The sequence below is a fragment of the Hominiventricola aquisgranensis genome (genome assembly GCF_040096225.1).
GTDB classification, from domain to species: Bacteria; Bacillota; Clostridia; order Lachnospirales; family Lachnospiraceae; genus Hominiventricola; species Hominiventricola aquisgranensis.
Map to the genome: position 1 here is coordinate 115,343 of NZ_JBBMFC010000002.1, position 57,671 is coordinate 173,013.

59 protein-coding genes and 1 riboswitch (2 of these 60 running past the window's edge) are annotated in these 57,671 nt (G+C 45.0%); of the genes, 47 read left to right on the top strand and 12 right to left on the bottom strand.

Annotated elements, in window-relative coordinates:
- The 5 genes from WMO62_RS01570 to WMO62_RS01590 form a co-directional block, all read left to right on the top strand.
- Positions 1-158: the 3' end of an AlkZ-related protein gene (locus WMO62_RS01570; RefSeq protein WP_349143583.1), read on the top strand. The gene continues 574 nt to the left of window position 1, outside the view; the window shows 158 of its 732 coding nt (coding positions 575-732); its start codon lies beyond the left edge, outside the window; the stop codon is at positions 156-158.
- 31 nt (positions 159-189) lie between these two features.
- Positions 190-939, top strand: coding sequence for a hypothetical protein (locus tag WMO62_RS01575; protein ID WP_349143584.1), 750 nt, complete (start codon positions 190-192; stop codon positions 937-939).
- A gap of 61 nt (positions 940-1,000) precedes the next feature.
- Positions 1,001-1,309: a hypothetical protein gene (locus tag WMO62_RS01580; protein WP_349143585.1), complete on the top strand. Its 309-nt coding sequence runs from the start codon at positions 1,001-1,003 to the stop codon at positions 1,307-1,309.
- Entirely contained in the window at positions 1,302-1,757 is a 456-nt protein-coding gene (locus tag WMO62_RS01585; RefSeq protein ID WP_349143586.1) for a hypothetical protein, read from the top strand. The genes WMO62_RS01580 and WMO62_RS01585 overlap by 8 nt, the downstream gene beginning before the upstream one ends.
- 169 nt (positions 1,758-1,926) lie before the next feature.
- A complete protein-coding gene (locus tag WMO62_RS01590) occupies positions 1,927-2,508 on the top strand; it encodes an HD domain-containing protein (protein ID WP_349143587.1) in 582 nt (193 codons plus the stop codon).
- Between the two features lie 93 nt (positions 2,509-2,601).
- Here WMO62_RS01590 and WMO62_RS01595 read toward each other — a convergent pair whose 3' ends face one another.
- Genes WMO62_RS01595 through WMO62_RS01605 form a run of 3 tightly spaced genes read right to left on the bottom strand, consistent with a single transcriptional unit; the run spans position 2,602 to position 4,977 of the window.
- Positions 2,602-3,960 carry an MATE family efflux transporter gene (locus tag WMO62_RS01595; protein ID WP_349143588.1) on the bottom strand — a complete coding sequence of 453 codons (1,359 nt, stop codon included), beginning with the start codon at positions 3,958-3,960 and terminating at the stop codon, positions 2,602-2,604.
- On the bottom strand, positions 3,957-4,262 hold the full coding sequence (locus WMO62_RS01600) for an AzlD domain-containing protein (protein WP_349143589.1): 306 nt from the start codon (positions 4,260-4,262) through the stop codon (positions 3,957-3,959). The genes WMO62_RS01595 and WMO62_RS01600 overlap by 4 nt, the downstream gene beginning before the upstream one ends.
- Positions 4,252-4,977 carry an AzlC family ABC transporter permease gene (locus WMO62_RS01605; RefSeq protein ID WP_117497981.1) on the bottom strand — a complete coding sequence of 242 codons (726 nt, stop codon included), beginning with the start codon at positions 4,975-4,977 and terminating at the stop codon, positions 4,252-4,254. Before WMO62_RS01605 ends, WMO62_RS01600 begins: the two co-directional genes overlap by 11 nt.
- Before the next feature lie 114 nt (positions 4,978-5,091).
- On the opposite strand from WMO62_RS01605, the gene WMO62_RS01610 reads away from it, so the two are divergent.
- Positions 5,092-5,976, top strand: a complete 885-nt coding sequence (locus WMO62_RS01610; RefSeq protein WP_118596253.1) for a LysR family transcriptional regulator — start codon at positions 5,092-5,094, stop codon at positions 5,974-5,976.
- Here the strand turns inward: WMO62_RS01610 and WMO62_RS01615 are convergent.
- Positions 5,973-6,596 (bottom strand): DUF3786 domain-containing protein, encoded by a 624-nt coding sequence (locus tag WMO62_RS01615; RefSeq protein WP_349143590.1) that lies wholly within the window; start codon positions 6,594-6,596, stop codon positions 5,973-5,975. The two genes, WMO62_RS01610 and WMO62_RS01615, sit on opposite strands and share 4 nt — an antisense overlap.
- Before the next feature lie 16 nt (positions 6,597-6,612).
- The gene (locus tag WMO62_RS01620) at positions 6,613-7,536 is read right to left on the bottom strand and encodes a radical SAM protein (protein ID WP_349143591.1); all 924 of its coding nucleotides are present in this window, start codon (positions 7,534-7,536) and stop codon (positions 6,613-6,615) included.
- A gap of 351 nt (positions 7,537-7,887) precedes the next feature.
- Here WMO62_RS01620 and WMO62_RS01625 point away from each other — a divergent pair, with 351 nt between their 5' ends.
- The 25 genes from WMO62_RS01625 to WMO62_RS01745 all read left to right on the top strand — a co-directional run bounded on the left by WMO62_RS01625 (position 7,888) and on the right by WMO62_RS01745 (position 35,686).
- Positions 7,888-8,778, top strand: coding sequence for an Rpn family recombination-promoting nuclease/putative transposase (locus WMO62_RS01625; RefSeq protein ID WP_118438635.1), 891 nt, complete (start codon positions 7,888-7,890; stop codon positions 8,776-8,778).
- Between the two features lie 116 nt (positions 8,779-8,894).
- On the top strand, positions 8,895-9,689 hold the full coding sequence (locus WMO62_RS01630) for a class I SAM-dependent methyltransferase (protein WP_118438636.1): 795 nt from the start codon (positions 8,895-8,897) through the stop codon (positions 9,687-9,689).
- On the top strand, positions 9,686-10,597 hold the full coding sequence (locus WMO62_RS01635; RefSeq protein WP_178756933.1) for a LysR family transcriptional regulator: 912 nt from the start codon (positions 9,686-9,688) through the stop codon (positions 10,595-10,597). The genes WMO62_RS01630 and WMO62_RS01635 overlap by 4 nt, the downstream gene beginning before the upstream one ends.
- Positions 10,598-10,699: 102 nt before the next feature.
- A riboswitch (cobalamin riboswitch) is annotated at positions 10,700-10,881 on the top strand.
- Between the two features lie 187 nt (positions 10,882-11,068).
- Positions 11,069-12,646, top strand: coding sequence for an ABC transporter substrate-binding protein (locus WMO62_RS01640; RefSeq protein WP_349143592.1), 1,578 nt, complete (start codon positions 11,069-11,071; stop codon positions 12,644-12,646).
- A gap of 110 nt (positions 12,647-12,756) precedes the next feature.
- Positions 12,757-13,695 carry a nickel ABC transporter permease gene (gene nikB / locus WMO62_RS01645; RefSeq protein WP_118438736.1) on the top strand — a complete coding sequence of 313 codons (939 nt, stop codon included), beginning with the start codon at positions 12,757-12,759 and terminating at the stop codon, positions 13,693-13,695.
- 4 nt (positions 13,696-13,699) lie between these two features.
- Positions 13,700-14,530 (top strand): nickel transporter permease, encoded by an 831-nt coding sequence (nikC, locus tag WMO62_RS01650; protein WP_117497994.1) that lies wholly within the window; start codon positions 13,700-13,702, stop codon positions 14,528-14,530.
- Positions 14,531-14,542: 12 nt separating this feature from the next.
- Positions 14,543-15,325, top strand: coding sequence for an ABC transporter ATP-binding protein (locus WMO62_RS01655; protein WP_118438637.1), 783 nt, complete (start codon positions 14,543-14,545; stop codon positions 15,323-15,325).
- On the top strand, positions 15,318-16,289 hold the full coding sequence (locus tag WMO62_RS01660) for an ABC transporter ATP-binding protein (protein WP_118438638.1): 972 nt from the start codon (positions 15,318-15,320) through the stop codon (positions 16,287-16,289). Before WMO62_RS01655 ends, WMO62_RS01660 begins: the two co-directional genes overlap by 8 nt.
- Positions 16,290-16,291: 2 nt before the next feature.
- A complete protein-coding gene (locus WMO62_RS01665; RefSeq protein WP_118438639.1) occupies positions 16,292-17,479 on the top strand; it encodes a sugar ABC transporter substrate-binding protein in 1,188 nt (395 codons plus the stop codon).
- Position 17,480: 1 nt separating this feature from the next.
- A complete protein-coding gene (locus tag WMO62_RS01670; RefSeq protein ID WP_118438640.1) occupies positions 17,481-18,821 on the top strand; it encodes an MATE family efflux transporter in 1,341 nt (446 codons plus the stop codon).
- 166 nt (positions 18,822-18,987) lie between these two features.
- Entirely contained in the window at positions 18,988-20,595 is a 1,608-nt protein-coding gene (locus WMO62_RS01675; protein ID WP_118596252.1) for an ABC transporter substrate-binding protein, read from the top strand.
- Between the two features lie 18 nt (positions 20,596-20,613).
- Positions 20,614-21,576 carry an ABC transporter permease gene (locus tag WMO62_RS01680; RefSeq protein ID WP_118438643.1) on the top strand — a complete coding sequence of 321 codons (963 nt, stop codon included), beginning with the start codon at positions 20,614-20,616 and terminating at the stop codon, positions 21,574-21,576.
- Positions 21,573-22,376 carry an ABC transporter permease gene (locus WMO62_RS01685; protein ID WP_118438644.1) on the top strand — a complete coding sequence of 268 codons (804 nt, stop codon included), beginning with the start codon at positions 21,573-21,575 and terminating at the stop codon, positions 22,374-22,376. The genes WMO62_RS01680 and WMO62_RS01685 overlap by 4 nt, the downstream gene beginning before the upstream one ends.
- 10 nt (positions 22,377-22,386) lie before the next feature.
- Positions 22,387-23,151, top strand: coding sequence for a class I SAM-dependent methyltransferase (locus WMO62_RS01690; protein WP_118596251.1), 765 nt, complete (start codon positions 22,387-22,389; stop codon positions 23,149-23,151).
- 4 nt (positions 23,152-23,155) lie between these two features.
- On the top strand, positions 23,156-23,899 hold the full coding sequence (locus tag WMO62_RS01695; RefSeq protein WP_118596250.1) for an ATP-binding cassette domain-containing protein: 744 nt from the start codon (positions 23,156-23,158) through the stop codon (positions 23,897-23,899).
- Positions 23,890-24,693 carry an ABC transporter ATP-binding protein gene (locus tag WMO62_RS01700; protein ID WP_118438645.1) on the top strand — a complete coding sequence of 268 codons (804 nt, stop codon included), beginning with the start codon at positions 23,890-23,892 and terminating at the stop codon, positions 24,691-24,693. The genes WMO62_RS01695 and WMO62_RS01700 overlap by 10 nt, the downstream gene beginning before the upstream one ends.
- Positions 24,694-25,052: 359 nt before the next feature.
- Positions 25,053-25,997, top strand: a complete 945-nt coding sequence (gene nikB, locus WMO62_RS01705) for a nickel ABC transporter permease (RefSeq protein ID WP_118438646.1) — start codon at positions 25,053-25,055, stop codon at positions 25,995-25,997.
- Entirely contained in the window at positions 25,994-26,857 is an 864-nt protein-coding gene (gene nikC / locus WMO62_RS01710; RefSeq protein WP_118596249.1) for a nickel transporter permease, read from the top strand. Before nikB (WMO62_RS01705) ends, nikC (WMO62_RS01710) begins: the two co-directional genes overlap by 4 nt.
- 27 nt (positions 26,858-26,884) lie before the next feature.
- Complete coding sequence (locus WMO62_RS01715; protein ID WP_118438648.1) at positions 26,885-28,483, top strand: ABC transporter substrate-binding protein; 1,599 nt, start codon at positions 26,885-26,887, stop codon at positions 28,481-28,483.
- Positions 28,484-28,556: 73 nt separating this feature from the next.
- Positions 28,557-29,348: an ABC transporter ATP-binding protein gene (locus tag WMO62_RS01720; RefSeq protein WP_118596248.1), complete on the top strand. Its 792-nt coding sequence runs from the start codon at positions 28,557-28,559 to the stop codon at positions 29,346-29,348.
- 1 nt (position 29,349) lies between these two features.
- Positions 29,350-30,108, top strand: coding sequence for an ABC transporter ATP-binding protein (locus WMO62_RS01725; protein WP_118596247.1), 759 nt, complete (start codon positions 29,350-29,352; stop codon positions 30,106-30,108).
- A gap of 94 nt (positions 30,109-30,202) precedes the next feature.
- The gene (locus tag WMO62_RS01730; RefSeq protein WP_118438650.1) at positions 30,203-30,487 is read left to right on the top strand and encodes an autorepressor SdpR family transcription factor; all 285 of its coding nucleotides are present in this window, start codon (positions 30,203-30,205) and stop codon (positions 30,485-30,487) included.
- Entirely contained in the window at positions 30,471-31,481 is a 1,011-nt protein-coding gene (locus WMO62_RS01735; RefSeq protein WP_118438651.1) for an SdpI family protein, read from the top strand. Before WMO62_RS01730 ends, WMO62_RS01735 begins: the two co-directional genes overlap by 17 nt.
- A gap of 151 nt (positions 31,482-31,632) precedes the next feature.
- On the top strand, positions 31,633-34,671 hold the full coding sequence (locus WMO62_RS01740) for an AAA domain-containing protein (protein WP_349143593.1): 3,039 nt from the start codon (positions 31,633-31,635) through the stop codon (positions 34,669-34,671).
- 25 nt (positions 34,672-34,696) lie between these two features.
- Positions 34,697-35,686, top strand: a complete 990-nt coding sequence (locus WMO62_RS01745; protein ID WP_117498047.1) for a RelA/SpoT-related domain-containing protein — start codon at positions 34,697-34,699, stop codon at positions 35,684-35,686.
- Here the strand turns inward: WMO62_RS01745 and WMO62_RS01750 are convergent.
- From WMO62_RS01750 to cobI, 4 genes are read right to left on the bottom strand one after another with little or no spacing between them, the layout of a single operon-like run.
- On the bottom strand, positions 35,683-36,258 hold the full coding sequence (locus tag WMO62_RS01750) for a hypothetical protein (protein ID WP_349143594.1): 576 nt from the start codon (positions 36,256-36,258) through the stop codon (positions 35,683-35,685). The genes WMO62_RS01745 and WMO62_RS01750 overlap by 4 nt on opposite strands.
- 14 nt (positions 36,259-36,272) lie before the next feature.
- Positions 36,273-37,010 carry an ABC transporter permease gene (locus WMO62_RS01755; protein WP_349143595.1) on the bottom strand — a complete coding sequence of 246 codons (738 nt, stop codon included), beginning with the start codon at positions 37,008-37,010 and terminating at the stop codon, positions 36,273-36,275.
- Positions 37,007-37,849 (bottom strand): ABC transporter ATP-binding protein, encoded by an 843-nt coding sequence (locus WMO62_RS01760; protein ID WP_349143596.1) that lies wholly within the window; start codon positions 37,847-37,849, stop codon positions 37,007-37,009. The genes WMO62_RS01755 and WMO62_RS01760 overlap by 4 nt, the downstream gene beginning before the upstream one ends.
- Complete coding sequence (cobI, locus tag WMO62_RS01765; RefSeq protein WP_117498053.1) at positions 37,842-38,534, bottom strand: precorrin-2 C(20)-methyltransferase; 693 nt, start codon at positions 38,532-38,534, stop codon at positions 37,842-37,844. The genes WMO62_RS01760 and cobI overlap by 8 nt, the downstream gene beginning before the upstream one ends.
- Positions 38,535-38,933: 399 nt before the next feature.
- Between cobI and WMO62_RS01770 the strand changes: the two genes are divergently transcribed.
- Positions 38,934-40,271: an MATE family efflux transporter gene (locus WMO62_RS01770; protein ID WP_349143597.1), complete on the top strand. Its 1,338-nt coding sequence runs from the start codon at positions 38,934-38,936 to the stop codon at positions 40,269-40,271.
- A 141-nt stretch (positions 40,272-40,412) separates the two neighbouring features.
- Positions 40,413-41,123 carry a class I SAM-dependent methyltransferase gene (locus WMO62_RS01775; protein WP_349143598.1) on the top strand — a complete coding sequence of 237 codons (711 nt, stop codon included), beginning with the start codon at positions 40,413-40,415 and terminating at the stop codon, positions 41,121-41,123.
- A 26-nt stretch (positions 41,124-41,149) separates the two neighbouring features.
- Here the strand turns inward: WMO62_RS01775 and WMO62_RS01780 are convergent, their stop codons facing one another.
- Complete coding sequence (locus tag WMO62_RS01780; protein WP_349143599.1) at positions 41,150-42,472, bottom strand: sodium-dependent transporter; 1,323 nt, start codon at positions 42,470-42,472, stop codon at positions 41,150-41,152.
- Between the two features lie 150 nt (positions 42,473-42,622).
- Here WMO62_RS01780 and WMO62_RS01785 point away from each other — a divergent pair, with 150 nt between their 5' ends.
- The gene (locus WMO62_RS01785) at positions 42,623-44,134 is read left to right on the top strand and encodes a 4Fe-4S dicluster domain-containing protein (RefSeq protein ID WP_349143600.1); all 1,512 of its coding nucleotides are present in this window, start codon (positions 42,623-42,625) and stop codon (positions 44,132-44,134) included.
- 132 nt (positions 44,135-44,266) lie between these two features.
- Here WMO62_RS01785 and WMO62_RS01790 read toward each other — a convergent pair whose 3' ends face one another.
- Both WMO62_RS01790 and WMO62_RS01795 read right to left on the bottom strand, forming a co-directional pair.
- Entirely contained in the window at positions 44,267-44,815 is a 549-nt protein-coding gene (locus WMO62_RS01790; RefSeq protein WP_349143601.1) for a biotin transporter BioY, read from the bottom strand.
- A gap of 67 nt (positions 44,816-44,882) precedes the next feature.
- The gene (locus WMO62_RS01795; RefSeq protein ID WP_349143602.1) at positions 44,883-45,257 is read right to left on the bottom strand and encodes a metal-dependent transcriptional regulator; all 375 of its coding nucleotides are present in this window, start codon (positions 45,255-45,257) and stop codon (positions 44,883-44,885) included.
- 122 nt (positions 45,258-45,379) lie between these two features.
- On the opposite strand from WMO62_RS01795, the gene WMO62_RS01800 reads away from it, so the two are divergent.
- From WMO62_RS01800 to hemC, 13 genes are all read left to right on the top strand, one after another.
- The gene (locus WMO62_RS01800; protein WP_349143603.1) at positions 45,380-46,723 is read left to right on the top strand and encodes a vWA domain-containing protein; all 1,344 of its coding nucleotides are present in this window, start codon (positions 45,380-45,382) and stop codon (positions 46,721-46,723) included.
- Positions 46,720-48,210 (top strand): ATP-binding protein, encoded by a 1,491-nt coding sequence (locus WMO62_RS01805; RefSeq protein WP_349143604.1) that lies wholly within the window; start codon positions 46,720-46,722, stop codon positions 48,208-48,210. Before WMO62_RS01800 ends, WMO62_RS01805 begins: the two co-directional genes overlap by 4 nt.
- Complete coding sequence (gene yfcE, locus WMO62_RS01810; protein ID WP_349143605.1) at positions 48,188-48,730, top strand: phosphodiesterase; 543 nt, start codon at positions 48,188-48,190, stop codon at positions 48,728-48,730. The genes WMO62_RS01805 and yfcE overlap by 23 nt, the downstream gene beginning before the upstream one ends.
- Before the next feature lie 89 nt (positions 48,731-48,819).
- Positions 48,820-49,689: an ABC transporter substrate-binding protein gene (locus WMO62_RS01815; RefSeq protein ID WP_349143606.1), complete on the top strand. Its 870-nt coding sequence runs from the start codon at positions 48,820-48,822 to the stop codon at positions 49,687-49,689.
- A 235-nt stretch (positions 49,690-49,924) separates the two neighbouring features.
- On the top strand, positions 49,925-50,647 hold the full coding sequence (locus WMO62_RS01820) for an amino acid ABC transporter permease (RefSeq protein ID WP_349143607.1): 723 nt from the start codon (positions 49,925-49,927) through the stop codon (positions 50,645-50,647).
- Positions 50,634-51,356 (top strand): amino acid ABC transporter ATP-binding protein, encoded by a 723-nt coding sequence (locus WMO62_RS01825; RefSeq protein WP_118596235.1) that lies wholly within the window; start codon positions 50,634-50,636, stop codon positions 51,354-51,356. The genes WMO62_RS01820 and WMO62_RS01825 overlap by 14 nt, the downstream gene beginning before the upstream one ends.
- Before the next feature lie 53 nt (positions 51,357-51,409).
- Positions 51,410-51,649 (top strand): preprotein translocase subunit SecG, encoded by a 240-nt coding sequence (secG, locus tag WMO62_RS01830; RefSeq protein WP_349143608.1) that lies wholly within the window; start codon positions 51,410-51,412, stop codon positions 51,647-51,649.
- Between the two features lie 117 nt (positions 51,650-51,766).
- Complete coding sequence (rnr, locus tag WMO62_RS01835; protein ID WP_349143609.1) at positions 51,767-53,920, top strand: ribonuclease R; 2,154 nt, start codon at positions 51,767-51,769, stop codon at positions 53,918-53,920.
- On the top strand, positions 53,907-54,374 hold the full coding sequence (smpB, locus tag WMO62_RS01840) for an SsrA-binding protein SmpB (protein WP_117495925.1): 468 nt from the start codon (positions 53,907-53,909) through the stop codon (positions 54,372-54,374). The genes rnr and smpB overlap by 14 nt, the downstream gene beginning before the upstream one ends.
- A 30-nt stretch (positions 54,375-54,404) precedes the next feature.
- Positions 54,405-55,160, top strand: coding sequence for a precorrin-4 C(11)-methyltransferase (gene cobM, locus WMO62_RS01845; RefSeq protein ID WP_117495926.1), 756 nt, complete (start codon positions 54,405-54,407; stop codon positions 55,158-55,160).
- A complete protein-coding gene (hemA, locus tag WMO62_RS01850; RefSeq protein ID WP_349143610.1) occupies positions 55,160-56,341 on the top strand; it encodes a glutamyl-tRNA reductase in 1,182 nt (393 codons plus the stop codon). The genes cobM and hemA overlap by 1 nt, the downstream gene beginning before the upstream one ends.
- Complete coding sequence (gene cobJ / locus WMO62_RS01855) at positions 56,341-57,072, top strand: precorrin-3B C(17)-methyltransferase (RefSeq protein ID WP_118438665.1); 732 nt, start codon at positions 56,341-56,343, stop codon at positions 57,070-57,072. Before hemA ends, cobJ begins: the two co-directional genes overlap by 1 nt.
- A 14-nt stretch (positions 57,073-57,086) precedes the next feature.
- Positions 57,087-57,671, top strand: the 5' end (the start) of a protein-coding gene (gene hemC, locus WMO62_RS01860; protein ID WP_349143611.1) for a hydroxymethylbilane synthase. 1,815 nt of this gene lie beyond the right edge of the window; 585 of the gene's 2,400 nt are visible here — the first part of the coding sequence; it begins with the start codon at positions 57,087-57,089; its stop codon lies beyond the right edge, outside the window.

Below are 57,671 nucleotides of genomic sequence, written 5' to 3' on the forward strand. Positions count from 1 at the left end.
TGGCAGTGTATTCATCCATTGAGCATATCTATGGATACGATTATGTGACTTCCTGCTACAAGGATAATCCACAGGATTCATGGAAACTTCTTGTAGACTATATGCATGAGATGTTTCCGAATGCAACGGATAAGCAGATAAGGAAAGTATTAAAATAAAACAGTGCATTTTTGAGGTGAATATACATAAATGAATGCTAAAAAATCCGCAGATTATTGCAGCCTGATAGAAAATGTAAAAAACAAATATCGAAAAAATCCTATATACACAAAGAACCTGACACTTGGCTGGTGCGATTTACGTCAGGGAGAAGATTTGTGTCAGGAAATTAACCTATGGACATATTGGCAAGGGAGAGATTACGCTAAGAAGACACCACATATTAAATATATGCTGATAGGTCAGGATTTCGGACCGCCTGAAAAGGAAGAGATAAAGGGTACGATTGCAAATGTCCGTAAGATGAATGATGGTATAGATGTGATGTTCCATGAAAATGTAGATTTGGAAGCAAGGGATTCACAGACGGATAAAAATATTGTCGGATACTTTGAACTGCTTGGTAAAAATGAAATTGACAAGAAAAAATATCCAGATTTGTTTTTCTGCAATTGTAATTTGGGCTATCGCAGAGAGAAGTATTCTGGAAATATGACCAGAAAGATATTGGCAAATGATGCAGCCGAAATAAAATCATTGATTGACATTATAGAGCCGGAAAACATAATCTGTCTGGGTCTTGATACATCCGTGGTTATAATACAAACTCTGATTGATAAAAAGTTTTCCTGTAATAGATTACCTGAACTTATAGGAACTGGAGAACCTTATATTTATGGAGAAACATATATATACCCTGTAGCACATCCGGGGTATTGGGGTACAAGGATAAGAGGGGAAGATAATGTTATTGCAGATTGGATGAGGATAAGAAGGTAAGGAGGAGTCACAATGCCATTTAAGATTGTTCGCAACGATATAACAAGCGTTCTATGAGGAAATGCTTCAAAGAGAGACAGAAGATAACTATCCACTTGAGGAAGACAAAAGATTAGCAGAGCCTTGTATGCTGTCAGCAGACATTTCTTTGGAAGACCAGCTTGCAAATATCGGAGTTTCATTTCATGACAAATTATTTGAGCTGATCGATGAAGCACATATTGATAATAAGGATGTGTGGAAACGGGCAATCGTCTATGTTGAGAAAAAGGAGTACTTTGCAAAAGAGGATGTTCCGCTGCCGATAGAAAAGACAAAACATATTATCCGTAAGTGTACAGAGGAAGAAGTTGATAGGATCAATGTATGAATATATAGAAGAACATTCTTATGATGAGATGGTTCGAAAATGTATTAATGAATATGGCAAGTATGGTCGGCACAGAGTATTGAAAGAGATTTGCCGAAAACTAGATGTAGATATGAGGACCGCCCGGAGCTTATATAAAAATTTTGGAATCACTTATGACGAATGGAAAAGAAAATCTGGCTATCAAGCTGATATAGCCGGAAAAGAGCAAAAGCTAATACAGAAACAGGCCCCTTTCCTTGATATGGATACAATCCGCTGTCCAAAATGCGGATCTGCTTCCATTTCTTACGTAGCAGAGCCTAAATTTCATTCTGGCAGAGCCGTTATAGGAGCACTTTTTGGCGGATTGGAAGGTTCTTTTCTCATGGGAGTAACAGGGAAGAACAAACAATATGCGGTTTGCATGAACTGTGGGAAGAAATGGAAGATCAGAAGAAAACGGTGAGGAGTGTCAATCAAGGATGAAAATATAAAGAATGGGAAGATAGCTTATGAATCAGATCAGCACAATCCGCGCAAGACCCGGAAGAGAAAGTTGACAAACCTTCTCAAAAGAGCTAAAATACAGAAAACCTATCGAGTAAGTAGACTAAGAGGAAGAAGGTACTTCAGACATGGAACAGATCACAAGAGAGCAGGCATATGATCTGCTGAAAGAATACAACAAAGATCCTTTCCATCTTCAGCATGCTTTGACTGTAGAAGCGGTGATGAAATGGTATGCAAAGGAGCTGGGATATGGAGAGAAAGCGCAATACTGGGGAATCGTTGGGTTGCTTCACGATATTGATTTTGAACAGTATCCGGATCAGCACTGCATCAAAGCACCGGAACTGCTGCGGGAAGGCGGCGTGAGCGAAGATATTATTCATGCGGTTGTCTCTCATGGATATGGTATTACTGTAGATGTGGCACCGGAACATGAGATGGAGAAGGTTTTGTTTGCGGCAGATGAACTGACGGGGTTGATCTGGGCAGTTGCATTGCTGCGTCCATCAAAAAGTACCAAAGATATGGAATTGAAATCTTTGAAAAAGAAATACAAGAGTAAAGGCTTTGCTGCAGGCTGTTCGAGAGATGTGATCGAGCGCGGAGCCTTGCAGCTTGGATGGGATCTGGATAAATTGTTGACCATGACGCTGGAAGCCATGAAAGCAACCGAAGATGAGATCAATCAGGAAGTAGAAGATATTTAATAAAGAAAACGGAGACTTAGCTGAGAAAAGGAACGATTATATAGCAGATGCTGACTGCTGAAGATCGTTCCTTTTTTGACTGAGAGATATCAATTATAAATGTTGGTTCTGACATTCCTTCAGGATCCGCGGAAATCGATGGAGGAACAGAATGCTTGTCATTGTAGCTGATATCACGTCTGCAATAGGTTCAGAGAAGAAGGCTGCGTCTGCGGTAAACAGGGCAGGCAGCAGCAGAAGTCCTGTGAAAAAGACGCATTTACGGAATGCTGAACAGAACAGTGACTGACCAACCTTTCCAAGCGCAGTGGTCTCATCTACCAGCGGATACTGGATTGCTAACGGAATGATCATGGCAGTGAACCGTTTGATATAAGTGACGGATCTTGCAAGGATCACGGAATCAGTGGTAAACAGCCGTACATAGAGAGGCGAAATAGTCTGTGTTACGATTGTCATAAAGATGCAAAAGATCACGCACAGTCCTGTGATACATTGAATTGCCTTTTTGATCCGGTCCGGGTCTCCTTTTCCGTAGTTAAAGCTTACTACGGGTTGACTGCCAAGAGTGATACCACCCATAGGCATGGTGATCAGCAGAAGATAGCTCTGTACGATCGTAGCACAGGTGACTAACGTATCACCTTCTCCTGGACCTCCGTATTTTTGAAGGACAGTATTAAGCACGATGAGAAGAATACTGTCGCTTGCCAGGATCAGAAAAGGAGAAAATCCAAAAGTCACGATCCGGCGTATCACGCTTGCTTGAAATCCGCCCCAGCCCAGACGAACAGGCATTTTATGGCTGCGAAGAGACAACAGCACAAATGCACAGGATGCCATCTGGGAGATGACCGTAGCAATGGCTGCACCGGCAACACCCATATGAAAAATAAAGATGAACACAGGATCAAGAATAATGTTGAGGACAGCACCAAGTACAACCGTTGCCATGCCAAGACCGGAGAATCCTTGTGCGATCAGAAAGCTGTTGAGCCCACCACTGATCAGTGCAAAAAATGTACCGGCAGTATAGATGGTTACATAGGTGTTAGCATAAGAAAAGGTGGCCTCACTGGCTCCAAACCACATGAGAAGCTGATCCTTGGTAAGCAGAAAAAGTCCTGTCAGAACTGCGGACAGGACAAGCAACATGAAAAATCCATTATTCAGGGTCTGCTTTGCACTTTTATGGTCACCGCTTCCCATCTGCATGGCCATGATAGGAGCACCACCCTGACCGACCATGGAACCAAATGAGGTAAGCAGGGTCACGATGGGAGCACAGACACCGACACCGGCAAGCGCAAGACTGCCAACACCGGTGCCGATATACATACGGTCCACAATGGAATATAATACATTTACAAGCTGGGCCAGCATGGTAGGAATTGCCAGCCGGATTACGAGACGGGAAATGCGATCCTGTCCCAGGTCATTGGTACGACTCATAAAAACCACTCCGCAATCAATACTACAACGCAGCAGATCACTGCTACTGGAAGAAGTCCGGCTCCGGCCCATGCAGCGATAATGCCGATGATCAGCGCCAATGCACCAGAAAGCGGTGATTCTGTGGCGTGCAGAATAGCCGGAAACGTCATCACTGCCAGTGTAACATACGGAACATAATAAAGAAATGATTTTAAAAATTCATTTTCAATCGGTTTCTTGATCAGTGTCAGAGGCAGAACACGGATCGCATAGGATACGCCCGCCATGACAAAAATATAGAGATAAATGTTATGCGTCATGTTCAATACCTCCTTCTTTATGAGGGAAAAGAGCGGCTGCTCCGGCAGAGAGCACAATGGTCAGGATAATGGTTCTGGTTCCTTCGGAAAGGGAAGAAATCACTGGCAGACAGGAAGCTAAGAAGCTTAATAAAAAGGCCAGTGTAATCAGAACTGCAACTACTTTGTCCTTCCTGGCAGGAGGAATGATGATTGCAAGGAACATTCCAAATAAGGATACACTTAGAGCACTGACGATTCGTGCAGGCAGCATATTTCCGGCAGTGACGCCAAGAGCGGTTCCGACTGCCCAGCCAGGGATGGCAACGGTCATGGCACCATAGGTATACCATGGATGAAGATATCCGGGCCTTGCGATGGCGATGCCAAAGAGCTCATCTGTAATGTCAAATCCCATGAGCAGACGATGTCCGAAGGAAAGTCCTGGTGTGAGACGCTGTCCCATGGCGCAGCTCATGAGCAGATAACGGGCATTGGTGATCAAGGTCACGATCGCCATTTCCACATAAGGAGAATTGGCGGCGATCACAGTGATACCTGCATATTCACCGGCCGATGCATTATTCAGCATACTCATTAAGAATCCCTGAAATGCATTCATGCCTGCATTTCTTGCGGCGATTCCCAGTGAAAATGCCACTGCCAGATACCCCAGTCCGATGGGGATGGCATCTTTCATACCTTTTCGAAAAACCTGTGCATTTGTTTCATTCATAATAGATCCCCTTGTAAACTGAAAATTTTCTGTACATGATTGTAGCAGTTTTCTTTACATAAGTAAAATGAATCATTATAATTAAAACATAAGAAAAACTGATGGAGAAAAAACATGTTATCAAGATACGGGATTTTTTGCGGAGTAATTGAACATAAAAGCTTTACAAGAACGGCTGAAAAGCTGGGATATTCCCAGAGTGCAGTTAGTCAGGCAGTCCGGGCACTGGAGCTGGAGACAGAGACGGTTCTCATAGACCGGAGAAAGGACGGGATCACACTGACTCCAGACGGAGAGCAGTATCTGCCATATTTTCAGCAGATCCATCAGGCAGAACAGAATCTTGAACGCAAAGAACAGGAGATGAAAGGCCTGAAAAACAGTGTTGTGCGGATCGGTACGTTCACCAGCGTGAGCCGTATCTTTTTGCCGGGACTTATGATGGAATTTAAGAAAGAGCATCCAGATATCCGGTTCATCCTGCAGCAGGGAGAATACACCAGCATTGCCAGGTGGGTGGAAGAAGGAAGTGTGGATTTTGGATTTGCCAATGCAGAAGCAGTGAATAATCTGCATACGCAGATTCTGTACAGGGACGAGATGGTGGCGGTTCTGCCCAAAGGCCATCGGCTTGCAAAAAAGGAGATAGTCTCGTTGAAAGATCTGGAAACAGAACCATTTATTTTACTGGACGAAGGAGAGTACAGCGTGCCGGAGCAGGCATTTCAAAGAAGAGGACTGCATCCTAGGATCGAATATAAAGTATATGACGACTATTCAATCCTAGCTATGATCCGGCAGAGACTGGGTGTATCCATTCTGTACCGTCGGGTGCTGGAAGGATTTGGTGCAGATCTGGTCATCCGCCCAGTGAAGGAGCAGATGGAACGGCCAGTGGCATTGGTCTTCAGAAACTGGGATACCATGCCCTATGCGGCGAGAAAATTTGCTTCTTATGTGCAGATGAAAGTAGAGGCGGGAGATCAAAGGGTATTTTAACGGATAAGCTGTAGTAAACGTTCCAACAGATCTCCTTGCAGATAGTAGGTCGTCTCAAAGTTTAAGTATTTCATGGACTGATCATCCCAGAGAAGACGTATCTGTGGGGCAAATTCTTCGTCTTTTTCCCAGTATTGCAGTAGAACCGGGAAGAAAGAAAATGCAGGGATCCGGGCAGTTACATCCGCACCGGCAATGGAGTCAAGAATCTCGCCGCCAATGGCTGTGCAGGCATCTTTCAGCGCATCTGTCTTTCCGGAAAATGCGTCGGCATATTTCTGAGCAAAGAGATTGGCATCGGGGCTGGAACCGGCTGCCGCAAAATTGCCAACCAACGTCCATTTGCCAGAGAGAGGCGGAAGTGTGGGGCTGTCACCGTGGCAGAGCATATCATAAATAGTCATGACCACTGTGTATTCCCGGCATTCCGTATAGATGTCATCAATCATCTCATCAATGGCACCAGTCTTACGGTTAACTCGGCATTTTGTTCCCAGATAGGTGAGATATAGAAAGTCAGCATCAGCATCCAGAGTATATTTCTGGATCAGAGCTTCCTGATCATAATTTAAAAAAATCTTCCGGCCGATATCGACCTGTTTATCATAATTGGAAATCATAAAAACCTCCTGAAATTTAGATTCCTTCACAGTCAAATGCAGGGATGAAGCTGTCTTTTGCACATTCTCCTTCCTGGATGTAAACTTGACTCATTCCCAGAAATCTTGCATAGTCTACTACTTCATGATATTCATCCCAGGTGACCTGTCGGTTCAGTTCCGGCCAAGCAGTCACATGAGGAAGAGGAGTATATTGACTCATAATACTCACATAAATCTTGTTTCCGAAATGATCCCACAGATATTCCAATACATCCTTACTGTCCGAGATGCATCCCGGCAATACCAGATGGCGTACGATCACACCTTTTTTCATCATTCCTCGTTTATCAAAGACAGAAACTCCAGTCTGTTGTACCATCTGCTCCAGTGCTGCGGCTGCTTTTTCCGGGTAATCTTTCGCTCGTGAATATTTAGCGGACAGTTCAGATGACCGGTATTTATGATCCGGAAGCCAGATATCCACAATACCATCTAACATTTTTATGATTTCCGTTTTTTCATACCCACCCGTATTATAGACTACAGGAATCTTAAGCCCTTTGGCTTTGGCTTTTTCCAGTGCGGGAAGAATTAAAGGCAGAAAATGTGTGGCAGTCACCAGATTCAGATTATTTGCTTTTTTCTCCTGCAACTCCAAAAAAATGTCTGCCAGGCGATCCACAGACAGCATCTTTCCAGCATGGCCTGCAGCAATCTCGGCATTCTGACAAAACACACATCGAAGTGTACAACCGGAAAAGAATACCGCTCCTGACCCTTCTGTCCCGGAGATACAAGGTTCTTCCCAGTAATGAAGTGCTGCCCTGGCTGCCATCAGTTCATCTGTCATGCCACAAAAACCGGTTTGTCCATGTATCCGGTCTGCACCGCATTCTCTTGGACATAGCTGACAGCCATTCTTATATAAAGTTGTAATCATATCCTGCCATTCATTCATCTGGAAATATCTCCTTATAAATATGATTTATCTTAGCATAAAGCGGAAGAAATGTACAACCTAATGGTTGCGTTCAAATAAACACATCAAAATTTCGGTTGCAACATCAATAACTATATGTTATTATTTGGATGTATCGAAGTAATACATATTGGTACAGTGCAGTAACGATTTTAACAATTCTCATTCTCGGAGTCTATTTCAGACAATATTCCCGACAATGACCACAACTTCATACGGAATAGGCGAGAATAGGGAATGTACCTTGGAAAAGATGTGAGGTCTGTGCTAAAATAAATACAAAAAAATTCTCTTTTCTGCCAGTTTCTTATGGTGCAGAAAGGAGAAGCTATGCAAAAAGAAACAAAAACAGAGGTATATCAGGCAGCAGATGATTTTCTCATGTCACCGAAAGTAGATTTCTGCTTTAAAGAATTATTTCAAAGTCCTAAGGTAAGACAAGGATTTCTGGCAGCAATTCTAGGAAAAAATCCTGGAGAGATTGTGGAAACACAGTTAATGCAGACTATTTTGTCAAAAGAATCTGCAGACAGCAAGTATGGTATTCTGGATGTGCGAGTGCTGATGACAAACGGGTCACAGATAGATCTGGAAATGCAGGTTGCGCCCTTAGAATATTGGGATAAGCGGATGATATTCTATCTTTCAAAGATGTATACGGAACAGATACAAGAAGGTGACGATTATGATAAAATCAAGAAATGCGTTCGCGTTCATGTGAGTATTTTGGATTTTAACCATTTTAAGGATGACAACAAATGTTATCGTGAAATTGCATTTTGTGATCTGGAGAACGGTGAAAAATACACTGACCTTCTGGAAATTCATGTGATGGAACTGAAAAAGTTACCAGAAGAGCAGACAGATGAACCTCTGTTAATAAAATGGATGCGGTTTCTTGCCGCCAACAGGAAGGAGGACTTCGAGAAGATGGCAGAACAGGATCAATACATTGGAGAAGCTTATGAAACATTGAAAAAACTCAGTGCAGATGAAACGAAGCGACTGGAATATGAAGTCAGACAAAAAGCATTAAGAGACAAAAATGCGATTGAAGATTATGGGTATCATAGAGGTGAAAAAGCTGGCGAAGAGCTTGGAAGATCTCGTGTGAATAGATTGAATGCTAAATTATTAGAAGAAGATCGTTTAGATGATCTGAAAGAATCCCTTTTAGACACTGATTATCAGCAAAAATTATTTGAAGAATTTGGGCTTTAAATGACAAAAAAATATCCCCCCACCGGGCTTGTGAGAAAATTATCAATATGCTAAAGTTACTACATGTAGTGCCGGGAGACCAAGACCGGCACATTGTATGTGGGAGGAACAAGACGATGATGTTACCGCAGATCGAGCATTACTGGACCGGAAGAGCAAAGGGATATTCCGAGGTGAACCAGCATGAGCTTGCCACCGGGCAGGACAGAGTATGGTTAGGAGAGATTCGGAAGCATCTTCCGAAGGGAGAGAACCTGAAGATCCTGGATGTAGGTACAGGACCAGGATTTTTTGCAATCCTTCTGGCAAGAGCAGGATATGATGTGACGGCTGTGGATTATACAGAGGCGATGCTTGCAGAAGCGAAGAAAAATGCAGGAGAAGTGGCAGAGAAGATTCATTTTCAGCGAATGGATGCACAGAAGCTGGATTTTCCGGATGGATATTTTGATGTGGTGATCTCCAGAAATCTGACCTGGAATCTGGAATGTCCGGAACAGGCGTATGCTGAGTGGATGCGTGTGCTCAAAGAAGGTGGACGTCTACTGAACTTTGATGCCAACTGGTATCATCATCTGTTTGATGAGGAGAAGAGACGGGAGTATGAAGAAGACCGGAGGCGTGTAGAAAACATGTCTATGGAGGATCATTATACCTGTACAGATATTGATGCCATGGAAGAAATCGCAAGGCAGATTCCCATGAGCCGTACCATGAGACCGGCATGGGATCTTGAAGTCCTCAAAAATGTCAATGACGGACAGGCTTATGCGGATGAGCATGTATGGGAGCGTGTGTGGGATCAGACAGAGAAAGTGAACTATGCGTCCACGCCGATGTTTCTGATCCATGCGGAAAAACATATAAAGGCAAACCATATGAAACGTACACTGGAGGGGCTTGTATCTTGATCGAAACAAAACAGCTTGAATATCTTGTGGTCTGCGCACGGCTTGGTTCCTTCAGCCGTGCCGCAGAGGCACTTTATACGACCCAGCCTAATGTAAGCAAAGTGATCCGTACGCTTGAGCAGGAGCTGGGTTTTTCATTATTTATTCGTCAGAGCCGTGGAATTGTGCTGACGTCAAGAGGCCGCAGGATTTATGAATATGCCAGCAAAGCTGTGGAACAGGTGGAGCAGCTGGTTTCTTTTGCAAGAATGGACAAAGGAGAAGAACTGCTGGCATCCTGGAATCCAAGTTCCTGGATGGCAGCGTGCTTTGCCGCATTTTATCAGGAACACAGTCAGGAAGATGTGTGCTATCATGTGATGACAGCGGGTATAGAAGAAATATTGGATCGGTGTCAGTCTGGCAAAGATGACATTGGATTTGTGTATGTATCGGAAGAACAGATGCCGTCCTTCCAATATCGACTGGAGTGTGGAAAGCTGGAATTTCAGGAACTGAAGCGGACGAAGGCATATCTCTATTTTGGGAAAGAGCATCCGCTGGCTGGAAGGAAGAGTATCGAAGAGATTCCGAAAAACCAGGTGCGTCTGGTGCAGTGTTATGAAGATGAATATACGCTGGGACGTAATCTGATGGGCAATACGGAAGAAAGTCCGGTATCAGATATGAAGATCTCTGTGATCACCAACAGCGATTATGTGATGAACGAACTGCTGCAAAAGACCGACCTTGGAAATGTCAGTGGAGGTTATCTAAGCAGGGAAAAGGAATCCCAGGGATATCCGGGATATTCTTTGTACGGAGAGGAACAACCGATTCTCTTTGGATGTGTGACACGACAAGGGGAACAGCCAGGAGGGTGGGCAGAACACTATCTTTCCTATGTGAAGCAGCGGTTGCAAGAATAGATATAACAAAAAGGAATACAAATATATCTATCAAGGAATGCTTCTGTATTGACAAAAAATGTAATAGATGAGAAAATAATACATAATGTTCATATGGTTGGCAATTAAGCCATAAAAATAAGTTCGAAGGAAGCTTCGATGAAAAGGGAATCCGGTGAAAGTCCGGAACGATTCCGTCACTGTGATAGCTAGTCCACAGGAATATGCCACTGAGAAGATCTTGGGAAGGCGCTGTGGATGTTTGATGCTTAAGTCAGGAGACCTGCTTATTTTGATCAGAGAGAGTTCTTGCGGAAGACAGGGAAATCTTACTTAACAGAGGATTAGTGCGCATAATATGCGCTTATTCAGAGTGGGAGAAAGTCGGATGTAGATCCGGCTTTTCTTGTGTGTTTTATGATGGGAGGACAAGTGTTTTGCTCTGATGGATCTCAATGCGCTGACAGAAGAATGGACGAGAAAGGACAAAATATGAAGAATAAGAAATGTATCAGTTTGACCCTGGCAGCAATTCTTTTGCTGACCGGCTGCGGTGCAAAAGGAAGCGACAGCTCTGCATCAGCAGATAACAGTGGAAAAAAAGTACTGACTTTCGGATGTCAGATGTACACCGATGGTATTGTAAACAGTGTGACCGATGAGAACGGCGGATGGAATGCTATGCGTTATGGTATTTCCGAGGGTCTGTTTAAATTCAACGACAGCATGGAAGTAGAGCCGTGGCTCGCAGACAGCTATACGGTAAATGATGAGCATACGGAGTGGGTTATCACTCTGAAAGATGGAATCAAATTCTCAGATGGATGCGATCTGACTCCAACTAAGGTAAAAGAGTGTTTTGAATATCTGAAAGAAATGGGACCGAGCGGTTCTGCAAAACCACAGAAATATCTGGAGTTTGAGGCAACCATTACTGCTGATGACGATGCCAATACTCTGGCGATCCAGACCACCCAGCCGTATGCAAACCTTCCGGGACAGCTGGCTCATCCGACCATGGCGATCATCGATGTGGCTGATATCGAGAACTTTGATAACGGCATCATCGGAACCGGCCCGTACATGATCGATAAATTCAACGGTGTTGGTGTAGGATATGACTTGGTTGCAAACCCGAACTACCGTGAGGAAGTTCCGTATGACGAAGTAAAACTGATGTATATGGGTGATGCTTCTGCAAAGACCATGGCACTGCAGAGTGGTCAGGTAGACCTGGTAGAGAATATTACTAACGTATCTGATATTCAGGATTTCAAGGATAATCCAGATTTCACCGTAGATATCGCTTCTGGTGTGCGTTGTGGATTCAGCTGGATGAACTTTGACGGTATTCTGGGCAACAAAACCCTGCGTCAGGCAATCCTCATGGGAATTGATTATGATACCATCTGCAATTCCAAAACTATCGGAGGACTGTATACTCCGGGATTCTCCGTACTGCCGTCTACATTAAGCTACGGATATGACAAACTGAACAATCCGTATACTTATGATCCGGAAGGCGCGAAAAAGCTCCTTGATGATGCTGGTATCGTAGACACTGACGGGGATGGAATCCGTGAGATCGACGGACAGAACATCAATCTGCATTACGTTTCCTATGAGAACCGTCTGCTGAACGATTTCTCCAATGCACATATTCAGTATCTGGCAGAGATCGGTATTGGTTGCACCGCAGACTACGGCAGCTCTGATGACCAGTGGAGCAAACTTGCTGCCGGAGATTATGATTTCAATAACAATAACTGGATCACTGTAGGTACCGGTGACCCGTATGCTTACATGGCAAACTGGGCAACTGATACTACTTACTGCGGATATTCCAATCCGGAGTATGATGAGCTGTTTGAGCAGCTGAAGAGCGAGATGGACGAGGACAAGCGTGCAGATCTGATCTTCCAGATGCAGCAGATCCTGGTAGATGATGCAGCTGTTCTGATCGACGGTTATTACAACTCATCTATGATCTATTCCAAGAATGTAGGAAATGCACATATCCATACGGCAGATTACTACTGGCTGACCACCGAGATCACCCCGGCTCAGTAAACAGACAATGATTACCCCCATCCGCGCCCTTACCGGCGGTCAGGGTGGGGGTATTTCCGCGCATGAGATTTTATGCGTATGTCCCATTGCGAAAGAAAGGAGCAAGCATTTTGAATAAGAAACAGATTCTTCGACGAATCATGCAGATTGTGATTGTGCTGGTCGGTATCAGTTTTGTAACATTTTTACTTACGTATCTGTCTCCCGGTGATCCGGTCCGTAACATGTTCTCCGCTACCGGTGTCATGCCAACGGAAGAACTGGTACAGCAGACCAGAGACGAGATGGGTCTGAACGATCCTTTTTTCACCCAATATTTCCGCTGGCTGTTTAACTGTCTTCATGGTAATTTTGGAAAATCCTACAGTCTGAACAAGCCGGTTGTAGAGCTTCTGGCAGCTCGTGTCCTTCCGACTCTGAAACTGACACTCATGTCATTGATCCTGATGCTGATCATGGCGGTACCGCTTGGCGTTGTATCTGCATTACATAAAGATGGAATTGCTGATTATATTTGCAGAGCACTTACCTTTGTGGGATGTGCCATGCCGAACTTCTGGGTAGGCCTGCTTCTGATGCTGCTCTTGTGTGTTAAGATTCAGATATTCCCGGTTATCGCATCAGGAGGCGATTTTAAGAGCCTGTTCCTTCCAGCACTTACCCTTGCAATTGCAATGGCTTCCAAATACACCCGACAGGTGCGTACTGCGGTCCTGGAAGAGTTAAGCCAGGATTATGTGATCGGAGCAGAAGCCAGAGGCGTGAAACGGTCCACCATTATCTGGAAAAATGTATTCCCCAATGCACTGCTTCCTTTGATCACCATGTTAGGTCTCTCCGTCGGTAGCCTTCTTGGAGGTACCAGTGTGGTAGAGGTTATTTTCTCTTATCCTGGACTTGGCAACCTGGCCGTGACAGCCATTACATCCAGCGACTATAACCTGATCCAGGGTTATGTACTGTGGATGGCATTGATCTACATGGTCATTAACCTGATCGTAGATGCATCCTATGTATACATTGATCCGCGTATGCGTTTGAAGAGGTAAGAAGATGAAAAAGACGTTAAAATTTCTCAAAGAACATAAGCAGTTTACCTTTTTTGGAATTCTTGCCATTCTGATCATTCTTGCAGCAATCTTTGCACCGCTGCTGACCGGTGGTGTGGATCCATTGAAGGGCTCGCTGACAGAAGCGCTGGAAGCACCCAGTAAGGAACATATCTTTGGAACAGATAAAATGGGCCGTGATATTTATGCCCGTGTGATCTATGGAGCCCGTGCATCTTTGACCTCTACATTCGGTGTGGTCGTGCTGATCTTCCTGGTGGGAAGTGTGGTAGGAGTCATCGCCGGATACTTTGGCGGAAAAATCGATGCAGTTCTTATGCGTATTGCAGACATGATGCTGGCTTTCCCAGGCCTTGTTCTGGCTCTGGCAGTGGCAGGTATCATGGGTGCAAGTATCCGCAATGCGATCATCGCAATTGTTGCTGTAAACTGGACCAAATATGCCCGTCTGGCGCGAAGCCTGGTTATGAAGATCCGTGACCGCGATTATGTATCTGCTGCCATCGTGACCGGATCCCAGACCCCGTATATGCTGCTTCGTTACATGCTGCCAAATGCGCTGCCAACACTGATCATTACGGCAGCGACGGATGTAGGAGGTATGATGCTGGAGATCGCCGCACTGTCCTTCCTGGGATTTGGTGCAAAGCCGCCTACACCGGAATGGGGCTATATGCTGAATGAAGGCCGTGCCTGTATGCAGTCCGCACCATGGATGATGCTGTATCCTGGTCTTGCTATTTTCTTAGTAGTTGTTGTATTTAACATGCTGGGAGATTCTATCCGTGATATCCTGGATCCGAGAGCAGAGTAAGGAGGTAGGAAGATGCTGAAAATTGATAATATTACGATCGCATATAAAGATGTTCCTACTGTCATGGATTTTAGTCTCCATATGGCTCAGGGGCAGATCGTCAGCCTGGTAGGAGAGAGCGGAAGCGGTAAGACCACCGTGATCCGTGCGGTGTTAGGGCTTCTTGCCGGAGGCGGTAAAGTAACCAAAGGAGATATTCTTTTTAACGGAACATCTCTGTTATCCAATACAACGGAGCAGTGGAGAAATCTGCGTGGAAGTGAGATTTCCATGATCTTCCAGGACAGCGGAGCCATGATGAACCCAACCCGCAGGATTGGATCTGTATTTACAGAATATCTGCAGACACATGAGAAAATATCAAAGAAAGACGCATGGATCAAGGGTGAAGAGATGCTTGGCAAGATGCGTCTTCCAAGTCCGGATAATATTATGAAATCTTATCCGTTCCAGCTGTCTGGCGGTATGCGTCAGAGAGTAGGAATTGCCATGGGTATGACCTATCAGCCAAAGCTTCTGCTGGCAGATGAGCCGACCAGTGCACTGGACGTAACCACACAGGCACAGATTGTTCGTCAGATGATGGAATTAAGAGATGACTATGGAACCGGTATTATCGTTGTTACCCATAACCTTGGTGTGGCAGCGTATATGTCTGATTATATTGTGGTTATGAAGGATGGACGGATTGAAGACCAGGGAGACCGGGATCATATCCTGCATCACTCGGAAAATGAATACACCCGCAAGCTGTTAAGTGCGGTACCTTCTATGGGAGGGAAATCTTATGTTTGAACATGATGAAATAATTTTGGAAGCAAAACATGTCACCAGACGGTTTCCAGCATCAGATGGAAGGACGCTGGTAGCCAATGATGATATTAACCTGAAATTTTATAAAGGAAAGACATTAGGATTGGTAGGAGAATCCGGCTGCGGAAAATCCACATTTATGCGTTTTCTGGTGTCTCTGGATACTCCTTCTGAGGGAGAGATTCTTTATCGTGGAAAAGATATTACCAAACTGAAGGGAGAGGAACTGCGTCAGAACCGTCAGAACATTCAGATGGTATTCCAGGATCCGACCTCTTCGTTTAATCCGAAAATGAAGATCCGGGATATTGTATGTGAACCGCTTCTGAATTTTAACCGGATCAGGAAGAATGAGAAGGATGCAGCCTGCCGTCGTCTTCTGGAGATGGTGGAGCTTCCGGGAGATTTTGCAGACCGTTATCCTCATAACATGTCCGGTGGGCAGCGCCAGCGTGTGGCAATTGCCCGTGCATTGGCTCTGGAACCGGAGATTCTGATCCTGGATGAGGCAACTTCTGCACTGGATGTATCCGTACAGCAGACGATTATCGAACTGATTGTAAAGCTTCAGAAGGAAAAAAATATTACCATCGGATTTATCTGCCATGATATTTCCTTGATCCAGTCCTGCTCCCATGAAGTAGCGGTGATGTATCTTGGAAATGTAGTGGAAGTGCTGCCTGCAGAATATCTGGCAGAGCATGCAGTTCATCCTTATACGAGGGCATTGATTGGATCCATCTTTGATATTGGAATGGATTTCTCCAAACCGATCGAGGAAATCAAAGGAGAAGCTCCCAGTCCGCTGGATGTGCCTACAGGATGCCCGTTCCGGGGTCGCTGCCCGAAAGCAACTGAAAAATGTGCGGCAGAAAAACCGAAACTCCATCAGATCGGAGCGGACCATGAGGTGGCTTGTCATCTGTTTGACAAGGAGGATAAATAGAAGTGAAGAAACTGAAAAAAATCATTGTATTACTGTTAGCACTGAGTATGGTGTTAGCTATGGTTTCTTGCGCGAAAAAGCAGGAAGAAGAGGAAGAGGCACACATCCATAAGATCGGCGTCGTAGTCTATGACCTGAAAGATGAGCAGGTACAGGCATTCCGGGAGTATCTGGAGGGCTATATCGGGAAAAATTTCTCAGATGTGGATTTCCTGTACTCTGCAGAAGTGACCACAGAGGAGCAGGAGATGCAGTTTCTGAACGATGCAATTGCAGCGGGCGTAGAAGGCATTATGGCATTCAACAGCTTTGACCTGGAAAAGGAAGTGGAGCTGTGCGCAGAGAACGGAGTGTATTTTATCCGTCCGTCCAGTACAACAGATCCGGAAACCTTTGATAAAGTAGCAAACAACCCTTATTTCCTTGGCTATTTTGGACCGGGAAGTGAGATAGAATATGAGGCTGGATATGACATGGGTGCTTATTTGGCAGACGAACAGATGTCTGACAGCTATTTTCTGTTAAGCGGAGGAGCAGGCACCAATGTGATGCATGAACAGCGTGCGGAAGGAATGTTGGATGCTCTGCAGGAAGCTTATGGTGTACAGTTTGAGCAGAGCAGTGCTGAACTTGCATCCGCTTCTGAACCGGTAAGTGTAGAAGCCGGAAACTTAAAAGTAACCGTATTCCCTGGCTATATCGGAGTGCCGGATGTGGGTGAGAAGGCTGTTGCAGAGTTTGAAAAAGATCCGGCTGGTGTTGTTATGAGTACGATTCCGGTACAGGCCATTGCAGATTCTCTGGGAGATGCAAGCCTTGGAACTGTTGACTGTTATACGGAAACCAATGGAGAACTCTTTAAAAACGGTAATCTGAAATATCTGTGTGGTAAATATGAATCTATCATTGGACCGGCCTTTGCAGCTATGTATAATGCAGTGACCGGTTACAGCGAAGATTTCCGTGAGGATGAAAAAGCATTTGCCATTCAGCAGGGCTTCTGGACTTCCACCAATTATCAGGATTTCCAGAAAAAATATGAACTGTCTTCTGGTATTACTCTGAATGCATACAGCTATGAAGACCTTCTGGACGTGTGTAAAGCGCATAATCCGGAGGCAAACTTAAATGATCTGAAGGAACTTGCAGGCGCGTGGGATTTTGATTCCGCAGTCCAGAGAAGGAAATAATATGGAAAAACACACACTGACAAAAGGAAATGTAAGCAAAGGAATTCTGCTGTTTGTGCTTCCAATCATTGCAGGAAGTCTGATCCAACAGCTATATGTGACCATTGACGCAGTGGTGGTGGGACAGTTCACAGGAAAGCTTGGTCTGGCAGCTATTGATTCCGTGCATACATTGTTCAAGTTCCCCCTGAATTTCATGAATGGTCTGGCAACGGGTGCAACAATTCTGATTTCCGGACATTGCGGATCCGGGGACAAGCGCCAGATGCATTGTTCCATCCGTACCGCTTGTACGGTGGCAGTGATTCTGGGAGTGGTCTGCTCTGTGGGCGGAGTAATTCTGACTCCATGGATGTTGCAGATCATGTCTGTGCCGGATGAAGTTTATGGACGGGCATTTGTCTATACTACCATTTATTTTGGTGGTATCTGGTCCATGATCCTTTATAACATGACGGCTGGAATCTTAAGAGCCTATGGCGATTCTAAGAGACCGCTGTATGTGCTGGTCTGCTGTGCAGTAATCAATATTTTGGGAGATTTATTGCTGGTAGGTGTGTTGGATATGGGAGTTGCCGGCGCAGCACTGGCAACCGTATTTTCACAGATCGTCAGCGTGGTTGTTATCTTTTCTATGTTAAAAAAGGTTCTTCATGTGGAAAAAGGGGAGAAGGCTCTCTGGTGGCCTCATTTTTGCAAAGAACATATGCAGCAGATGCTGCAAATGGGGTTTCCGCTGGCATTGCAGTCGATGCTGTTCCCCATTGCAAATACCATTGTACAGGCGGGTGTCAATACGATGGGTACTGATCAGATTGCAGCATGGGGTATCTGTGACAAGCTGAATATGCTGATCTGGCTGTTGTCTGACTCCATGGGTCCGGCTCTGACAACCTTTACCGCGCAGAACCTGGGAGCAAAGAATAAGGAACGGATCAGAAAAGGTGTGTTCGTTGGTACAGCTATGTCTGCTGGAGCTGTCATTATGGTGAGTATCATTCTGTTCGTTGGCGCAGCTTTTATGACACCTTGGTTTGTGTCCGCACAGGATGCAGCTACTTTAGCACCTCTGGTTGGTGCTTATGCCAGGATGATGGCGCCGTTTTTCCTGTTTTATGCTATCACAGAGGCTCTGTCGGGAGCCTGCTGTGGCACGGGAGATACGATCAGACCGATGATCACCACATTGATATCTATCTGTCTGCTGCGTGTGATTGGTGTGTTATTCATTCTTCCTGTATATGAAACTATGGAATGCATCGTAGTGATCTACATTGCTTCCTGGATTGCCGCCGGTATAGCATTCCTGGGACTGTGGAAATGGAACAGCTCAAAGCTGTAATATTCCAAAATGTAATAAAGACATAATAAAACGGTATGTTTAGATATCCCCCACGGTGGGTTGTGGAAGGTAGAATCCCTCTGTTATAGTAAAGAAGGTCTTTACTATGTCAGAGGGATTTTTTCGTAGTATGGCACAAACATAATCATAAGGGAGATATAGAAATATGAAGAAGCTTAACAAAGTAATCTGTCTGTCACTGAGTGCGATGATGCTGGCAGCAGCGATCAGCGGATGTGGTGCGAAGGAGACGACAGATGCAGTACAGAATGAGACCACAGGGGAGACTGCTCCGGCTGGTGAAATGTCCAGAGACAATACCATGATCTATGGTGCAGAGTTCATGGTGGAGAAGTTCAATCCAATCTTAGGATCCGAGTATTGTGATGCCATGATTTTCAGAGGCCTGATGAAAACGGATGTAGATTGTCAGCCACAGTGTGATATAGCAACCGATTATGAGATCAGTGATGATCTGCTGACATATACCTTCAATATTCGTGATGATGTAAAATTCCACGATGGAACAACATTGACAGCGGACGATGTTGTATTTACAATCAGCAGCATTCTGGATGAGAATGTGAACTCTTCGATCCGTTCGGATTTTCTCCTTGTAGATAAAGTGGAAAAACTGAGCGATACTTCACTGAGTATTACATTAAAAGAACCGTTCCCGGCTTTGCTTGATAAGCTGACAGTGGGAATTGTTCCGGAGCATTGCTTCGAAGGACAGGATATCAATACCGCTGATTTTAATGTGAATCCGGTTGGCTGCGGACCGTATAAGCTGGTATCTTTAGAAGCAGGTACAAAGTGTACCATGACCAGATTTGATGATTACTATGGAGATAAGGCACAGATTGAGAATATTATCTACCTATATCTGCCGGATTACAATACAAGAGCACTGCAGCTTAAAAACAACGAGATCGACTTTACATTTGTAGAGCCCAGTCAGGTCAAAGAGCTGGAAGCTGATGAGAACTTAGATGTTTATGTGATCGGATCCGCAGATTACCGTTGTGTTATGTATAATTTCCAGGTATGTGATCTGTTTGAGGATGTAAGAGTTCGTCAGGCACTGAATTATGCAACAGATGGTCAGGCAGTTGTAGATGCGATTGCTCATGGTTATGGTCAGATTGCTTATTCACCGCTGCAGAAGAATAAATTCAACTGTGAAGATATAGTGAAATATGATTATGATCCGGAGAAGGCAGCAGCACTTCTGAAAGAGGCTGGTTGGGCTGATACCGATGGAGATGGAATCCTTGATAAAGATGGTGAGAAGCTTTCCTTTACCCTTACCGCTCCGGTTGATGATGAGGTTCGTGTGAATATTGGAACTTATCTGTCATCTGAATGGAAAAAACTGGGTGTAGATTGTACCTTGTCAGCTCTTGGATGGGATGCCATCGACATTACGAAATGTGAGTCATTCCTGCTTGGATGGGGAAGTCCGTTTGATGCAGACAATGATACTTATCGTCTCTTTACAACCGGAAGCGCAGATAACTATGGATTCTACAGTAACGAAACGGTTGATAAGGCTCTGTCTGAGGCTCGTACAAAGACAGAAGATGCAGACAGAGCAGCATGTTATGCAGAATTCCAGAAAGCATTTGCGGAAGATCCGGCATATGATCTTATCTGTTATCTGGATGCCTTGTATGCAGGAAACAAACGGATCAGTGGACCGACAGATAAGGTACTTGGACATCATGGAGCAGGTATCTTCTGGAACATTGAAGACTGGACAATTTCTGAATAAATGTGGGTTTGATGTAGAATGAAACGATATGTTTTGAAAAGACTGATTCAAAGCATTGTGGTTATGTTTATCATGAGCATCTGCTCATTTGCACTTATAAATGCGGCACCGGGTGAACCGGCTGCCGCAATTTATGGTGGTCAGATGGATAAACTGACACAGGCCGAAAAAGACAGAATCAATGAGAATCTGGGACTGGATCAGCCAGTCATCATAAGGTATGGCAACTGGCTGGCAGAAGTGTCTCACGGTAATTTTGGATATTCGTATGCAAACGGGCAAAATGTTGGAAAGATGATCAAGGAGCGTATGCCGAACACGATGACATTATTTTTGTCTTCTTTTGTGTTGACAGTTATCCTGTCTATTGCGGTCGGACTTTTTGCGGGTTTGCATCCGGATTCTATGATAGACAGAGTGATCACGATCATCAGTATTACGCTGAATGGAATCCCCAGTGTGCTGGTAGGTATCATTTTGATTCTTTTGTTTTCGGTAGTGCTCGGCTGGCTGCCATCTTCCGGTGTAACATCCATGTTTTCTGATACATTGAAGGATCGAATCATTCATCTGATCTTGCCGACGGTGACGGTTATGTTCAGCCACATTGGTTCTTTTTCCCGTTTTATACAAGAAGGAATGAAAGAAGAACTGGACAGCTATTATGTGTATGTGGCAAGAGCCAATCATATGTCGAAATGGGATATTTATCGAGGTGCCATGAAAAATGCACTGGTTCCATTTGTAAACTATGTGGGAACCCATGTACCGTCATTTTTTTCCGGATTTGTTGTAATTGAGACGGTATTTGCATATCCGGGGCTCGGAAATATGATCGTAAATGCAATCCCGGTAAAGGATTATCCTGTATTGATGGGAGGAATTCTTGTAACGGGAATCGTTGTCATTATATCCATGCTTCTGGTAGATCTCATTGATCTGGCATTGAATCCAAAACTTCGGAAGGCGGTGACCAGATGAAAAAGAAGGTAAGAAAGAATAGTTTCTGGGTACTATTGTTTCTGGTAATCGTACTGTTGTGCATGACAGCACCGCTATATGCGGTATATTCTCCTACGGAAGTAGATCTTGGCAGTGTGCTGCAAAAACCGGATATAGTACACTGGTTTGGAACAGACAGTTCAGGAAGAGATGTATTTACGCGTACCATGTACGGCGGAATGGTATCACTGGCAGTGGCGGCAAGCAGCAGTCTGTGTGCACTGTTGTTTGGAATCGTATATGGAGGAATCAGCGGTTATGTGGGCGGAAGACTGGATACGACCATGATGAGGATCGTTGATATTGCATATGCCATGCCTTCTACCATTGTTGCACTGGCATTTCAGATGGTATTTCCAAACAAAATTCTGGGTCTGGTCATCGTTATGAGTCTTACCAGCTGGATGACCATGGCACGTGTGATCCGGGCTCGTTTTCTGGAGTTGAAAAAAGAAAATTATATTATTCTGGCAGAAGGATTCAATATTCCACGGCATGTGATCCTGTTTAATCATATGGTACGCAATTCCTTTTCCAGCATTATCATTATTGCGACCTTTACCTTTGCCAGTGCCATTGTAACAGAAACATCATTGAGTTATCTTGGCGTGGGGATTCCTATTGGAATTCCATCCTGGGGAAACATGATTAACGGAATCCAGAGTTATGTACTCAATGGAAAGTGGTGGATCGTGCTGCCTCCGGGGGTAATGATCATCCTCAGTTCCATCTGTGTGAACTATGTGGGTGAGTACCTGAAAGAAAAATATGTGTCCTGAGGTTAAACAAATGAATGACAAAACTATAAAGAAGAATATTACCAGATTATGGAACCAGGCATACATCAATTATGATGATTGTTATGCCCATGGCCTGAAAAGCGAAGGGGAAAAAAAGGAATGGCTGAGATTTTTGCGCAAAGTGATCGGAAAACAGCCATGCAGTATATTGGATGTGGGAGCTGGAACCGGATTTGTCAGTCTGCTTTTAGCAGAGCTTGGTCATACCTGTAAAGGCATTGATCTGTCGGAAAATATGCTTTCTAAGGCAAAAGAAAAGGCAGAAAAAGCTGGATTTCACAATGTGACATTTGCAATAGGTGATGCGGAAGACACCAAAGAACCAGCCAAACAGTATGATGTGGTGATCAATCGCCATCTGGTGTGGACCTTGCCCCATCCGGAAAAAGCGATCAAAGAATGGAAGCGGGTATTAAAGCCGGGGGGAAGACTGGTGATCATGGAAGGTAACTGGCACTATAACCGTCTGTCAGACCGGATTCAGGTGTTCCTCGGTAAATGTCTGATCACGTTGGTGGAGCACAGAAATGCATTTTCCAATGATGGTGATTATGATAAAGACACGAAAGAAGAGCTTCCGATGATGAAGAGCAGAAATGCCAGACGTCTTGGCCAGATGGTACAGAATGCAGGACTGAAAGTGACTGTGATCCCCATGACAGAGGTGGACCGGGCAGAGAAACAGGCAATGCCTCTCAGATATCGTCTGTTGAACCCACATAAACGGATCACAGTGATTGGTGTGAAGGAATAGCAATATGGAGAACATATTAGAAGTAGAAGATCTGGGGATCATGATCGATGGGGAGAAGATCGTCAAAGACATTTCTTTTTTTGTACATGATCAGCATATTACTTGTATTGTAGGCGAAAGCGGAAGCGGTAAAAGTATAACCATGTCAGCTGTTCTAGGGTTGCTTCCGAAGGTGGCTTGTAAGACAAAGGAAAGTAAGATCATGTTTCATGGAGATTCCATGTTCTGCATCTACCAGGATCCGATGAACTCGTTGAATTCGTCTGTGAAAGTAGGCAAACAGCTGTATCAGATGGCAAAAGGGTATAAAAAAATGACCCGGACAGAATTTGATCAGCAAATGGGAATCATATTGGAACGAATCAAATTTGAAGACCCAATGCGGACACTGAACAAGTATCCCTTTGAATTATCTGGTGGAATGCTGCAGCGTCTCATGATCGCCTGTGCAATTCTGGTAACGCCATCGTTGATCATTGCGGATGAACCGACCACCGCTCTGGATGTGAGTATACAGAAGGAGATCATGCGGGAATTTCGTGCGATCAACAGAGAATATCAGACGGCTATCCTGGTCGTGACCCATGATTTTGGAGTGGTAGCGGAACTGGCAGATGATGTGATCGTGATGCATGACGGCGAGATCGTAGAAAAAGGAAGAGTCCTTGATCTGTTCGATTCGCCGCAGGAGGAATACACAAAGAGGCTTTTAAAAGCCAGTTTTGAGGGGGCAGAAAATTGCAGTTAGATGTTTTAGATGTGAACAAATCTTATGGAAAAGAATCTATTCTTCATCACATTGAGTTTTCGGTAGGCTCTGGTGAGATCGTTGGACTGGTAGGGGAGAGCGGATGCGGAAAAAGTACACTGGCACGATTGCTGTGCTGCTATGAGAAGCCGGATAGTGGAAAGATCCTGTTTTGCGGAGAAGATACTGCCGGATTTGGAAAAAAAGAACGGCAGCAGTTTCGGCGCAGTGTGCAGATGATCCTGCAGGACAGTCTGTCATCTCTGGATCCTAAAATGTCTGTGGGACAGACCTTGCATGAGACCTTAAAATACAATGGAGTTTCAGATGTGACTCAGAGAGAGGATAAGATCAGGAAAACGCTGGAGATAGTGCTGCTGCCTGCCGATCTTCTTGAAAAACGCCCTTCACAGCTAAGTGGAGGTGAGCGTCAGAGGATCAGTATCTGCAGGGCATTGCTGGTAGATCCTCAACTGCTGATCTGTGATGAAATCACTTCAAGCCTGGATGTGATCACCCGATATCATCTGCTGGGAGAACTGAAGCGTCTGAATAAGGAAAAAGATCTTCCGATGGTGTTTATTTCTCATGATCTGAAATCTGTGAAAAGTATCAGCGACCGAATCCTTGTCATGTACCAGGGGAGAATCGTAGAGGAATTGAAAAAAGAAGACGGATTTCGTTATGAACATCTGTATACTGCGAGACTTCTGGAATCTTTGCCGATCGATCATCCATCCAAGAGAGAATCGCTGGTTCATAATTTTGAGGATGAGGTTCTGACAGCAGTATAGAGTCAGGGATAAAAAATGTTGAGATTTTCATAACAGAATGGAATGATTGGATATCCCCCACCCCCGCTTGTGAGCAGGAATGACATCTGCTAAAGTATAGGACAGAGGAAAGGAAAGCCTCAAAAGTCTCCTATAAAATCCATATAAAGAATACTTTATCAATGAAAACAGCTGCTTTGGGAAGCAGCTGTTTTCATGTTCAGATCATTGATCAAAAGACAGAAACACATATATGATATAACAAAATGGAATGGGTATATACATAAAATGGAATATATCAATAACCCCCCTGAGGGGTTATGAAGAAAATTGCAAGTTGTTATAATGTATATATTTGAAACTAAGAGGTAGTGTTACAGATGAAAACATATGTATTAAGAAGATTGTTCCAGCTTCTGCCGATTCTTCTGGCAATTACATTTTTGTCTTTTGGCATGATGAGGATTGCCGGGAGCGATGTGGTGGAGCAGAAGATGGAAAATACAGGCAGTGATATTTCACAGGAAGTGGTGGATGCAGCCAGAGAGGAGCTTGGGCTGGACAAACCATTTTTGACACAGTATGTGGTCTGGCTTGGCGGAATCCTGCGAGGAGACATGGGAACCAGTTATGTATCCGGTAAACCAGTGTTCTCTACGTTTATTTCCAAGCTTCCGGCAACATTGCTTTTGACAGCCACATCTATTCTGTTGACGATCCTCATATCTATTCCACTGGGAATCCTGGCAGCAGTTTATCAGAATCATGTTTCGGATTATCTTATACGGACGTTTAGTTTTATCGGAAATAGTCTTCCAAACTTTTTCGTATCGCTTTTATTGATGTATCTGTTTGCTATTCGGCTTGGATGGTTTCCGGTCATTGCAACGGGTGTCAGTCTGAAGAGCGTTGCTATGCCAGCGATTACACTGGCTATTGCCATGAGTGCAAAGTATCTTCGTCAGGTAAGAGCAACGGTGTTGGATGAATTAAGCAAGGATTATGTGGTTGGTGCGAAAGCAAGAGGTATCAAATTTTCCAGAACATTGTGGGGGAGTGTGATGAAAGCTTCCCTGGTGACGATCATGACGCTTCTGATGCTGTCGGTGGGAAGTCTTCTTGGAGGAACTGCCATTGTAGAATCCATCTTTATGTGGGATGGCGTGGGAAAGATGGCGGTGGATGCTATCAGCATGCGTGATTATCCCATTATACAGGCCTATGTCATGTGGATGGCGATCATTTATGTGGCAGTCAATCTCCTGACCGATATTTCTTATCGATTTCTGGATCCAAGGATCCGTCTGGGAGGTGATAAGGAATGAATCAGGAGCAACAAGTAACTGTCCGTATCCAGAAAGTGAAGAAGAACCGGATCTGGATGAAATTGATTGTATTTGCAGGATTGGCAGCAGCACTACTGCTGATTACGATTTTTGCAAAGTATATCTGTCCCTATGATCCTTATGCACAGGATCTGACGCAGGCCATGCAGCCGCCCAGTGCAGCTCATCTGATGGGAACCGATACTTATGGTCGGGATATGCTGTCCCGTGTTCTGATCGGAGCACAGACCAGTATTTCGTCCACGTTTGCGCTGGTAGCGATCATTACCGTATTTGGAACGGTAGTTGGAATTTTCTGTGGTTATTATGGTGGAATTGTTGATTCCGTGATGATGAGAATTTCAGATGTGTGTCTGGCATTTCCGGGTCTTGTATTTGCTATGACAGTTGCGGCTATCCTGGACGGAGGAGTCAGGAATGCGGTTATCGCACTGGCTTTGATCAGCTGGCCCAAATATTCCAGAATTGCAAGAGGACAGACATTATCCATAAAAAATCTGCCGTATATGCAGGCTTCCCAGTTGGCTGGAGATTCAGTTTTACAAATGATTTTCCGACATGTACTTCCGAATATCGCAGGACCGATCCTGGTTACTTCTATGCTGGATATTGGTACCATGATGATGGAGATTGCAGGATTATCGTTTTTGGGGTTGGGAGCCCAGCCTCCGGTGGCAGAGTGGGGAAGCATGATGAGCAGTGGCAGGAGCATGCTGCAGACCTATCCATGGATCGTATTATCTCCGGGATTGGCCATCTTTGTATCAGTTGTGATATTTAACCTTCTGGGTGATACGATCCGTGATTATATGGATCCGAAGAACACTCGTTCAAGGTAGATATAAATAAAAGCAGGGAGTAAAAATATGAAAAAGAGAACAGGAAAAATTCTTGCATTACTGCTGTCACTGACTATGGTGGCAGGTGCCATGGCAGGCTGTGGTTCAGAAAAGGCTGACAGTACAAGTGGTACACAGACAGAGGCAACAACCAGTGCAGATACAGCTGGTAAGAAAACATTTGTCTTTGGAGATACCACCTTCAATGCAGAAAATGAGGAATCCAACATTGATCCGCACAGCGCATACTGCGGATGGGCATGTATACGTTATGGCGTTGGAGAAACTTTGATGAAGATCAATGACTCCATGCAGCTGGAGCCATGGATCGCAGAAGGATATGAGCTGGTAGATGATCTTACCTGGAAGATTACACTGAAAGATGGAGTGTGCTTTTCCAATGGAAAGTCCTGTGATGCAGAAGCAGTAAAGAAATGTCTGGAAGATCTGGTTGCAGTGCATGAGCGTGCAGCAGGAGATCTGAAGATTGATTCTATGGAAGCGGATGGTCTGGTGCTGACGATCCACACAACGGAAGCATGTCCAAGCCTTATGAACTATCTCTCTGAGCCTTATGGCTGTATTATCGATATGGATGAGGGTGTGACCGAGGATGGAATCGTGGTAGGCACCGGTCCTTTTGTGGCAACGGAGCTGGTGACCGATGATCATCTGAATCTTGTGAAAAATGAGAATTACTGGGATGGAAATGTGAATGTAGATGAGATTACGGTCCGCACCATCTCCGATGGCGATACTCTGGCCCTGGCACTTCAGTCAGGGGAGATCAATGCGGCATATGGTATGGCATATGCAAGCTATCCGGTCTTTGAAAATGATAATTACCAGTTTACCAGTGTACAGACCAGTCGTTCCTTCTACGTACAGATGAATTACGCATCTCCGGTTGTGGCAGATGATGCAGTCCGTGAAGCCATTGCCATGGGTATTGATAAAGAATCCTTCGTCAATGTGCTTCTGAATGGATATGGATATGTGGCAACTGGTGCTTTCCCTGATACAGTAGATTTTGGAGGTTCTGCACTGCATGCAAAAACCTATGATCCAGAAGGCGCAAAAGAGGTTCTGGAGGCAGCAGGCTGGAAGGACAGCGACGGTGATGGTATTCGTGAAAAAGATGGACAGAAGCTGACGATTAAATGGCTGACCTATCCGAGCCGTCAGGAGCTTCCGCTGCTTGCTGAAGCTGCTCAGAGTACTTTAAAAGAAATCGGTATGGATGTACAGATCAATGCAACTGCAGATCATAACTCCATCTGGAAAGATACTTCTGCCTGGGATGTCTATGTAGGAGCGAACGTGAACTGTGGTCTGGGAGATCCGACGAACTTCTTCTCCACACATTGTCTGGATGCATCCACCAAGAACCGTGGACAGTATCACAGTGACAAGCTGGAAGAGCTGGCAGTGCAGCTGAACAGCACTTTCGATACAACCGAGAGAAACCAGATCGCAATCGAGATGCAGCAGCAACTTCTGGATGACAATGCGTTTGTATTTTGCTCTTTCCTGAAGATGAGCATGATCAGTCAGGCAAATGTGACAGGGCTTACCGCACATGCATGCGATTATTATGAGCTGACAGCAGATCTGGATATCAACTAAGTTGTATGAATTTTGATAACGATTCAGAGTCTTGTGCATTAGACTCTGAATCATTACTGTTTAGGAGCATAGAATGGGTGACACATTATTGAATTATGATTCTGTGGAGATCTCTTTTAATGGAACTCCTGTGGTCCATAATATTTCCTTTTCGCTTCGACCAGGCGAAATTCTCGGACTGGTAGGCGAATCTGGAAGCGGAAAAAGTACGTTGATCAAGGCCGCCATGGGATTGCTGGGTGACAACGGGCTTGTGACCAAGGGAGATATCACATATAAGAGGAAAAACCTTGTGGATATGCCGGAGCATGAGCTTCGGTCTATCCGTGGTGCAGAGATTGGGATGATCTTTCAGGATGCAGGTGCTTCTCTCTGTCCGATCAGGACCATTGGAAGTCAGATCTATGAAAGTATGAAAGCACACGGAAAAATCACAAGGGCGGATGCAAAGATGCGAGCCATGGAGCTTCTGTCAAAACTGAATTTCAAAGAGCCGGAGAGGGTCTGGGACAGCTATCCTTTTGAAATGTCCGGCGGCATGAATCAGCGTGCAGGTATCGCCATTTCCATGCTGATGAATCCACCGGTATTGTTTGCTGATGAGCCGACCAGTGCACTGGATGTGGCAGTCCAGCGACAGGTGGTGCAGGAAATGCTTCATGTCCGAGAGCTTTTCGGAACGGCGATCATCATCGTAACCCATGATATCGGTGTGGTGTCAGCCATGGCAGATACGGTGCTGGTTTTACAGAATGGCAATAAGATGGAATACGGACCGGTGAAAGAGGTGCTGGAACATCCACAGAATGTATATACGAAAGAACTGCTTTCGGCAGTGCCGAAGCTTAGAAGGAGCCAGAACTAAGATGGAGCCAATATTACAGGTAAATCACTTAAAAAAAGTATTTCATCAACGTGGGAAACGGGATATTGCAGCAGTAAATGATGTAAGCTTTTGTCTGTATCCAGGAGAAATTCTTGGAATTGTGGGTGAATCTGGAAGCGGAAAGAGTACAGTTGCAAAGCTGATCACAAGGCTGGAAGATGTGACAGATGGGCAGATCGTTCTGGATGGACAGGATATTACACATTTAAAAGGTTCAGTGCTGAAGGAAACCTATGGTAAGATTCAGATGGTTTTTCAGAATCCGGTCGGTTCTTTTGATCCAAGAAGGACGTTGGGCGATGGCATTGGAGAAAGTCTGAAAAATAAAGGGGTTTCCAAAGCAGAGATTCGAGCAAAAGTGGCTGAATTGCTGGAACAGTGTGGCCTGGAACCTGAATATATGGACCGATATCCCCATCAGGTCAGCGGTGGGCAGTGTCAGAGAGCTGCCATTGCCAGAGCACTGGCGGTGGATCCGAAAGTGATCATCTGTGATGAGGCGACCAGTGCACTGGATGTGACGGTTCAGAAGCGAGTGATTGATCTGCTTCAGAATTTACAGGAAAATAAGAATCTGTCCTATGTCTTTATCTGCCATAACCTGGCACTGGTCCAGCAGTTCTGTGACCGTGTCATCGTTATGAAGGATGGACGGGTCGTGGAAGAAGGAATCCCTGACGAAGTGATCCAGAATCCCAAGGAAGAATATACAAAGATGTTGGTGGAGTCGGTATTTTAGCAGATGTTTCTTAAAAATCCATAAAATCAGTTGACAAATAGTAGTATTTTTTATATTTTATATTTAGGTTAAATGTTAAACGAGGTGAACAAGTGTGGGATTACAAAATACCTTGAAGGCGCTGGCAGATCCGATCCGACGGGAGATTCTGAATCTCCTGAAGAATGGACCGCTGTCAGCCGGTGAGATCGTGGATCATTTCTCAGTGACAGGTGCGTCTATATCGCGACACTTGTCAGTGTTAAAAGAAGCCGATCTGATCCGTGACCGACGGGAAGGAAAATTTATTTACTATGAATTGAATGCCTCTGTGCTGGAGGAGATCATGCTTTGGATCACAGATTTGAAAGGAGAATCAGACCATGATGGAAATGATTAAGAAAAACTGGGGAAAGATCGTGCTTACTTCGGCAGTGGTTCTGGCTGCATCACTGGCGGGAGGGTATGGATGGGTCATGCCGGTGGTTATGCTGGCTGCTCATCTGTTGTGTCTGCTGTCTGCATTTGGCGATAAACGCATCCATACGCAGAGCAGAAAGGCGCTTGGCATTTTGTTTTGGATCATGCCGGTGGGGTCCGTGCTTCTTGCAGTGATCAGCCGCATATCAGAGAGTGGTGCCGATGACGATCTGGCTTCACTGATCATGGACTGCGGACTGGGATTTTTGTTTCTTGTTATGGGAAATTATATGCCGAAATTTCGCCAGAACGGTGTGATCGGGATTCGTGTGAAGTGGACGCTGGAAAATGAAGAAAACTGGGCAATGACGCATCGGTTTGCAGGAAAATGTCTTATGATTGCCGGATGTTGCTGCATTTTGTTTGCATTTCTTCCATTAGGAATGGCAGGTGATCTGCTCTGTATGGCAGCGATTCTGATAGCTGTGCTGATACCCGGTATCTACTCCTGGAGATATTATAAGAGACAGCTTCAGTCAGGAAAAGTGGAGAAGAAGCCGGTTTCACAGAAAGCACTGATTAGAGGAAGTATATTTGCAGCAGTGATCATCATATTTTCTGTCTGGGTACTGTTTACAGGAAGCATGCATATGGTGTATGATAAGGAATCATTTACCATAGAGACCCCTGACTGGAAGAATCTGACCATCTCCTATGATGAGATTACGTCGCTGGATTATCTGGAGGAAGATCCGTCCGGCAACTTTGTGGACAGAAGAACCAACGGATTTGGCAATCTGGTGCTGGGGATGGGGACTTTTAAAAATGATCTGTATGGAACTTATATCAGATATACCTACACTTCCTGCCCATCCTGTGTGGTGTTGACGGTGGATGGACAGACGGTGGTGCTCAATGGAAAAGATGAGGCTGCCACAAAAGAAATATATGAACGACTGGAATCAACTCGGTAAGAGGCTGGAATTTCTTATATGTCTATGATACAATGATCATGCATATCCGGGTAATTTATTCCTTTTAATCAAAGTAAAGCTGGTTTGGATTATATTCCGGACCAGCTGTTTTGTTTTGTTGCATAAAACTCATTTACTGGAGAACAGAAAGATGAATTCGATTTTAAATGATATTTTCAAGGCAATTCATGAAGGAAAATGGCTTCATATCGAGTATCAAAATAGAGATAATCAGGTAACAAAATATTGGATCGGGATTAGAAGTGTGAATATACAGAATCGTACATTGACAGTAGACGGTCTTCATCTGGGACAACTGACAGTTAAATCACTGGATTGGGTGAGAATTGACGGTATTTTATCCAGTCAGATCGTAGAAGGATCTTATTATCCGATAAACAAACGACTAGTGGATGATATTTATATGAATCCGGAAAAATATAGGAGTATTTTTGGACATACAGTGAATCTGAAAATACTTTCATATCTGGAAATGTGCAATCGGATGGATACAGTACCTTATCTGAAAGATTTTGCTTTGATTCATTATCTGGATCGTGAAAAGATTCAGGGAGAAGAGATACCACTTAGTACAGAACAATTTCAGCAGATTGTAAAAAGCTTTCAATATCAGACAGAGCAGGTAAAAAATGAAAAAGAAGGACTGCATATCCGGCAGCTTGCCATGAATGTTCTGAGTATTCATACGTCCAGAGGATTATATGTGCTTGCATATCGAAAACTGAATCTGGATGTGAAAGCAAGAATGTTGAGACCGGAACAGGAGATTACAGTCTGTACAGAATTTACATTAGACGGAACTGTCAAAAGTGTAAGACGTTTTTTAGATGCAGAAGATTATGAGCTGCTTGAAAATTTTGAAAAAAATCAGGAAAATATAAAGGAGTGTATTCGAAAACGAATGCCAGGCGATCAGACAAACGTAGATGACATGCCGTATGTGATCGGTCTGGCTATGGATATTCCGCTTGACCTTCATCAGGAATATAAAGGTATCATAAAGATGTACCAGGAAGGAAATGTGTCGATACCAATCAAGGCTTTTTTTGGAGAATTGCTGGAGCGGCCACGAAGAACAGGAGCCTATCCTATGGCATTGTTGAACAGAAAAGTCAATATAGATCAGCTTCTCGCAATTCACAATGCCATGAAATATCCGGTTGCTTATATTCAGGGGCCTCCTGGAACTGGAAAAACAAATACGATTATCAATACGATCGTTACAGCATTCTTTAATGAAAGAACGGTTTTGTTTTCTTCCTATAATAATCATCCTATTAATGGGGTATATGAGAAATTATCAAAACTACAGTATGAAGGAAAGACGATTCTGTTTCCAATTCTCCGGCTGGGAAATGCACAGAAAGTGAACGAGTCGCTGATTATGATGCGCAGGATGTATGAGCAGGCACAGTCGATTACAGTTTATGAATCTACGCTGGACAGGAATAAGGATGAGAGAAAGCGGCGGGCCAGAAAATTATCAGAACTGCTGAAAAAATATGAGGAAATTCTTGATTTGAGAGAAAGAGAAGAAACCATAGATCGATTACTGGAATATGAGCACCAAAACAGCAGTATGCTTCAAATGGTACCATTTACAGAAGATCTGGAAGGCAGACAGAAGCGTCAGATTGAAAAAAGAAGAAAGATGGTTGGGACTGTATCTGAGGATGAAGTATTTTCTCTGTTGGATGATAAGGAGGAAGAACTCAGGAAGTATTTGTATTATATTTCCGCTGCTTATATAAAAAAATTAAATCAGTCATCGAATGCTGAGCTAAGAGAAATTATTCTGATGGATGATGAAGGAAAACGTAAAGACAGATTTCAGAAATATCTGAGCAAAAAGAAAAATATCTCAAACCTCCAGAAGATATTTCCGATTATTGCGACTACCTGTATATCAGCACATCGGCTAGGGGAAGCTGAACCTATGTTTGATATGGTAATTATGGATGAAGCCAGTCAGTGTAATCTGGCAGTTTCGCTTGTACCGATCATAAGAGGAAAAAGTCTGATGCTGGTGGGAGATCCGCAGCAGTTAAGCCCAGTGATTTTGCTGGATGAAATGACAAATTGTAAGTTGAAAAAGCGATATGGAGTATCAGATGAGTATGATTATCGTAAAAATTCCATATACAAAACATATTTATCCTGCGACGCGGTCAGTGATGAAACTCTGTTGAAGAATCATTATCGTTGCAATCAGAAGATTATAGGATTTAATAATCGAAAGTATTATAATTCAAAGTTGAAAATCAAAACGCAGAGTAAGGAATCACAGCCCCTTCTTTATGTAGATATGCAGAATGCAAAGTCACTGGAGAAAAATACATCACCGTCGGAAGCGAAAGAAATTGCCCGGTATGTTATGCAACATCAGGATAAAAGTATTGGAATCATCACACCGTTCGTTAATCAGAAAAATCTAATTGAGAAGGAACTGAAACTGGCTCAGATGGATCATGTGGTATGCGGAACAGTCCATGCTTTTCAAGGAGATGAAAAAGATATCATTCTGTTTTCAACGGCTATCACAGATCAAACACAGAAAACAACTTATGAGTGGTTGGAAAATAATAAAGAGCTGATTAACGTGGCAACTTCCAGAGCAAAAGATAAGCTGATTTTGATGTCCAGCAGGAAAAATCTTGAAAGACTTCATAGTCAGACAGAACAGGATGATCTTTATGAACTGGCAGAATATGTCTGGTCAAATGGAAATTCAATTGTAACACCGAAACATGCGAATTCCAGAGCGTTGGGTGTAAAGCCATTCAGCAGTGCCACAGAAGAAGCTTTTCTGCAAAATCTGAATCATGCACTGGAAAATATATGGATGACACAGAGCCGATATACGGTACACAAAGAAGTAGCGATTTCGCATGTCTTCTGGGAAAATGAAAGTTATAATGATCTGTTTTACAGTGGGCGTTTTGATTTTGTAGTCTATGAAAAAGCCGGAGATCAGGAAATACCATTGCTGGCAATTGAACTGGATGGAAAAGAACATTTTGAAAATGAAATTGTTAAAAACAGAGATAAGAAGAAAAATGAAATTTGCAGAGAGCATGATCTTCAATTGATTCGAGTAGAGAATTCATATGCCAGGAGATACAACTATATGAAAGAAATATTGATGAATTATTTCTCAGTTATGCACTAGCAGATAAAAGAAAGGAACTGGGTGAATGATTACCTTAAATGATTACCTGTATTCGGGAGACACAATCTTCCGCATTTTACAGAAATATACGACGGATCTCAGAAAAGACGCGAAAAAGCACCGGAATGAAATTGATATGATGCACTGCAATTTTCTGGTGCAGATCAGGGAACTATTGGAGCACAATGATTTCCTGACCGCACAGTCCCGGAAGATCACAGAATTTTATAAATATATGGCGAAGGAATATCCTTATCTGGCATTTACCTTCAAAGGTCGGATCAAATCGCTGATCCGGGCGGAACAAAAGTTCAACAGCTATGTAGTGGAGTACATTTATCACTATTACGAGGAACATGGAACTTATCCGTCTGCATCTCAGCTGAAGACAAGACTCAGCTGCTTTCGAGACCTGATCGCCTATCGGATCGTGATCTGTATGCCGAAGTGTCATTATAATTCAGAGGAAGAACGGACAGAAGCGGAATTAAAATGTCTCTATGAGATTGCCAATGTATTGCCGGATTTCCTGGAGGAGCGGGGATTTACTGCAGAGCCTGCACATGGTGTACAGGAGAGTATATCGCCTCTGATGGATGAGAGTGTTCGTCCTTATTACCGTGACTATATTTCACATCACAGCGAGGATCAGTATCAGTCGCTACATATTACATTTTACGATAACAGTTCCAGAAGTTATATGGAAGTACAGCTTCGAACAAAGACTATGGATGATGTGGCAGAGATCGGCGCAGCCAATCATCTGGGATATGAGAAGAAGCAGGAGAAGGAACGAAGTAAGAGAGATGCCATTCCGGAAGGAAAGAACCGGTATTTTGATGAGGCATATGAGCGTGGAAAACGTCTGACCGGTCTTGATCTGTCCGGATTGGATGTTAATATGTTCGCAGCCATCGATAATCACCTGATCAACGATGGCTGCGGATTGTACCGGGGACGTCTGATCCTGCCTTATGAGCATCTGTCCCGGTTTCAGAATGATCTGATTGATTAACGCCGTTTGCCGGTATAATCCTGCTTTCGGCGTTCATTGACAAAATGGTTCAGGATTCCACCGCCAATAATAATGACAGCGGCCATGATCAGCACACGTTTGGCACCTTCCTGTGGGAGGGTGCTTTTTGATGCAATGGAAGCCGGGTCAAAGGTAAGCACATACTGGACTTCGTGAGGTGTTCCCATGGCCAGTGTGTCAGCAATGACAGGAACATCCTGGGTAAGATCAGCAATTGGAATCGTGAAGTGAGAATTGGCATCTTCTTCACTTTCATTCAGATATTTCTGTCCATCTACGATCATATAGTCATAATTGGAACTGCTCCAGGTGATGGAAGCATAGGCGATTCCATCATTGAGAGTGAGCAGGGTCGGACTTTGGATCGTTGCCTTGCCGCTTCCGCCAGTCATGGTCACATCAATGGCATATTCGCCGTCAGTCAGATCGGAAATACCCGCATCATCTTCTGTATTTGCGGAAGCAGTGACTGTCTCGGCGGCGTACAAAGGAATCGGACAGACACCGGTCAATAAAAAGATTGCAAGAAGAATTGCATAGATTTTTTTCATTTGCTATCCTCCATCTATAGGTTCTTTTTCTTGTACAGAAACCAGGAAGCCGCAGCAGAGAAGCAGATCAGATACAAAAGCAGTATTTCAATGCTTGTATAAGAAAATGCTTCATGGTTGGCGATGCTTCTAAGAGCAGCACTGGTCTGGGAAAGAGGAAGGTATTCCACAAACTGCCGGATGCCAGATGGCATGCCCTGAGAAGAGAAAAAGGTATTGCAAAGATAAGCCATGGGCATGATCACATAGTTGGAAAACCGTGGCACATCCGCATGGTTTTTTGCGTAAAAGGAGACTACTACTCCGATGGTGGAGAAGACTGCTCCGTTTAAAAACATCAGAAGGAAGGACCAGCCATTGAAGCAAAGTCCGGTTCCGATAGGAAGCACCAGCAGAATGATCACCATGCCGGCATAGAGTCCACGGAGACTTCCACCAATGACCTGACCGGCGATGAACTGCCACAGTGGAGTGGGAGAGATCATAACCTGGTCAAATGCTTTCTCGTACAGCCGCTGTACATTCAGATTCTGAGCAATGGCATTAAAGCTTCCGTTCATGGTAGTCAGTGCAATCACTCCGGGAATCAGAAAGTTCAGATAGGACTGTCCATGTGACATGGTCTGGATCCCAAGTCCAAAGACCAGAATATAAAGGAGGGGAGCAATCATGGCAGCCAGTGTGATCTTGTAAAAATCACGCCGGAACTCCACCCATTTTTCCCATAATACAGTAAGAATTCCCATGATCATCTGCGTTCCAGCTGCTGACCGACTTTTTCCAGAAAGACATCTTCCAATGTGGTATTCCGCAGAGAAGTTTCGTTTGAGGAATCAGACAGAAACTGAATCGCATCCTCCTTTCTGTGAAAATAGTGGTTCTTCATGCCGCCAGGACAGACTTCATCCACGGTATATCGACCCAGCAGCTCAATCATGTTTTTGGGTGCATCGGTCTCTTCCAGAACCCCATTACACATAAAGCCGACCCGGTCACAGAGGGTCTCGGCTTCTTCCATATAATGAGTGGTCAGAAGAATCGTCAGATTCTGCTGGTTCAGCTTTTTCAGAAGATTCCACATCTGCCGGCGGGCCAGGGCATCCATGCCGGCTGTCGGCTCATCCAGAAGCAGAATTTCAGGTTCTGTCAGCAGGGCACGGCAGACCATGAGCTTTCGTTTCATGCCGCCGGACAGCTTTCGAACTGTACGCCGACGATAATCAATGAGTCCGCAGAAATCCAGCAGTTCTTCCGAACGCTCACGGATCTTCTTGATCGGCATATAATAAAGTCTTCCCTGATATTCCATAATCTCATCCATGGTCATATCCTGCCGCATGGAATACTCCTGGGTGATGACACTGAGTTTTCTCTTCAACCGGTTATTCTTGCGGGTCAGCCGCTCGCCATCAATATAGATCTCGCCTTCTGAGGGAAGCAGAAGAGTGGAGAGCATACCGATAGTTGTGGTCTTTCCGGCACCATTGGGACCCAGAAGTCCGAAAAATTCGCCAGTCTCAATCTTCAGGTTAAGATCACTCACCGCCAGAAAATGGTCATATTTTTTGGTGAGATGTTTTAATTCAATCATGGTGATCTTCTTTCACAACAATAATAGAATAATAGCTTGCCTGATCCGGAATCTCATCCACACCGTGATAAATGTGTTCCTCTGGCATTCCACAGTTCTCGATCATGGCACCTTTCAAGTCGTTGCGCTTGAGTGTCTCTTTTACGATCGGCATCTTGGAAGCTGCTTTCATCAGCACTTTGGTTCCCGGAAGCTTCAGACCATCTTCGATATCATAGGTAGATGGGATCACATGGAGCTGTTCAGAACGATCCACCAGACTGTCGCCTAATTTGGCACTGACTGCACAGAAGGACGGAATTCCGTTGACAATCTCAGTTTCATAGCCTTTTGCCTTTACAAGGCGATGGATATAGATATAGGTACTGTAGATGGTGGGATCTCCAAGGGTCAGACAGGCTACATCCTTCCCCTGTTCCAGCTGTTCGATGATTGTATCGGCAGCGGTCTGATAAGCTGCATCCAGAATGGCTTTGTCTTTTGTCATGGGAGTGGAGAGGTTGAGGCATTCCTTTGCATCAAGATCCTCCACAATACCACTTGCGATCTTGTAAGCGACTGCTTTTCCTTTTCCGTCTGCAGGTACAGCGATGACCGGACAACGTTTAATCGTGTCTACTGCAAGATAAGTCATAAGACGTGGATCTCCTGGTCCCACACCGATACCATATAATGTTCCTTTCATATAAACACATCCCTTTCTTTTTTGCACTTGAAATTTTATTCTAACATAAATGATAAAAAAGTTCAATGAACCATTGACAAATATGCGAAACAGATGGTACTATATAGCCACTAAACCCGTCAGGGAAGTGGATTTTACCAGAATATAATTCTGATTTTCGCCACACATCATTTTGATGTGTGGCTTCTTTTTTTGCGTAACTACAAGCCGGGCAGCCAGCCGGTTACAGACATTAAGAGGTAAGATTGCTTACCGAAAAATGTATGGAAACGGCTGGGTATGCGGCGACAGCCGCAGAAGCGACAAAGCCGTAGGCTTTGGAGCCTGCCCGGTCTGACTAACTTAAGACCGAGCCTGCCCGGCTTTATGAACACCAGATGGATCAAGGAGAAGTTGTCAATGAATAATGAATCATTTATGAAAGAAAAACCTGTAATAGGATTGGTACTGTCCATGTCATTGCCCATGGTATTTTCCATGATGGTCAATGCACTTTATAATATTGTAGACAGTTTTTTTGTGGCAAAGATCAGTGAAGATGCCATGACAGCACTGTCGCTTGTATTTCCTGTTCAGAATCTGATGAGTGCAGTGTCGATCGGGTTTGGTGTCGGAATCAATGCAGTGATCGCATTCTTCTTGGGAGCAGGAGAAAAGAAAAAGGCGGATCAGGCAGCGTCACTGGGATTTTTCTGGAACGCGGTACAAGGGCTGGTACTGACAGTGGTATGTATTGCAATTATTCCAGTATTTCTGCGTCTGTTCAGTAATGATGAAAGAACGATCAGATATGCGCTGGAATATTCAAGAATTGTATTTTTATTTGGTGTGATCATCTCTTGCAGCCTTTCCTTTGAGAAGATTTTTCAGGCAGTGGGACGTATGAAGGTTTCCATGGCAGGTCTTCTGGTTGGATGCCTTACAAATATCATTCTGGATCCGATCTTGATTTTCGGAGTTGGATCATTTCCAGGGATGGGAATAAAAGGGGCTGCACTGGCAACCGGGATCGGACAGATGGCAACGGTAGTTTTATATGTAGGAATCTACATTATCCGCCCTATTTCTGTGAAGATCAGTATTTGCAATCTGGATTTTAAGAGCGGAATCACGAAGAGATTGTATGCCATCGGTATTCCGGCAATCTTGAATATGGCACTTCCGTCGCTTCTGATTTCTTCTTTGAATGCGATCCTGGCAGGCTTCTCAGAAAGCTATGTCATGGTCCTTGGAGTTTATTACAAGCTGCAGACATTTTTGTATCTGACGGCAAATGGGATCGTGCAGGGAATCCGACCTCTGGTTGGATATAATTATGGCGCAGGGGAGTATGGAAGAGTGCATAAGATTTTCAATACTGCACTGACATTTTCTGCAGTGATCATGGTGTTTGGAACAGGACTGTGCCTGTTGATGCCTGAGCATCTGATCGGTATGTTTACAACCAATACGCAGACGATTCAGATTGGTGCCAGTGCTCTTCGCATCATCAGTATTGGATTTGCGGTGTCATCCATCTCGGTAACTGCATGTGGTGCGCTTGAAGGACTGAATATGGGAACTCCATCTCTGATCATTTCACTGCTCCGTTATGTGATCCTGATCATTCCGGCTGCATTTGTATTGAGCCGTTTTCTTGGAGCTGCAGGTGTATGGCATGCCTTCTGGATCACTGAGTGGATCACAGCAGCTGCGTCCTGGTATATCTACCGGAAACATGCGGTTGGGAATGCATAACATGAAAAACTGTCTTGGACATGCGGCACTGGTCCAATGAGACAGATTCAGGAACTGGCAAAATATATCCCCCCGGGAGGCTTGTAAAATTTTTAACAAACCGGTATGATGATATCCACAGAAAGATCGGAGAGAGAAACTATGAGTCATACACTGGAAGAGATCCGCAGCTATTGGAACAGCCGGGCAGAAGGTTACACACAGAGTAACCGGGAAGAGCTGGAAGGGGAGAGTCGGATCTACTGGGAAAAACATATCACAGAGGCATTGAGAGGACAGGATTGTGTACGCGTACTGGATGTTGGCTGCGGACCTGGATTTTTCTCTGTATTGCTGGCAAAGATGGGCCATGAAGTCACCGCCATTGATTACACGGAAAACATGCTGACAGAAGCCAGAAAAAATGCAGAACATTATGGAGTGCAGGTGCATTTTCAACAGATGGATGCTCAGCAGCTGGAGTTTGAAGACAACAGCTTTGACCTGGTCATCAGCCGAAATGTATTGTGGAATCTGGAAAATCCTGAGCAGGCTTATAAGGAGTGGTTCCGAGTATTAAAGCCAGGCGGAATCTTATTAAACTGTGACGGGAATTTTTACTATTATGTGACCGATGCAGAGTACGGGGATCGGACAAGATGGGAACACAAATATATGAATGGTGTCTGCGCCAATCCCATTGACCGGATCGGAGAATCCCTGCCAATGGCGAGAGAACTTCGTCCCCAATGGGATGACAGAACCCTTTGTGCATTGGGGGCTTCGGAAGTGACTTCAGAAGTAACCAATGAGAAAGATCTGGACGATGGACATCGCCTGATCCTGAATTTTGTGATCCGTGCGGTAAAGTAGTGAGTCCATAAAAGCGGTATCGGGGGTCAACCGATACCGCCAAGTGCGATCCCGAGGATCAACACAAGAAAACAGACAGGAACATAAATGTATTTGCAGACGGGATAGAACATCTTGGTAAAAGGTGTCTCCCGTCCTTTGTTTACCTGGGATTCCACGTAAGATCGTCCAAATACCCAGAAGAACATGATGCCTGCAAGGCCTGCACCAAGCGGGCAGATGTAGATAGACAGCACATCCATCCAATCAGAGACGATCCCCTGGATCAGCAGAGAGACAATCATACCGATCCCAGCGATGATGGCGCAGGATGCTTTCCTGCCAAGTCCGGTCTTTTCCTGGACCGTTGCGACAGGAGCTTCATAAAGGTTCATCAGAGATGTCATTCCTGCAAGGAAGACTGCGGTGAAGAAGAGGATGGCAATCAGCCATCCGCCAGGCATGGAACGGATCAGATGGGGCAGGAAGATAAATAACAGTCCAGGACCGCCCTGATCAAGCTGTGCACCGGTGGTTGCCATGGCAGGAATGATAACAAGTGCTGCCAGCAGAGCTGCCAGTGTATCGAAAAATCCAACTCTTGCGGCAGAGGCAGGGATATCTTCCTTATCGGATAAATAAGATCCGTAGATCAAGGTACCATTTCCGGCGACAGACAAGGAGAAGAATGCCTGCCCCAGGGCAAAGATCCAGGTGTTCGGATCAGATAATGCTGCAGGATCTATGCGGAAAATGTATTGATATCCGGCACTGGATCCTGGCTGAAATGCTACGTAGATGCCAAGGATCACAAATAAGACAAAGAAAATGGGCATCATGATCTTGTTTGCTTTTTCAATACCGCTTCCCACACCGAACATGAGGATCACGACACAGATGCAAAGTGCCAGCACCTGCCAGAGATTATTTCCTCCGGCAGATGCCATAGTGCTGAAGCTTTCCGTAAATCCATCAATATTCTCTGCAGATAGGGTGGAACCGGTAAAAGTTCCTACCATATATTTTAAGATCCAGCCCATGACCACGGTATAACCAATTGCCATGGCAAGGGCACCAAGGACAGGGATCCAGCCCAGTATCTCACCAAGTTTCCGATTCCCTTTTGTCTCGCAGGCTGTACCGAAAGCATCGATGGGACCGGAACGGGTTCCTCTTCCCAGGCACATTTCTCCGATCACACCGGTGAATCCAATCAGAATAACAAAGATACAGTAAGGGATCAGAAAAGATCCGCCACCATATAAAGAGACTCTGGTAGGAAACATCCATATATTTCCCATTCCTACAGCAGAGCCGATGCATGCCAGGATAAATCCCCACTGGCTGTTAAATGATTCTCGTTTTTTCATACTACTTTTCTCCCGTTTTTACATATATGAAGAAAGTATACCACGAAATGCGAGAAGTTCCTATAACAAAATGTCAGTTGAACTGGCAGAATGTTTCATGATAGAATACAAAAAATATATGTTAGAAGATAAAAGAAAGGGATGAAATGAATGAGAGGATTATATTCTTCAAAGACCAAGATCCGTCATGAGATTTTTACAGAGATCGCCCGCATGGCTTATGAAGACGGAGACTGCAGACAGATGGAGCAGCTTCCGTATAAGATCGTACCGGGGGAGGTTGCTTCTTATAGAGAAAGTATTTTTTTGGAGAGAGCGGTTGTAGGAGAGAGACTTCGTGTGGCACTTGGTCTTTCTCTTAGGAAGATTTCCGAGCATTCCCTGATCTCCGAGGGAGTGGAGAACAGTCTGGTGGAGGAAAAATATTATGAACCGCCTCTGATCAATATTATTAAATTTGCCTGTCATGCCTGTCCAGAGAACCGGGTGATCGTGACCGAAGGATGTCAGGGCTGTCTGGAACATCCATGTAAAGAGGTCTGTCCGAAGGGAGCTATTTCCATGGTAAATGGAAAGTCTCACGTTGATCCGGAGAAATGTATCAAATGTGGCAGATGCGTGGAGGCCTGTCCCTATAATGCGATCATTCATCAGGAACGTCCGTGTGCAAAAGCCTGTGGCATGAATGCTATTCATTCTGATGAACATGGAAGAGCTGAGATTGATCAGGAGAAATGTGTGTCCTGTGGTATGTGTCTGGTCAGCTGTCCGTTCAGTGCCATCGTTGACAAAGGTCAGATTTTCCAGACCATTCTTGCCATGAAGACAGGTACTCCGGTTTATGCGATCGTTGCACCGGCGGTAGCTGGTCAGTTCGGACCGGATATGAAGCCGGAGAAGATCCGCCCGGCATTCCAGGCATTGGGATTCGAGGATGTGATCGAAGTAGCGGTAGGAGCAGATCTCTGTACCATTGAAGAAGCAAAGGATTTTATGAAGGAAGTACCGGAAGAGCTGCCATTCATGGCAACTTCCTGCTGTCCGGCATGGTCCATGATGGCGAAGAAGCTGTTCCCGGAGCAGGCAAAATGTATCTCCATGGCATTGACACCTATGGTGCTTACTGCCCGTCTGATCAAACAGCAGAATCCAGACTGCAAGATTGTCTTTGTAGGACCTTGTGCAGCGAAGAAGTTGGAAGCCAGCCGGAAAACTATCCGCAGCTATGTAGATTTTGTACTGACATTTGAAGAGCTGCAAGGTATGTTTGATGCCAAAGGGGTAGACTTCAAGGAACTGCCGGATGGAGAGCCGCTGATGCAGGCAAGTGCTGATGGCCGTGGATTTGCGTCAAGCGGTGGTGTGGCATCTGCAGTAGTTAACGCGATCCGTAGAATGGAACCGAACCGTGAGGTGAAAGTAGTCAGCGCAGAAGGTCTCGCCAATTGTAAGAAGATGCTGCAGCTTGCAAAGGCTGGAAAATACAATGGATATCTGTTGGAAGGCATGGCCTGTCCAGGCGGTTGCATTGCCGGAGCAGGAACTATTCAGCCGATTAAGAAGACAGCAGCTTCGTTGGAACAGATGAAGAAGCAGGCACCTTTTGAGGAAAGTATGGATACGGTATACGATGCTATGCTTCCAATCCTCGAAAAGCTATAAACCTATAAAGTAATGCAAAATATCCATGGAAATGAACCGCATGCTTACATGAGCGGAGCATAGCCATGGATATTTTATGTGGCGCATAGCGCTACATGAGCAAAATGGAAAGCCTCGAAGGGACGATTTTATTTACTGCAGATTGATTCCGCCTCTGGTCAGTGTTTTGCGGATGACAACGGCAACCAGCATAGCACCCAGTACGGACAGTATATCTTTTGCCAGATACGGTACAGATACCAGCAGAAAGGCTGCCGGAAAAGTGATCTGAGCAATGATAGAGTAGTGGAAGGCACCCAGTACATGGCAGATCAGTAAGCCCACAACACCAAGACCGAAGGAAGCGACTTTATTTTTTAGATGAAGCCCAAGACCACAGAAAAATGCCAGGAACAGGAAACCATAGAGGAAACCGCCAGTGTAGCCCACCAGTTTTCCGATACCTGCAGTCATACCGGTGAAGACAGGAACTCCGGCAAAGCCAAGCAGAAGGTATAACAGGACACATAAAGTTCCGTTTTTACGGCCAAGCACATAACCGCACAGAGCCACTGCGAATGTCTGAAGGGTGATAGGTACGCCGGATGGCATAGGAATCTGTAAAATAGAGAGAACTGCCAGAACAGCAGTAAACATACCGATGGTTGTAATAGTTGCGGTGTTAAATGAATGTTCTTTCATAATAGTAAACTCCTTACTGAAATTTGTTTACTATTATAGAAAGAATTCATTCGAAAGTCAAGTTTCGTTATTCTGAGATTATTTTGTGGGAGAGCTGCTTGATCTTTTCAAAGCTCTCATCGCTGATCACGTGCTCCATACGGCAGGCATCTTTTTTTGCAATCTCTTCGGCCACACCGATAGAAATCAGAAACTGGCTGATAACCAGGTGGCGTTCATAGATCTTCAGTGCGATGGATAAGCCGGATCCAGTCAGGATCAGATTACCGTGTTCATCCAGCGTTACAAAGCCATTCTCACGAAGTCGCTTCATGGCAACACTGACACTTGGCTTGCTGTATTCCAGATAGTTAGCTACATCAATGGAGCGGACATTTCCAAGTTCTCTTGAGAGAACCAGTATTGCTTCCAGATAATCTTCTGGTGATTCCTGCATTTTCATAGGATCATTCCCCCGTTGTTAATAGATTGTCATGCACACAGCATAACACAGTTGAACTTGGATTGCAATTGAAAATCCTGTGGAAAGCAGGTATAATGATGCATGGAAAAGGGGGAAAGGCTATGGCTCTGGTTAGTCAGTCTGAACTGGCGGGAAAAATAATCAAATTGACCGCCATGCGGTTGGATACAAAGCTTCCATGGCTTACGGAAGCCATTCATCTGCCGGAATGTAGTTTTGATTTAAAACAGACATCTGGAACAGACGGAAGCAGGCTTTGCTGGAATACAGAAGAGGTCTTTAAGACCTACGCAGAAGATCCCGTTCTTCTGGAACGGAGATACCTGCATCTGATCCTCCATCTTCTCTATCTGCATCCTTATCGCAGAAAAAAAGAGACAGAATACCTTTGGTGGCTGGCCTGTGACTTGCTGACGGAATACCGCATAGACCGAATGAATATAGCAGGGTTTGAACGCCCTGTTCCTGTGGGCAGAAGCCGGATCTATCGAAAACTCAAGGAAGAAAAGGTTGTGCTTCAGGAACATTCGCTGGCACTCTGGCTGGAGAAGCTAAAGCCAGAGATGATAAAGGAACTGGAAAATGTTTTTCGAAGAGATGAGCATGCATACTGGCGACAGATGGAAGCATCCTTGCCGTCAGAACAGCGAATCCGCAGGGAAAAGATGCCAGATCAGGTAGTTGTCGGACTGCAAAAGCAGCTGACGGCAATGCATCGCTGGCGAACGGTCTTTGAGTCATTGGAGCTGCGGAAAAGTGAACACAGGCGGCAGAAGGGCGGAAGCGCCGGAGACGTGGAAGAGATGATCGTGCTTCAGAAGGAACGAGGATATGACTACCGGCAGTTTTTGCAGCAGTTTGCAGTGACTGGTGAGGAACGATGTCTGGATATGGACAGTTTTGACTATATTCCTTATGATTACAGCCGTCGGATGTATGAACGGCTGGTGCTTCTGGAACCGTTGGAATATAAGGAAGTCCGCCGTTTATCGGATCTGGTGATCGCCATTGATACATCAGGCTCCTGTTCCGGGGAGATTGTGCGGCGGTTTTTGGAGGAGACCTGGAGCATCCTCAATACAGAAGGGCAATTCTTTCGGAAAATGAACATCCATGTGATCCAGTGTGACTGTGTGATCCAGGAACATGAACAGATCACCTGCGAGGAAGAGTGGAAAGAGTATCTTGACAAGATCACCGTAAAAGGTGGAGGAGATACAGATTTTACGCCGGTGTTCCGGCTGGTGGAGAAACTGCAGAAAAATGGCAGGCTGAAAAATCTGAAAGGACTTCTCTATTTTACGGATGGAGATGGTATCTATCCAACGGAACGTCCAGAATATGAAACCGCCTTTGTATTTTTGAATGAAGCACTGAAAAAAGGAAAACCGCCAGCATGGGCACACAGCCTGACACTGGATCTATGCGAGGAGACGACCACATGAATATAAGGGAAGCAAAAGAAGAGATCATTCGCACCATAAAGGCCTATACGGCTGTGGATGAAGATGATCAGCCAGTGATCCCGATATCTGCCCAGCGTCCATTGCTTTTGATGGGACCGCCGGGAATCGGTAAAACAGCGGTGATGGAGCAGGCATCAAAAGCCTGTGGTGTGGGACTTCTGTCCTATACGATCACCCACCATACCAGACAGAGTGCAGTAGGATTACCGGAGCTTGTTCACAGGACCTATGGGGAAAAGGAATATACGGTCACCCAGTATACGATGAGTGAGATCATTGGTTCTGTCTATGAATATATGGAACGGACCGGTCATAAAAAGGGAATTCTGTTTATTGATGAGATCAACTGTGTATCGGAGACGCTGGCGCCGACGATCCTGCAGTTCTTACAGTTTAAGACGTTTGGTACCCATAAGGTTCCTGATGGCTGGATCATTGCGGCTGCAGGGAATCCTTCGGAATACAATGCATCCGTTCGGGAACTCGACATGGCGGCGCTGGACCGGGTGCGCCTGATCCATGTGGAAGCAGACTTTGGCGTATGGGAGACTTACGCACAGAAGCGACAGGTACATCCGGCCATATTGTCCTATCTGGCTATGCATCCAGAATCTTTTTACAGGGTGGAGCTGACCAGAGAAAAGAGACAGTTTGTGACTGCCAGAGGCTGGGAAGATCTGTCACGGACATTGAAGGAATATGAACGGCAGGAGTTGCAAGTGACCGATGCTTTTATGGAAGAATTTCTGCGGTGTCCTCAGATCGCGGCGGATTTTTCTACCTATTACAGGCTTTACCAGGCGACGGCCGGAGCGTGGAAGATTCCGGAGTATCTGAAAGGAACTCTGACAGCTAAGGAACGGGCGGCACTTCTGGAACAGTGGAAGAATGCCGGAGCAGAAGAGCGTTGTATGGCTGTGCGTCATCTGCTGGCGGCAGCTTCCCGGTGGATGAGTGACCTAGGAAGAGAGAGCCGATATCTGAAGCGGGAAAAAGAAGTGCTGGAACAGTTGGTGATGGCTGCAGGGACAAGGACTTCTGCAGAATTTTTTGCAGATCGGGAGCAGGCGCGCCGGATCAAAAAGGAACATGGCATCTTAGAAAGCTGGGAAGAAAAGCTGGAAATCCATGTGGATCGGGAACTGAAAGATTGCCTGTTAGGGCGGCAGATGACCGGACAGCAGACATCGGAGCAGATACGCAAGGAGCAGGCCGGACTGGAAGCAAAGCGGGAAGAACTGGTCAGAGCACTTAACAGAACAACGGAAGATCTGAAAAGTGTATTCGGAGAAGATCTGGAGCTGGCCGACTGGCTGGGAGGAATCCGGGAACAAGGAGATTATGAATGGTGTGGGTTTGATGCCTCCGGGTATGATCCACTCATGATAGAAAAAAGATTAGAACAACAAGTAAAGCGCCAGATGGCGGAAATGGAGGAGCATTATGAAACTGATGATCGCATCTGATATTCATGGATCTGCATATTATTGCAGAAAATTACTGGAGGCATATGACAGGGAGAAGGCAGGACGTATGGTGATCCTGGGAGATATCCTTTATCATGGACCGCGCAATGACCTTCCGAAAGAATATGCACCAAAGGAAGTGATCGCTATGTTAAATCCGAGAAAGAAGGACCTGCTGTGTGTACGCGGAAACTGTGATACAGAAGTGGATCAGATGGTACTGGAATTTCCAATCCTCGCGGATTATGGATTTTTATACGAGAAAGGGCGCATGATCTTCCTGACTCATGGACATGTATTTAATGAAAAGAACCTGCCGATGCTGGGCAAAGGAGATATCCTGCTTCATGGACATACTCATGTGCCGGTATGTCGGGAGCATGAAGACTATATTTATATGAATCCAGGATCTGTATCAATTCCGAAAGAGAACAGTGCACACAGCTATATGACTTATGAGGATGGACTGTTCCAGTGGAAGGATCTGGATGGGACGGTATATATGGAATATCGTATATAATGTATAAAAAGTACTTGCATTTGCAAAAAAATGCATTATAATAAACTCCAGACAGGTCATAAAGACCATTTGTTAGAGGAGGAAACATTATGAAAAAGAAAATTGTAAGCGTGATGCTTTGCGCAGCAATGGCAACCACCGTTCTTGCAGGATGTGGAAGCAGCAATACCGCATCTACAGATGCAGCAGCCGAGGAGACTGCTGAGGATGTAGAGGCTGAAGCTACTAAAGAAGAGGCTGAGGACGCAGAGGCTGCTGAAGAGGCAACAGATGCAGCAGAAGTTACTACTGTTGAGCCGGGTGTTCTGACTATGGGAACCAACGCAACATTTCCACCATATGAGTACAAAGACGGAGACGATGTCGTAGGTATCGACGCTGAGATCGCTCAGGCACTGGCTGATAAGTTAGGACTTCAGCTTGAGATCGTGGATATGGATTTTGATTCTCTGGTTGCTTCTGTACAGTCTGGCAAGATCGACATGAGTCTTGCAGGTATGACGGTAACTGAGGAGAGAAAGCAGAACGTAGATTTTACGGATTCTTATGCAACAGGTGTTCAGGTTATCATCGTAAAAGAGGATTCTGATATCGCTTCTGCAGATGATCTGGAAGGCAAGCTGATCGGTGTTCAGCAGGGAACTACCGGTCATCTGTACTGTGCTGATGATTTCGGCGAGGATAACGTAATTCCTTATGCGAATGGAGCTACTGCTGTACAGGCATTACTTCAGGGTAAGGTTGACTGTGTAGTTATCGATCAGGAGCCGGCGAAAGCATTCGTAGAGGCTAACGAGGGACTGAAGATCCTTGAGACTGCATACACCACAGAGGATTATGCAGCAGCTGTATCCAAAGACAATCCAGCACTGACTGCAGCACTGAACAGCGCACTTCAGGAGCTGAAAGACGATGGAACGATTCAGGGAATCCTTGATAAATACATCAAAGCAGAATAACTTCTGAATCTGAAAAGAGTACAGGCGGAGGTGTTCCGTATGGGGCACCTCCGTTTTTCCTGCATAAAAGCAGAAAACAACCATACTGAAACTGCGTGGATATATAAGAAACAATCTAAGACTTGCTTTTTATATATCCATACTGTAGAATAAATGCATATTTATGCGTAAAAGCAAGTGGCAGAGTTTATCTGTACTTAGATATGAAGCGAGGGAAATGAAAGGAGCCATAATTATGTGGGAAAGTCTTAAGATGGGGTTCTATCAGACATTCATACTGGAAGATAACTACCAGTATTTTGTAAAAGGTCTGGGAACCACACTGACGGTAACTGTTTTTGCTTTGGTCATAGGTGTGATCATCGGTGTACTGGTGGCAATCATCCGTTCTGCATACGATCAGCAGCCGGAGAGAAAGAAAGGACTGCTGCTTAAGATCCTTAATGGAATCTGTAAAGTGTATCTGACGGTGATCCGTGGAACGCCTATGATGGTACAGCTTCTGATCATGTGGTTTGTAGTGTGGGCAAGCGCCAGATCTACAGACAGTAACATGATGAAATGTGCGATCCTGGCATTTGGAATCAATTCAGGTGCTTATGTGGCTGAGATCTTCCGTTCCGGAATTATGTCTATTGATAAAGGACAGATGGAAGCAGGCCGTTCGGTTGGACTGACTTATGCAGCAACCATGCGTTATATTATTATTCCGCAGGCATTTAAAAATGTATTGCCGGCACTTGGCAACGAGCTGATCACTCTTGTAAAAGAGACTTCTGTTGTAACTGTTATTGGCCTTCGGGATCTGACTAAGGGAGCTATGATCGTTCAGTCCAAGACTTATCAGGCATTGATTCCGTATTTTGCGATTGCAGCAATCTATCTGGTGATCGTAATGTTCCTGACATGGGTCATGGGCAAAATGGAAAGGAGACTGAGACAGAGTGATTTACGTTAAAGGATTATCCAAATCATTTGGTGACAATCAGGTCATTAAAAATATTGATATGCATATTACTCCGGGAGAGAAAGTGGTTATTATCGGACCGTCCGGTTCTGGTAAATCCACATTTCTGCGGTGTCTGAATCTGCTGGAGATCCCGACAGGTGGAACCATCACCTTTGATGGACAGGAAATCACCGCTCCAGGTGTTGATATCAATAAGGTCCGCCGTCATATGGGTATGGTGTTCCAGCATTTTAATCTGTTCAATAACCTGACAGTAAAAGATAACATTATGCTGGGACCGGTGAAACAGAAGCTGATGACCAAAGAGGAAGCAGAAGCGGAAGCCATGCGTCTTCTGAAACTGGTCAATCTGGAAGAAAAAGCAGATGCTTATCCGGCACAGCTTTCCGGTGGACAGAAGCAGCGTATTGCAATCGTCCGTTCTTTGGCTATGAAGCCGCGGGTCATGCTGTTCGATGAGCCGACATCCGCACTGGATCCAGAGATGGTAGGCGAGGTTCTGGAGCTGATGAAGAAGCTTGCTGACGATGGTATGACCATGGTGGTTGTAACCCATGAGATGGGCTTTGCAAGAGAAGTGGCAACCAGAGTGGTATTCATGGATGAAGGAATCATTATGGAGGAAAATACTCCGCAGGAGATCTTCAACAATCCACAAAATGAGAGACTGAAAAGTTTTCTTGCAAAAGTGTTGTGATTTTTAATGTTCTGTGTTAATATATATCTGTTTGACACAGAGGAGGTGGGTAAATGACGATTTTGAAATATGTCCTCATGGTACTTTTTGTACTGGTGTGTATTATTGCAACCGTTCTGGTTCTGATGCAGGAAGGCAGATCTCAGGGACTTGGTGCTATCGCAGGTGCTGCAGAGACTTACTGGGGTAAGAATAAAGGACGTTCCATGGAAGGAAATCTTGTGAAATGGACGAAGATTCTGGCAGTAGTTTTCTTCTTGCTGGCAATCGTTCTGAATCTGGATATTTTTTAATATTCAGAAGACTGCGAATGTCTCTGAATAACTTTACAGATTTACAGGGCACTCTTGGACATCAGGAGTGCCTTTTGTTATCTGATGAAATAAGAAAATGTAAGTGAGGTGAAGATCATGACTGGTGAACAGAAGAAACAGAAAAAGGAAATGCTTGTGGAACTGATGAGCAATGACTTGTATGTACCGATGAAGATCAAGGAACTGGCGATCCTTCTGCAGGTTCCCAAGGAACGGAGGCAGGAATTACAGGAAGTGCTGGATGAACTGATGCTGGAGGGTAAGATAGAGGTTTCGGCAAAAGGAAAGTACAGTCTTGGTAAAGGTAAGCTTCTGACGGGGGTCTTCACTGCACATGCAAGAGGCTTTGGCTTTGTAACTGTAGAAGGAATGGAAGATGATATTTTTATTCCGGAACAGGAAGTACATGGAGCACTTCATCAGGATGTGGTGCAGATCGTGGTAAAGCCGGGGCAGAGTGGTAAGCGGCGAGAAGGTTCTGTGAAGCAGATTCTGACCCGAGGAACTACTCAGCTGGTAGGTATTTATCAGCAGAGCAAGAATTATGGATTTGTGATCCCGGATAATGACCGGTTTGCCAGAGATGTATTTATTCCAAAAGAAGCCTCTAAAGGGGCTATGAATGGACATAAAGTAGTCGTTCTTTTGACAGATTATGGTGATGAACGTAAGAATCCAGAGGGAAAAATCATTGAGATCCTGGGGCACATTACCGATCCGGGAACAGATGTGCTTTCTATTGTAAAAGGATATGATCTGCCGACAGAATTTCCGGAAAAGGTCATGAATCAGGCGGAACGTGTGCCTGACCAGATCAGTGAAGCGGATATGGCAGGCAGAATGGATCTAAGGGATGTACAGATGGTGACGATCGATGGGGAAGATGCCAAAGATCTGGATGATGCCGTGTCTCTGACCATGGAAGGAGACAAGTATGTACTGGGTGTGCATATTGCAGATGTATCCAATTATGTACAGGAGAAAAGTGCCATGGACCGGGAAGCCCTGAAGCGCGGAACCAGTGTATATCTGGTGGACAGGGTGATTCCTATGCTGCCCCGCAGACTGTCCAATGGAATCTGCTCTCTGAATGCAGGGGAGGATCGTCTGGCATTGAGCTGTATCATGACCATTGCCCCTAAAGGAAACATCGTTGACCATGAGATCGCGGAGACTGTGATCCATGTGGATCAACGTATGAGTTATACCGGTGTTCAGAAGATCCTGGATGGAGATGAAGAGACCGTGAAGAAATATGAAGTACTGGTGCCAATGCTTGTACGGATGAAGGAACTGGCAGCACTTCTTCGGGAAAAGAGACGGGCAAGAGGATCCATTGATTTTGATTTTCCGGAGACCAAGGTGATTCTCAATGAAAAGGGGGAGCCCATAGAGATTCGCCCATATGAGAGAAATACAGCCACCCGCATTATTGAAGATTTTATGCTGGCAGCCAATGAGACGGTGGCGGAGGACTGTTTCTGGCAGGAATTGCCATTTGTGTACCGGACGCATGATAATCCGGATCCGGACCGGATGCGCAAACTTGCGGCCTTTATCAATAATTTTGGATATTCTATTCATCTGAAGGATGACGAGGTGCATCCGAAAGAACTGCAAAAGCTGTTGGCAAAGCTGGAGGAGACACCGGAAGAGGATCTGATCAGCCGGCTTACGCTGCGCTCCATGAAACAGGCAAAATATACGACAGAGTGCACCGGGCATTTTGGTCTGGCCGCCAAGTATTACTGCCATTTCACATCACCGATTCGAAGATATCCGGATCTGCAGATCCATCGGATCATCAAAGATGTGCTCCGGGGTCGGATGAACGGAACAAGAGAAGAACATTACCGGAGTATTTTGCCAGAGGTGGCCCGTCAGTCCAGCGAGCGGGAACGGAAAGCGGACGAAGCTGAACGGGAGACCATCAAGCTTAAAAAAGTAGAATATATGAGTCACCATCTGTGGGAAGAGTTCGATGGAGTGATCAGTGGGGTAACTGCCTGGGGCATTTATGTGGAACTTCCCAATACAGTAGAGGGACTGGTACGCACAGCCTCTTTACAGGGTGATTATTTCGAGTATAATGAAAGTGCATGCGCAATGGTCGGTGTACATACCGGAAAGTCCTATGCCATTGGACAGAAGGTGAAAGTGCAGGTGACCGGCGCAGATAAAATGACTAGAACCATTGATTTTGAACTGGTGGAAGGAATCAGGAGCACAGAGGAATATGGCGAAGGATAGTATTAAACTGATAGCAAACAACAAAAAAGCGTATCATGATTATTTTATCGAGGACACCTGGGAGACGGGCATTTCTTTACATGGTACGGAGGTAAAATCCCTTCGTATGGGAAAATGCAGTATCAAGGAATCTTTTGTAAGGATTGAGAAGGGTGAGGTGTTTGTCTATGGCATGCATATCAGCCCTTATGAAAAAGGAAATATTTTCAACCGCGATCCGCTTCGGGTGCGGAAGCTTTTGCTGCACAGAAGCGAGATCAACAAGATCGTCGGAAAGATCGCAGAGAAAGGTTATACACTGGTGCCGCTGAAGGTGTATTTCAAAGGCAGTCTTGTGAAAGTGGAGATTGGTCTGGCAAAAGGTAAGAAACTATATGATAAGCGTGCGGATATTGCCAAGAAGGATATCCGAAGAGAAGCGGAAAAAGAGTTTAAAGTAAGAAACCTTTATTAAGGCACAAAAATACAAAGGGGAAGAGAAGATATGGTATCATTTATCGGAGCAGGCCCGGGTGACCCGGAGCTTTTGACAATCAAAGGGAAGAAGATCATTGACAGCGCAGATGTGATCATTTATGCAGGATCTTTGGTGAATCCGCAGGTTCTGGCTGGAGCAAAAGAGGGAGCAGTGATCTATAACAGCGCTACCATGCATCTGGATGAAGTGATTGATGTAATGAAAGATGCGGAAAGCAAAGGTCTGAAAGTAGCCAGAGTCCATACGGGTGATCCGGCGATCTATGGAGCGCACAGAGAGCAGATGGACAGACTGGATGAGCTGGGTATCGAATATGAAGTAATTCCTGGTGTCAGCTCTTTCCTGGCAACTGCAGCAGCATTGAAGAAAGAGTACACACTTCCGGGCGTGAGCCAGACTGTGATCCTGACCCGTATGGAGGGTCGTACGCCTATGCCACCGAAGGAGAAACTGATCGATCTGGCACAGCACAATGCGACCATGATCATTTTCTTAAGTGTAGGTATGCTGGATGAGATGTCTGCGATCCTTCGTCAGGCATATCGACCGACTACACCGGTAGCTGTGGTATATAAAGCAAGCTGGGAAGATCAGAAGATCGTAGTCGGAGATCTGACCAATATTGCAGAGCGTGTGAAAGCGGCTGGTATTCATAAGACTGCACTGACGGTTGTGGGAGATTTCCTGGGGGATGAGTACGAGCTGTCCAAGCTGTATGATAAGACCTTTACAACAGAATTCCGTAAAGGAGTGACAGACTAATGGATATCTCGCTGATCAGCATCAGTCACAAGAATGCTCCGCTGGAAGTGCGGGCTCGTTTTGCATTTCCGGTGGAAGCGCAGGAGGAACTGATGCGGCAGGTAATTGCGCGGAATATAGCGGAGGAGTGCGTATTTATCAGTACCTGTAACCGTACCGAGATCTATACCTATCATGCCTGTCCAGGCAGCAATTTTATAAAGATGCAGGCATTGCTCTTTGAATTTGCCGGAATTCAGGTGGAGGAAGAGATGGGCGACTATGTCCGTATGTATCAGGGAAGCAAAGCCATTAAGCATCTGTTCCATGTGGCAGCAGGACTGGATTCCATGGTGATGGGAGAAGACCAGATCCTGGGACAGGTAAAGCGTGCTCATGAGCAGGCGCATCAGATCGGAACCTGCGGGGTATATCTTAACACCCTGTTCCGTTATGCAGTGACTGCAGCAAAGAAAGTAAAGACAGAGACAGATCTGTCCAGAACAACGGTATCCATGGCTACCATGGCTATCAAAGCAGCTGAGCAGGGCTTGGGGACACTTCACGGAAAGAAAGTTATGCTGATCGGTGCATCCGGCAAGATCGGCGGTGTCGTACTGAAGAATCTGCAGTGCATTGAAGGAGCGGAAGTCTGTATTACGTCCAGGAATATGAGTCAGGCTAAGGAAGATCATCATCATCGGATCACATATCAGGTCATGGAGTATGACAATCGTTATGAACTGATGGATGAGATGGATGTGATCATATCAGCTACCGCAAGTCCTCATTATACAGTGACTTATGGAAAGCTTTCCAAAGTTCTGAAGACAGAGAAGCCTCGTGTACTCATTGACTTGGCAGTGCCCATCGATATTGAGGCCAAGGTGAAGCAGATCCCTGGAGTAAAGCGTTTTGACGTGGATGATTTCCAGGAGCTGGCAAGAGTTAACAATGAAAAGAAACAGCACGAAGTCCAGGCAGCAGACCAGATCTTGGCTGAGATCCAGAAGGATTTTGAACGCTGGATGGTATTCCAGTTATCCTTGCCGAAGATCGAGCAGTTGAAGAAACGGATGCTGGAAGAGGCAGAGAAAAAAGGATTTGAGAGAGCCATCGACAAGATGCTTTATAAACTGAGAGATCATTCAGAGCCATCAGAGCTCTACGCATTTTTCAGTCATATGGAGGAGAACGACTAATGGGTAAATTATATGTAGTGGGCTTTGGCCCGGGCGGATATGAGCATATGACCGCAAAATGTATTGACGTGATCAAAAATGCAGATGTAGTGACCGGTTATACCACCTATGTTAATATTTTAAAAGAGTATTTTCCGGATAAGAATTATATTGCCACTCCGATGATGCAGGAAGTCAAACGCTGTGAGATGGCAGTGGAAGAGGCGATGAAGGATCAGACAGTTGCCATGGTATCCAGTGGTGACAGTGGTATCTATGGGATGGCAGGTATCATTTATCAGGTGGCAGAGGAAAAAGGTGCACAGATCGAGATCGAGACTGTTCCGGGTGTGACAGCAGCCAGTGCAGCAGCATCTGTGCTGGGTGCACCGCTGATGCATGATTTTGCAGTGATCAGCTTAAGTGATCTGATGACTCCGCTGGATCTGATCATGAAACGTGTGGATTGTGCAGGGCAGGGAGACCTGATCGTATGTCTTTACAATCCGAAGAGTAAGAAACGTGTAGATTACGTGGAAAAAGCAGCTGATATTCTGATGAAATACAGAAAGGCAGAGACTCCGGTGGGCATTGTCCGCAATGCAGGAAGAAAAGATGAGAGTCACTGTATTACCACACTGGGGGCATTGAAGGATGCTGATATCGATATGTTCAGCGTTGTGATCATTGGTAATTCCCAGACTTATGAGAAAAACGGAAGAATGATCACACCGAGAGGCTATCGGTTATAAAGGAGAAGTATCAGATGCAGAAAACGATCAGGATCGGCACCAGAAAGAGTAAACTGGCTCTGGTGCAGACCCATATGGTAGAAAAAATGATATTGGAGGCATTTCCGGATCTGAAGATTGAGGTCTGTGAAATGTCTACGAAAGGGGACGAGCTTTTAGACCGCTCGCTCCTTTCTTTTGGAGGAAAGGGAGTATTCACCCAGGAACTGGAAGCAGCTCTACTGCAGGGACAGATCGATCTGGCTGTACACAGTGCCAAAGATATGCCAATGGAATTCCCGGAGGGTCTTGGTATTGGTGCAGTCCTGAGACGTGGTCCGGTGGAAGATGTGATCGTGACTAAAGACGGTACTTTATTAAAAGATTTGAAACCGGGCAGTGTGGTAGGTACCGGAAGTCTTAGAAGAGAGCTGCAGATCAAAAAGATCAATCCGTTGATTCGGGTAAAACTGATCCGCGGAAATGTGCAGACAAGACTCCGGAAGCTGGAAGAAGGACAGTACGATGCCATTGTGCTGGCGGCAGCAGGCCTTGACCGGTTGGAATTGTCTGATGAAAATCAGTGGAAATTTGAGCATTTATCTTCAGAAGTCTGTCTT

Coding starts and splice junctions, on each gene's coding strand:
- WMO62_RS01785 (WP_349143600.1), top strand. CDS start 42,623: ATGAGAGGATTATATTCTTCAAAGACCAAGATCCGTCATGAGATTTTT.
- WMO62_RS01590 (WP_349143587.1), top strand. CDS start 1,927: ATGGAACAGATCACAAGAGAGCAGGCATATGATCTGCTGAAAGAATAC.
- WMO62_RS01740 (WP_349143593.1), top strand. CDS start 31,633: ATGAATTCGATTTTAAATGATATTTTCAAGGCAATTCATGAAGGAAAA.
- WMO62_RS01675 (WP_118596252.1), top strand. CDS start 18,988: ATGAAGAAGCTTAACAAAGTAATCTGTCTGTCACTGAGTGCGATGATG.
- WMO62_RS01790 (WP_349143601.1), bottom strand. CDS start 44,815: ATGAAAGAACATTCATTTAACACCGCAACTATTACAACCATCGGTATG.
- WMO62_RS01820 (WP_349143607.1), top strand. CDS start 49,925: ATGTGGGAAAGTCTTAAGATGGGGTTCTATCAGACATTCATACTGGAA.
- WMO62_RS01760 (WP_349143596.1), bottom strand. CDS start 37,849: ATGATTGAATTAAAACATCTCACCAAAAAATATGACCATTTTCTGGCG.
- WMO62_RS01625 (WP_118438635.1), top strand. CDS start 7,888: ATGCAAAAAGAAACAAAAACAGAGGTATATCAGGCAGCAGATGATTTT.
- WMO62_RS01770 (WP_349143597.1), top strand. CDS start 38,934: ATGAATAATGAATCATTTATGAAAGAAAAACCTGTAATAGGATTGGTA.
- WMO62_RS01640 (WP_349143592.1), top strand. CDS start 11,069: ATGAAGAATAAGAAATGTATCAGTTTGACCCTGGCAGCAATTCTTTTG.
- WMO62_RS01725 (WP_118596247.1), top strand. CDS start 29,350: ATGGAGCCAATATTACAGGTAAATCACTTAAAAAAAGTATTTCATCAA.
- WMO62_RS01620 (WP_349143591.1), bottom strand. CDS start 7,536: ATGAATGAATGGCAGGATATGATTACAACTTTATATAAGAATGGCTGT.
- WMO62_RS01690 (WP_118596251.1), top strand. CDS start 22,387: ATGAATGACAAAACTATAAAGAAGAATATTACCAGATTATGGAACCAG.
- WMO62_RS01585 (WP_349143586.1), top strand. CDS start 1,302: ATGTATGAATATATAGAAGAACATTCTTATGATGAGATGGTTCGAAAA.
- WMO62_RS01655 (WP_118438637.1), top strand. CDS start 14,543: ATGCTGAAAATTGATAATATTACGATCGCATATAAAGATGTTCCTACT.
- WMO62_RS01750 (WP_349143594.1), bottom strand. CDS start 36,258: ATGAAAAAAATCTATGCAATTCTTCTTGCAATCTTTTTATTGACCGGT.
- cobI (WP_117498053.1), bottom strand. CDS start 38,534: ATGAAAGGAACATTATATGGTATCGGTGTGGGACCAGGAGATCCACGT.
- WMO62_RS01720 (WP_118596248.1), top strand. CDS start 28,557: ATGGGTGACACATTATTGAATTATGATTCTGTGGAGATCTCTTTTAAT.
- rnr (WP_349143609.1), top strand. CDS start 51,767: ATGACTGGTGAACAGAAGAAACAGAAAAAGGAAATGCTTGTGGAACTG.
- hemA (WP_349143610.1), top strand. CDS start 55,160: ATGGATATCTCGCTGATCAGCATCAGTCACAAGAATGCTCCGCTGGAA.
- WMO62_RS01670 (WP_118438640.1), top strand. CDS start 17,481: ATGGAAAAACACACACTGACAAAAGGAAATGTAAGCAAAGGAATTCTG.
- WMO62_RS01580 (WP_349143585.1), top strand. CDS start 1,001: ATGCTTCAAAGAGAGACAGAAGATAACTATCCACTTGAGGAAGACAAA.
- WMO62_RS01685 (WP_118438644.1), top strand. CDS start 21,573: ATGAAAAAGAAGGTAAGAAAGAATAGTTTCTGGGTACTATTGTTTCTG.
- WMO62_RS01775 (WP_349143598.1), top strand. CDS start 40,413: ATGAGTCATACACTGGAAGAGATCCGCAGCTATTGGAACAGCCGGGCA.
- WMO62_RS01680 (WP_118438643.1), top strand. CDS start 20,614: ATGAAACGATATGTTTTGAAAAGACTGATTCAAAGCATTGTGGTTATG.
- WMO62_RS01595 (WP_349143588.1), bottom strand. CDS start 3,960: ATGAGTCGTACCAATGACCTGGGACAGGATCGCATTTCCCGTCTCGTA.
- WMO62_RS01600 (WP_349143589.1), bottom strand. CDS start 4,262: ATGACGCATAACATTTATCTCTATATTTTTGTCATGGCGGGCGTATCC.
- secG (WP_349143608.1), top strand. CDS start 51,410: ATGACGATTTTGAAATATGTCCTCATGGTACTTTTTGTACTGGTGTGT.
- WMO62_RS01575 (WP_349143584.1), top strand. CDS start 190: ATGAATGCTAAAAAATCCGCAGATTATTGCAGCCTGATAGAAAATGTA.
- cobJ (WP_118438665.1), top strand. CDS start 56,341: ATGGGTAAATTATATGTAGTGGGCTTTGGCCCGGGCGGATATGAGCAT.
- nikC (WP_117497994.1), top strand. CDS start 13,700: ATGAAAAAGACGTTAAAATTTCTCAAAGAACATAAGCAGTTTACCTTT.
- WMO62_RS01715 (WP_118438648.1), top strand. CDS start 26,885: ATGAAAAAGAGAACAGGAAAAATTCTTGCATTACTGCTGTCACTGACT.
- WMO62_RS01815 (WP_349143606.1), top strand. CDS start 48,820: ATGAAAAAGAAAATTGTAAGCGTGATGCTTTGCGCAGCAATGGCAACC.
- WMO62_RS01800 (WP_349143603.1), top strand. CDS start 45,380: ATGGCTCTGGTTAGTCAGTCTGAACTGGCGGGAAAAATAATCAAATTG.
- WMO62_RS01735 (WP_118438651.1), top strand. CDS start 30,471: ATGATGGAAATGATTAAGAAAAACTGGGGAAAGATCGTGCTTACTTCG.
- smpB (WP_117495925.1), top strand. CDS start 53,907: ATGGCGAAGGATAGTATTAAACTGATAGCAAACAACAAAAAAGCGTAT.
- WMO62_RS01805 (WP_349143604.1), top strand. CDS start 46,720: ATGAATATAAGGGAAGCAAAAGAAGAGATCATTCGCACCATAAAGGCC.
- WMO62_RS01795 (WP_349143602.1), bottom strand. CDS start 45,257: ATGAAAATGCAGGAATCACCAGAAGATTATCTGGAAGCAATACTGGTT.
- yfcE (WP_349143605.1), top strand. CDS start 48,188: ATGAAACTGATGATCGCATCTGATATTCATGGATCTGCATATTATTGC.
- nikB (WP_118438646.1), top strand. CDS start 25,053: ATGAAAACATATGTATTAAGAAGATTGTTCCAGCTTCTGCCGATTCTT.
- nikC (WP_118596249.1), top strand. CDS start 25,994: ATGAATCAGGAGCAACAAGTAACTGTCCGTATCCAGAAAGTGAAGAAG.
- WMO62_RS01615 (WP_349143590.1), bottom strand. CDS start 6,596: ATGATTTCCAATTATGATAAACAGGTCGATATCGGCCGGAAGATTTTT.
- WMO62_RS01630 (WP_118438636.1), top strand. CDS start 8,895: ATGATGTTACCGCAGATCGAGCATTACTGGACCGGAAGAGCAAAGGGA.
- WMO62_RS01745 (WP_117498047.1), top strand. CDS start 34,697: ATGATTACCTTAAATGATTACCTGTATTCGGGAGACACAATCTTCCGC.
- WMO62_RS01780 (WP_349143599.1), bottom strand. CDS start 42,472: ATGAAAAAACGAGAATCATTTAACAGCCAGTGGGGATTTATCCTGGCA.
- WMO62_RS01660 (WP_118438638.1), top strand. CDS start 15,318: ATGTTTGAACATGATGAAATAATTTTGGAAGCAAAACATGTCACCAGA.
- WMO62_RS01755 (WP_349143595.1), bottom strand. CDS start 37,010: ATGATCATGGGAATTCTTACTGTATTATGGGAAAAATGGGTGGAGTTC.
- WMO62_RS01695 (WP_118596250.1), top strand. CDS start 23,156: ATGGAGAACATATTAGAAGTAGAAGATCTGGGGATCATGATCGATGGG.
- WMO62_RS01610 (WP_118596253.1), top strand. CDS start 5,092: ATGTTATCAAGATACGGGATTTTTTGCGGAGTAATTGAACATAAAAGC.
- cobM (WP_117495926.1), top strand. CDS start 54,405: ATGGTATCATTTATCGGAGCAGGCCCGGGTGACCCGGAGCTTTTGACA.
- WMO62_RS01605 (WP_117497981.1), bottom strand. CDS start 4,977: ATGAATGAAACAAATGCACAGGTTTTTCGAAAAGGTATGAAAGATGCC.